Origin of the sequence: Acinetobacter sp. F9 (assembly GCF_019195275.1) — a bacterium.
In the GTDB taxonomy this organism is placed as follows: domain Bacteria; phylum Pseudomonadota; class Gammaproteobacteria; order Pseudomonadales; family Moraxellaceae; genus Acinetobacter; species Acinetobacter pseudolwoffii.
Map to the genome: position 1 here is coordinate 140,290 of NZ_CP078068.1, position 57,671 is coordinate 197,960.

At 43.3% G+C, this 57,671-nt stretch carries 50 protein-coding genes, 1 tRNA gene and 1 pseudogene (1 of these 52 running past the window's edge); 25 read left to right on the plus strand and 27 right to left on the minus strand.

Annotated features, from left to right (window positions below; all coding sequences use genetic code 11):
• Positions 1-1,183, minus strand: a 1,183-nt coding sequence (locus KT990_RS00655) for a hypothetical protein (RefSeq protein ID WP_218208954.1), incomplete at its 3' end; no start/stop codon positions are given.
• Positions 1,184-1,884: 701 nt separating this feature from the next.
• On the opposite strand from KT990_RS00655, the gene KT990_RS00660 reads away from it, so the two are divergent.
• The 12 genes from KT990_RS00660 to KT990_RS00715 all read left to right on the plus strand — a co-directional run bounded on the left by KT990_RS00660 (position 1,885) and on the right by KT990_RS00715 (position 18,747).
• The gene (locus KT990_RS00660) at positions 1,885-2,760 is read left to right on the plus strand and encodes a MetQ/NlpA family ABC transporter substrate-binding protein (protein ID WP_005096689.1); all 876 of its coding nucleotides are present in this window, start codon (positions 1,885-1,887) and stop codon (positions 2,758-2,760) included.
• 76 nt (positions 2,761-2,836) lie between these two features.
• Entirely contained in the window at positions 2,837-3,862 is a 1,026-nt protein-coding gene (locus KT990_RS00665; protein ID WP_005171261.1) for a methionine ABC transporter ATP-binding protein, read from the plus strand.
• Entirely contained in the window at positions 3,859-4,554 is a 696-nt protein-coding gene (locus KT990_RS00670; RefSeq protein WP_005096687.1) for a methionine ABC transporter permease, read from the plus strand. The genes KT990_RS00665 and KT990_RS00670 overlap by 4 nt, the downstream gene beginning before the upstream one ends.
• A gap of 576 nt (positions 4,555-5,130) precedes the next feature.
• The gene (gene dnaE / locus KT990_RS00675; protein ID WP_218208955.1) at positions 5,131-8,703 is read left to right on the plus strand and encodes a DNA polymerase III subunit alpha; all 3,573 of its coding nucleotides are present in this window, start codon (positions 5,131-5,133) and stop codon (positions 8,701-8,703) included.
• 37 nt (positions 8,704-8,740) lie between these two features.
• On the plus strand, positions 8,741-9,589 hold the full coding sequence (locus tag KT990_RS00680; RefSeq protein ID WP_218208956.1) for an RNA methyltransferase: 849 nt from the start codon (positions 8,741-8,743) through the stop codon (positions 9,587-9,589).
• Positions 9,589-10,398, plus strand: coding sequence for a serine O-acetyltransferase (gene cysE, locus KT990_RS00685; RefSeq protein ID WP_005096684.1), 810 nt, complete (start codon positions 9,589-9,591; stop codon positions 10,396-10,398). The genes KT990_RS00680 and cysE overlap by 1 nt, the downstream gene beginning before the upstream one ends.
• 120 nt (positions 10,399-10,518) lie before the next feature.
• Complete coding sequence (locus tag KT990_RS00690; RefSeq protein ID WP_180075101.1) at positions 10,519-11,460, plus strand: ABUW_2363 family tetratricopeptide repeat lipoprotein; 942 nt, start codon at positions 10,519-10,521, stop codon at positions 11,458-11,460.
• A 123-nt stretch (positions 11,461-11,583) separates the two neighbouring features.
• Positions 11,584-13,590, plus strand: coding sequence for an esterase/lipase family protein (locus KT990_RS00695; RefSeq protein ID WP_218208957.1), 2,007 nt, complete (start codon positions 11,584-11,586; stop codon positions 13,588-13,590).
• Between the two features lie 336 nt (positions 13,591-13,926).
• Positions 13,927-16,575, plus strand: a complete 2,649-nt coding sequence (gene mutS, locus KT990_RS00700) for a DNA mismatch repair protein MutS (RefSeq protein WP_218208958.1) — start codon at positions 13,927-13,929, stop codon at positions 16,573-16,575.
• A gap of 196 nt (positions 16,576-16,771) precedes the next feature.
• Positions 16,772-17,095, plus strand: a complete 324-nt coding sequence (gene fdxA / locus KT990_RS00705; protein WP_004279936.1) for a ferredoxin FdxA — start codon at positions 16,772-16,774, stop codon at positions 17,093-17,095.
• Between the two features lie 136 nt (positions 17,096-17,231).
• Complete coding sequence (locus tag KT990_RS00710) at positions 17,232-17,948, plus strand: D-Ala-D-Ala carboxypeptidase family metallohydrolase (RefSeq protein WP_074382876.1); 717 nt, start codon at positions 17,232-17,234, stop codon at positions 17,946-17,948.
• Positions 17,949-18,081: 133 nt separating this feature from the next.
• The gene (locus KT990_RS00715) at positions 18,082-18,747 is read left to right on the plus strand and encodes an O-methyltransferase (RefSeq protein ID WP_005096677.1); all 666 of its coding nucleotides are present in this window, start codon (positions 18,082-18,084) and stop codon (positions 18,745-18,747) included.
• Positions 18,748-18,917: 170 nt separating this feature from the next.
• On the opposite strand, the gene KT990_RS00720 is transcribed toward KT990_RS00715, so the two are convergent.
• The 11 genes and pseudogenes from KT990_RS00720 to KT990_RS00770 all read right to left on the minus strand — a co-directional run bounded on the left by KT990_RS00720 (position 18,918) and on the right by KT990_RS00770 (position 29,678).
• Positions 18,918-19,760, minus strand: a complete 843-nt coding sequence (locus KT990_RS00720) for a universal stress protein (RefSeq protein ID WP_005171275.1) — start codon at positions 19,758-19,760, stop codon at positions 18,918-18,920.
• A 410-nt stretch (positions 19,761-20,170) separates the two neighbouring features.
• Positions 20,171-20,788 carry an acyltransferase gene (locus tag KT990_RS00725; protein WP_218208959.1) on the minus strand — a complete coding sequence of 206 codons (618 nt, stop codon included), beginning with the start codon at positions 20,786-20,788 and terminating at the stop codon, positions 20,171-20,173.
• Complete coding sequence (locus tag KT990_RS00730; protein WP_180050254.1) at positions 20,781-21,380, minus strand: IMPACT family protein; 600 nt, start codon at positions 21,378-21,380, stop codon at positions 20,781-20,783. The genes KT990_RS00725 and KT990_RS00730 overlap by 8 nt, the downstream gene beginning before the upstream one ends.
• A 118-nt stretch (positions 21,381-21,498) precedes the next feature.
• Positions 21,499-22,686: an HlyD family efflux transporter periplasmic adaptor subunit gene (locus KT990_RS00735; protein ID WP_100534979.1), complete on the minus strand. Its 1,188-nt coding sequence runs from the start codon at positions 22,684-22,686 to the stop codon at positions 21,499-21,501.
• Positions 22,683-24,824, minus strand: a complete 2,142-nt coding sequence (locus KT990_RS00740) for a type I secretion system permease/ATPase (protein WP_218208960.1) — start codon at positions 24,822-24,824, stop codon at positions 22,683-22,685. The genes KT990_RS00735 and KT990_RS00740 overlap by 4 nt, the downstream gene beginning before the upstream one ends.
• A pseudogene (locus KT990_RS00745) lies at positions 24,821-26,051 on the minus strand (TolC family protein). Before KT990_RS00745 ends, KT990_RS00740 begins: the two are co-directional and overlap by 4 nt.
• A gap of 216 nt (positions 26,052-26,267) precedes the next feature.
• On the minus strand, positions 26,268-27,011 hold the full coding sequence (gene lptB / locus KT990_RS00750) for an LPS export ABC transporter ATP-binding protein (protein ID WP_005104345.1): 744 nt from the start codon (positions 27,009-27,011) through the stop codon (positions 26,268-26,270).
• Positions 27,011-27,577, minus strand: a complete 567-nt coding sequence (lptA, locus tag KT990_RS00755; RefSeq protein WP_005171293.1) for a lipopolysaccharide transport periplasmic protein LptA — start codon at positions 27,575-27,577, stop codon at positions 27,011-27,013. The genes lptB and lptA overlap by 1 nt, the downstream gene beginning before the upstream one ends.
• Positions 27,561-28,109: an LPS export ABC transporter periplasmic protein LptC gene (gene lptC, locus KT990_RS00760; RefSeq protein WP_218208961.1), complete on the minus strand. Its 549-nt coding sequence runs from the start codon at positions 28,107-28,109 to the stop codon at positions 27,561-27,563. Before lptC ends, lptA begins: the two co-directional genes overlap by 17 nt.
• Positions 28,110-28,142: 33 nt before the next feature.
• The gene (locus tag KT990_RS00765) at positions 28,143-28,682 is read right to left on the minus strand and encodes a KdsC family phosphatase (protein WP_159515875.1); all 540 of its coding nucleotides are present in this window, start codon (positions 28,680-28,682) and stop codon (positions 28,143-28,145) included.
• 3 nt (positions 28,683-28,685) lie between these two features.
• Positions 28,686-29,678, minus strand: coding sequence for a KpsF/GutQ family sugar-phosphate isomerase (locus KT990_RS00770; RefSeq protein WP_074382880.1), 993 nt, complete (start codon positions 29,676-29,678; stop codon positions 28,686-28,688).
• Between the two features lie 484 nt (positions 29,679-30,162).
• Between KT990_RS00770 and cysS the strand changes: the two genes are divergently transcribed.
• From cysS to KT990_RS00790, 4 genes are all read left to right on the plus strand, one after another.
• Positions 30,163-31,584, plus strand: coding sequence for a cysteine--tRNA ligase (gene cysS, locus KT990_RS00775; protein WP_100357106.1), 1,422 nt, complete (start codon positions 30,163-30,165; stop codon positions 31,582-31,584).
• A gap of 62 nt (positions 31,585-31,646) precedes the next feature.
• Positions 31,647-31,722: transfer RNA gene (locus tag KT990_RS00780), tRNA-Gly, on the plus strand.
• 189 nt (positions 31,723-31,911) lie between these two features.
• The gene (locus KT990_RS00785) at positions 31,912-32,700 is read left to right on the plus strand and encodes a PaaX family transcriptional regulator C-terminal domain-containing protein (protein ID WP_218208962.1); all 789 of its coding nucleotides are present in this window, start codon (positions 31,912-31,914) and stop codon (positions 32,698-32,700) included.
• 91 nt (positions 32,701-32,791) lie between these two features.
• Positions 32,792-33,772: a fatty acid desaturase family protein gene (locus KT990_RS00790; RefSeq protein ID WP_218208963.1), complete on the plus strand. Its 981-nt coding sequence runs from the start codon at positions 32,792-32,794 to the stop codon at positions 33,770-33,772.
• A 27-nt stretch (positions 33,773-33,799) separates the two neighbouring features.
• Here KT990_RS00790 and KT990_RS00795 read toward each other — a convergent pair whose 3' ends face one another.
• Positions 33,800-34,717, minus strand: a complete 918-nt coding sequence (locus tag KT990_RS00795; protein WP_218208964.1) for a cation diffusion facilitator family transporter — start codon at positions 34,715-34,717, stop codon at positions 33,800-33,802.
• A 135-nt stretch (positions 34,718-34,852) separates the two neighbouring features.
• A complete protein-coding gene (yfcF, locus tag KT990_RS00800; RefSeq protein ID WP_218208965.1) occupies positions 34,853-35,488 on the minus strand; it encodes a glutathione transferase in 636 nt (211 codons plus the stop codon).
• A 227-nt stretch (positions 35,489-35,715) separates the two neighbouring features.
• On the opposite strand from yfcF, the gene KT990_RS00805 reads away from it, so the two are divergent.
• Together KT990_RS00805 and KT990_RS00810 are read left to right on the plus strand one after the other, a co-directional pair.
• A complete protein-coding gene (locus KT990_RS00805) occupies positions 35,716-36,435 on the plus strand; it encodes a glutamine amidotransferase (protein WP_074383170.1) in 720 nt (239 codons plus the stop codon).
• Between the two features lie 49 nt (positions 36,436-36,484).
• Positions 36,485-37,117, plus strand: a complete 633-nt coding sequence (locus KT990_RS00810; RefSeq protein WP_005096656.1) for a threonine export protein RhtC — start codon at positions 36,485-36,487, stop codon at positions 37,115-37,117.
• Between the two features lie 71 nt (positions 37,118-37,188).
• Here KT990_RS00810 and KT990_RS00815 read toward each other — a convergent pair whose 3' ends face one another.
• From KT990_RS00815 to KT990_RS00835, 5 genes are all read right to left on the minus strand, one after another.
• Complete coding sequence (locus KT990_RS00815; protein ID WP_218208966.1) at positions 37,189-37,779, minus strand: YceI family protein; 591 nt, start codon at positions 37,777-37,779, stop codon at positions 37,189-37,191.
• Between the two features lie 128 nt (positions 37,780-37,907).
• Positions 37,908-38,363 carry a GNAT family N-acetyltransferase gene (locus KT990_RS00820; protein ID WP_005096652.1) on the minus strand — a complete coding sequence of 152 codons (456 nt, stop codon included), beginning with the start codon at positions 38,361-38,363 and terminating at the stop codon, positions 37,908-37,910.
• A 174-nt stretch (positions 38,364-38,537) separates the two neighbouring features.
• The gene (locus KT990_RS00825) at positions 38,538-38,753 is read right to left on the minus strand and encodes a hypothetical protein (protein WP_005096650.1); all 216 of its coding nucleotides are present in this window, start codon (positions 38,751-38,753) and stop codon (positions 38,538-38,540) included.
• A gap of 135 nt (positions 38,754-38,888) precedes the next feature.
• Complete coding sequence (gene tkt / locus KT990_RS00830) at positions 38,889-40,877, minus strand: transketolase (protein ID WP_074382885.1); 1,989 nt, start codon at positions 40,875-40,877, stop codon at positions 38,889-38,891.
• 452 nt (positions 40,878-41,329) lie between these two features.
• Positions 41,330-41,713, minus strand: a complete 384-nt coding sequence (locus KT990_RS00835) for a pilin (RefSeq protein WP_035337922.1) — start codon at positions 41,711-41,713, stop codon at positions 41,330-41,332.
• A 474-nt stretch (positions 41,714-42,187) separates the two neighbouring features.
• On the opposite strand from KT990_RS00835, the gene metK reads away from it, so the two are divergent.
• The 3 genes from metK (at position 42,188) to KT990_RS00850 (ending at position 45,611) form a co-directional block, all read left to right on the plus strand.
• Entirely contained in the window at positions 42,188-43,354 is a 1,167-nt protein-coding gene (metK, locus tag KT990_RS00840; RefSeq protein ID WP_005096646.1) for a methionine adenosyltransferase, read from the plus strand.
• A 353-nt stretch (positions 43,355-43,707) separates the two neighbouring features.
• Positions 43,708-44,052 carry a hypothetical protein gene (locus KT990_RS00845; RefSeq protein ID WP_005096643.1) on the plus strand — a complete coding sequence of 115 codons (345 nt, stop codon included), beginning with the start codon at positions 43,708-43,710 and terminating at the stop codon, positions 44,050-44,052.
• 347 nt (positions 44,053-44,399) lie between these two features.
• A complete protein-coding gene (locus tag KT990_RS00850; RefSeq protein WP_074382887.1) occupies positions 44,400-45,611 on the plus strand; it encodes a YeeE/YedE family protein in 1,212 nt (403 codons plus the stop codon).
• A gap of 52 nt (positions 45,612-45,663) precedes the next feature.
• On the opposite strand, the gene KT990_RS00855 is transcribed toward KT990_RS00850, so the two are convergent.
• From KT990_RS00855 to KT990_RS00865, 3 genes are all read right to left on the minus strand, one after another.
• Positions 45,664-46,173, minus strand: a complete 510-nt coding sequence (locus KT990_RS00855; RefSeq protein ID WP_005096639.1) for a hypothetical protein — start codon at positions 46,171-46,173, stop codon at positions 45,664-45,666.
• Positions 46,174-46,234: 61 nt separating this feature from the next.
• Positions 46,235-47,014 carry a TIGR03915 family putative DNA repair protein gene (locus tag KT990_RS00860; protein WP_005096637.1) on the minus strand — a complete coding sequence of 260 codons (780 nt, stop codon included), beginning with the start codon at positions 47,012-47,014 and terminating at the stop codon, positions 46,235-46,237.
• Positions 47,014-48,273: a putative DNA modification/repair radical SAM protein gene (locus KT990_RS00865; protein WP_218208967.1), complete on the minus strand. Its 1,260-nt coding sequence runs from the start codon at positions 48,271-48,273 to the stop codon at positions 47,014-47,016. The genes KT990_RS00860 and KT990_RS00865 overlap by 1 nt, the downstream gene beginning before the upstream one ends.
• A 206-nt stretch (positions 48,274-48,479) precedes the next feature.
• On the opposite strand from KT990_RS00865, the gene KT990_RS00870 reads away from it, so the two are divergent.
• Complete coding sequence (locus tag KT990_RS00870; RefSeq protein WP_180000366.1) at positions 48,480-49,523, plus strand: NAD(P)H-dependent flavin oxidoreductase; 1,044 nt, start codon at positions 48,480-48,482, stop codon at positions 49,521-49,523.
• A 55-nt stretch (positions 49,524-49,578) separates the two neighbouring features.
• On the opposite strand, the gene KT990_RS00875 is transcribed toward KT990_RS00870, so the two are convergent.
• Together KT990_RS00875 and dusB are read right to left on the minus strand one after the other, a co-directional pair.
• Complete coding sequence (locus KT990_RS00875) at positions 49,579-50,256, minus strand: hypothetical protein (RefSeq protein ID WP_005171321.1); 678 nt, start codon at positions 50,254-50,256, stop codon at positions 49,579-49,581.
• Positions 50,257-50,504: 248 nt separating this feature from the next.
• Positions 50,505-51,530 (minus strand): tRNA dihydrouridine synthase DusB, encoded by a 1,026-nt coding sequence (dusB, locus tag KT990_RS00880; RefSeq protein ID WP_100328724.1) that lies wholly within the window; start codon positions 51,528-51,530, stop codon positions 50,505-50,507.
• Between the two features lie 80 nt (positions 51,531-51,610).
• Here dusB and KT990_RS00885 point away from each other — a divergent pair, with 80 nt between their 5' ends.
• Both KT990_RS00885 and KT990_RS00890 read left to right on the plus strand, forming a co-directional pair.
• Positions 51,611-52,819, plus strand: coding sequence for a DUF1615 family protein (locus tag KT990_RS00885; RefSeq protein ID WP_005096631.1), 1,209 nt, complete (start codon positions 51,611-51,613; stop codon positions 52,817-52,819).
• Positions 52,786-53,439, plus strand: a complete 654-nt coding sequence (locus KT990_RS00890; protein WP_005096629.1) for an HAD family hydrolase — start codon at positions 52,786-52,788, stop codon at positions 53,437-53,439. The genes KT990_RS00885 and KT990_RS00890 overlap by 34 nt, the downstream gene beginning before the upstream one ends.
• Positions 53,440-53,632: 193 nt before the next feature.
• On the opposite strand, the gene KT990_RS00895 is transcribed toward KT990_RS00890, so the two are convergent.
• Together KT990_RS00895 and KT990_RS00900 are read right to left on the minus strand one after the other, a co-directional pair.
• Entirely contained in the window at positions 53,633-54,727 is a 1,095-nt protein-coding gene (locus KT990_RS00895) for a fatty acid desaturase family protein (protein WP_005096627.1), read from the minus strand.
• Positions 54,728-54,741: 14 nt separating this feature from the next.
• On the minus strand, positions 54,742-55,806 hold the full coding sequence (locus KT990_RS00900; protein ID WP_218208968.1) for a flavin reductase family protein: 1,065 nt from the start codon (positions 55,804-55,806) through the stop codon (positions 54,742-54,744).
• A 153-nt stretch (positions 55,807-55,959) separates the two neighbouring features.
• Here KT990_RS00900 and fabR point away from each other — a divergent pair, with 153 nt between their 5' ends.
• Complete coding sequence (gene fabR / locus KT990_RS00905) at positions 55,960-56,640, plus strand: HTH-type transcriptional repressor FabR (protein WP_005096625.1); 681 nt, start codon at positions 55,960-55,962, stop codon at positions 56,638-56,640.
• Between the two features lie 366 nt (positions 56,641-57,006).
• On the opposite strand, the gene KT990_RS00910 is transcribed toward fabR, so the two are convergent.
• Positions 57,007-57,671 carry the 3' portion of an alpha/beta fold hydrolase gene (locus KT990_RS00910; protein ID WP_005096624.1) on the minus strand. 136 nt of this gene lie beyond the right edge of the window, so 665 of the gene's 801 nt are visible here — the last part of the coding sequence; the start codon falls outside the window, past its right edge — the gene reads right to left on this strand; it ends in the stop codon at positions 57,007-57,009.

A 57,671-nucleotide genomic window follows, 5' to 3' on the forward strand; every position in this document is an offset into this window, starting at 1 on the left:
ACTCTTTCCATTCATCAAAATTATTATTATGTGAATTATTCCAATTGATTTCTTGTCCAATTTTTATTTCTCTCATACCTATATTTTTATAATCCGTAGCAGACTCTAGAAGTTCGGGCAATTGTTCCCATAACGTAATAACTACTTCACGATTTGGCTGTCTTCCTCTATGTGCTAAATTATTACGAGATTTTCGAGCGCATTCTAGTATTTTATAATTTTGCCTTGTGATAACTTTAGCCAACCTCAAAAGCTTATGTTTTGTAGCAATATGCTTTAAATAATTACTTTCTTTGTAATTTGCATGACACTTTTGCACTCGTCTTGGATAATTATCTTTATGCCTAATATAAATTTGCTTCCATAAAATTTCTGTAAGTTGTTCAACAACAATCCAAAGATTATTTAAAGCATCATTAATATTTTGATTGATTAACGATGTATAACCATTTAAAAGAAAAAATGGCGTGAAAGTAGGTATAGATTCAAGAATTTCTCGCCCATCCATATAAGCTTTTTGCAAATCATTTAAATGTAAAACTCTTGGAACCATCAATGGCTGAAACCTATCTGCAATAGATGCCCAATTGAATCTCAATTGATTATAAAGCGATGGTGCATAACAAAATAAGTGCGTTTTTTCATGTAAAGTCCCTACTGTTAACTCATGTGGATGCAATACTTCTGTATGAATTCCACCTAATAAAAAACGACAGAGAATTTCATTTAGCTTAGTAATACCATCAACTCTCTTTGAAAATTTTTCACTTTGAGGTATTGCTATTCCACCATCATAGCTGATCAATACATCTAAATTATCCTCTAAAGAAAGTATTCCTATTACTTTAGATAATTGCATTCCATCATAAGAATTGTTATTGATTTGATCTAATGAGAACTGAAACTGTGGTTGTTTATCACTCACTATTGCTGAATAGGGTTTTAAATGTACCATCCAAGCAGGATTGTATGATGGTACGCTAGAAGTAGGCTCTATATAATCAATTGGCGCATCTGTTCTCTCAATCCAACCACCATCATACCAAACTGATGTTTCTGTTGGTCTTGTTTTAATATTTTTAGTTAGTGTCTTAGGAGTATTACGATTATCAGAAAGAAAGGGATCATAATCATCTTCAAAAGCATAAATCTGACCTGTTTCCTTATCCTGATAATTCTTCACAAATACATCTCTGTTATAATTAATTCGTCAATAATAGTGTAATACCACGATGCCATCCATAAGCATTCAGCCCCCTAGCCTGATCCTCCGCCAATGGAAAGACTCCGACACCGACCCATTTATCCAAATGTGCACAGACGATGAAGTTATGTGCTATTTCCCAAAGAAGCTGAATCGAGATAACACCCTGATGTCTAGAACAGCGCAACGCTACTTTGCTTCCATCAATAAATCATATATATCCATTTTTATGATTTAGATTGGATAAAATCTTATAAAGCTCACTATTTAAACAACTCCCTAAAAACCATACCCCTAATATAAATAAAATATTGTTTTAATTAATATTTTTATAAAACAACTTGGTTTTTTATTCAATTAAAGAGCTAAACAAGGCTTTGCTATCCAGTATATCGAATATAGTTTTATTGCTATGATATCGACAATCCCAGAATGCTCAAACTACTTCATGTGCTTATAAACTATCTATTTTTTCTCTCCAAAATAGATTATTTACAATCAGGTTTGTGGCATTTCTGACTTGATCGCGTTCACCAGAACGATTGTTGTAGGCTTGGATCTTTTAGTTTAAGGCCAGTACCAACAACGATCAGGACACATACTTAGATCGTATAAAAATCTTATTTAACACGATTTAAAAATGCTTATACTCTAGGCAAGATTAAAATTAGGAAAATTTCATGAAAAAATTACTTGGCGTTTTATTGAGTGCCTCTGTATTAACTTTGACTGGGTGTGGCAAACAAGAAGCGCCTGCCAATGATGCAGCACAAGCCAATGATGCGAATGGCCTTCAAACCGTAACCATGGCATCGACCGGTTCAGATGCAGATGTATGGCGCTATATCGCCACATTACCTGAAACCAAAGCAGCCGGCATTAAACTTGATGTGAAAAATTTCACTGACTATGTGTCAATGAACACAGCCGTTGCCAATAAAGAAATCGATGTCAATGCATTCCAGTCATATGCCTATATGGTTGCGTATAATGATGCCAATACAGCAAAAATTGCACCATTGTCTACCACCTATTTAGAACCAATGGGAATTTACTCAAGCAAAGTAAAATCTTTGAATGAGTTTAAAACAGGTGCAACCATTGCCATTCCAAACGACGGTGCAAATGAATCACGCGCGTTACTACTTTTACAATCGGCAGGTCTGGTCAAATTAAAAGCTGGCTTTGACAATGTAAAAGGCACAACAGCTGATGTGGCTGAAAATGCAAAACAAATCGTGATTAAGCCCATTCAAATGGCAACTGCAGTCCGTGTAAAAGATGAAGTTGATGCGATTGTGCTAGGCAATACGCTGGCAATGGAAGGCGGTTTAAACGTATTAAAAGATGCGGTTTACTATGAGCCAATTGATCAAAGCACAAAAATGAATGTAAACGTTTTAGCAGTTGCAGCAGATCGTCAAACGGATCCTGTACTGCAAAAAGTAGGTGCCTTGTATCATACGCCAGCAGTTCAAGCGTATGTCGATGAAAATTTTGGTGGCACTAAAGTTGCAGTAAACAAGCCGGTGACGTATTTAACTGAATCAAAATAGTACTATAATAGTCTTTTAGAACAGGCAAGGACGATTTCTTGCCTGTTTTTTTATCCGTGATGCAGTTTTTGACACTATGATTGAATTTAAAGATATTTCAAAACAGTATGAGCTTAAGGGTCAAACCTTGCATGCCTTGAATCAGATTAATCTATCGATTCCAACCGGCAGTATTTTTGGCATCATCGGTTATAGTGGTGCCGGTAAAAGTACCCTCATCCGTCTGATTAATTTACTTGAGCGTCCAAGCTCAGGTCAGATTATCATTAATGGAACAGATTTTACCGCACTCGATGCCAAAACATTGCGTCAAGAACGTGCCAATATCGGCATGATTTTCCAGCATTTTAATTTAATGCAAACCAAAACCGTGGCGGCCAATATCGAAATGCCTATGAAGCTTCTGGGCTGGAGCAAGGCTGAACGGGAAAAACGCCTCGAAGAATTATTAGATTTTATTGACCTGAAACATAAACGGCAGGCTTTTCCGGATGAATTGTCTGGTGGTCAAAAACAGCGCGTCGGGATTGCCCGTGCCCTTGCCAACCATCCCAAGATTTTACTTTGTGATGAAGCGACTTCGGCACTCGATCCACAAACCACCAAATCAGTTCTGCAATTACTCAAAAAAATCAATCAAGAGCAAGGTATTACCATTGTCATGGTCACTCATGAAATGGATGTAATTGAAACCGTCTGTGATTATGTCGCTGTGATGGAAAAAGGTGATGTGATTGAAACCGGCAGCACGCTACAGATCTTCAGTCAGCCGCAACACCCGACCACCAAAAATTTTATTCAAACCGTGCTTCAGCAACATTTGCCGGTCAATATTCTGAATAATCTGGAAAACCAGAATCATCACAGTATTTATTGTTTAAAATTCCTTGGCAGCTCGGCTCAGGAAACGGTGATTCAGGCCGTGATTAAACAGTTTGATATCAGTTTAAATATCCTGTTTGCCAACATGACCGAAATTAATGGTTCGGTGATTGGTCAGATGTTTATTCAGCTCCTGGGTGATTCCGCAGAGATTAGCGCTGCAGTGCAATATCTGAAAGATAACGGCGTACAGGTAGATCAAGCAGGAGTACAGGCATGAGAGATTTAATTGTACAGTGGCTGACGACAATTACTGCGCCGTTCTGGAAAAGCTCGCTGTCGATGGATCAATTTGTGACAGCGCTGCAAGAAACCTTTCATATGGTGTTCTTCGCAATGCTGTTTGGCTGTATCTGGGGTTTTATTCAGGCAATTACTTTAGTGGTGACGCGTCCTAACGGCATCTTGCAAAATCGTGTGATTTATCACGGTCTCAATCCGATTGTCAATGCGCTACGTTCACTACCATTTATTATTCTACTGATTGCCGTTATTCCGCTGACCAAGTTTTTGGTCGGCACTTCAATTGGTACTTGGGCCGCAATTGTACCACTGACTATTTATGTCGGCCCTTATATTGGTCGCTTGGTTGAAACCTCATTACTGGAAGTGAATGAAGGCATTATTGAATCTGCGCAAGCGATGGGTGCAACCCCAATGCAGATTATCTTCAAGTTTGTCTTACCTGAAGCACGTAGTTCACTGATTCTGAACCTGACCACTGCCACCATCAGCTTGATTGGTGCAACAGCAATGGCGGGTGCTGTCGGTGCCGGCGGTATCGGTGATCTGGCCATTTCTTACGGTTATCAGCGTTTCGATACCTCTGTGGTGATCATGACGGTGATTGTGTTATTGATTTTGGTACAGATTGTACAAAGTCTGGGGGATTGGTTGTCCCGACTTCGTTAATCTAGTTTTTATGTATGAATAAAGCCCTCTAAAAGAGGGTTTTATTGTTTTTAATACTTACGAACCCTTTCTCATTATTTCAAAGTAAAGTCCTGCAACTATTTGATACGTGCCACGGCGACAGGAAGTCGCCCGTTGATCTGTGGTACTGGGATGTACCATCAGATAAAGGGGTTTTGTTACTTTTGCCCCGTCAAAAGTAAGGCACAAATATTACAAAGTTAAAATTGAAGTAAAAATAACGAAATTCTATTTTTCAAATAATGTCATGAATAAACTTACTAATATTTAAAATTCTTCTTTTACTTTTGAAAGATGAATAGCACTGCTATGCAAGGTAACAAAAATCTTCTGTTGGCTTGATGATACTTCCTTGTGCCACAGATCAACTGGCGACATCCATGTCGCTAGTCAGAAATTCAATTTCGGTTAACAATGCCGTCTCGTTATAGATATGAACAAAGCCCCAAATCAACATTTAATTAAAATCTAAAAGTTCAGCATTTCCCCTCATTTTCAAACTGAAACAATAAATCCCATGTTAAACTATTCAATGGTTTTAGCAGGGACTCATCTATGCACTTTGTTCATCTTGGTATTCATACAGAATTTTCGATTACTGAATCCATCGTACGGATACCTGACCTGGTCAAAGCTGCCGAAAAAGAACAGATGCCTGCCCTCGCGCTGACGGATCTGTCTAACCTGCATGCCGCAGTCAAGTTCTATGGCAAATGTTTAGGCAAAGGCATCAAGCCGATCCTCGGTTCTGAAATTCGCCTGAATGATGCCGAACATCGTATGACCTTATTGGCGATGACCAATAAAGGCTGGCGTAACCTGACTGAACTGGTGTCTGAAGGCTTTATCAGTGGTCAGCAATTAGACATTCCCTGCGTACAAAAACAATGGATTTTAAACCAGTCCGAGGACATGATTGCCCTGCTCGGCATGCATTCCGATGTCGGCAAGATGCTGATGAGTTCAAATCCGCAAAAAGCGGAACCCTTGCTGGAAGAATGGGTCGAAAAATTCGGCAATCGCGTTTATATCGCCCTGACCCGCACCAACCGTCCGGATGAAGATGACTTCATTCTGGAAGCAGTGAAACTGGCCAAAAAATATAATATCGGTGTAGTGGCACATAACGACGTGCACTTCATGACCCGCAATGATTATGAAGCCCACGAAGCCCGGGTGTGTATCGCCGATGGTTATGTACTGGGGGATAACCGCCGCCCTAAAACCTATTCACCTGAACAATATTTTAAATCTGCTGAGGAAATGGCAGAGCTGTTCTCGGATATTCCCTCTGCGATTGAGAACACTTACCACATTGCCAAACGCTGTAATGTCACATTGCGACTGGGTCAATACTTTCTGCCGGATTATCCGATTCCTGAAGGTCATACCATTGATACTTTCTTTGCACACTTGTCCAAAGAAGGTCTGGAAGAACGTCTGAATTTCCTGTATCCACCTGAACAGCGTGATGAACACTGGCCAGAAGTTCGCAAGCCTTATGATGAGCGAATCGAGTACGAGATTAATATCATTAACTCGATGGGGTTTCCGGGCTACTTTCTGATCGTGATGGACTTTATTCAGTGGTCGAAAAGTAACGGCGTTCCAGTAGGCCCGGGGCGTGGTTCAGGTGCAGGCTCACTGGTGGCTTATAGCTTAAAAATCACCGATCTTGATCCGCTACGTTATGAATTACTCTTCGAACGTTTCTTGAACCCGGAACGTGTGTCGATGCCCGATTTCGACGTCGATTTCTGTATCGCAGGTCGTGACCGCGTGATTGACTATGTGGCGCGTACTTATGGCCGTGATGCAGTTTCGCAAATTGCCACCTTCGGTACCATGGCGGCCAAAGGTGCGATTCGTGATGTGGCGCGTGTCTTGGGTAAATCTTATGGTCTGGCCGATCGTATCTCGAAAATGATCCCGACCAAGCCTTTAGGCCTGAGTCTGCTGGAATCCTTAGAAGCCGAACCACAGCTTAAAGATATCGTCACCAATCCATCCAACCCAGATAATGATGATGCGGCTGAAATCTGGGAAATGGCGCTAAAACTGGAAGGCATTACCCGAAATACCGGTAAACATGCCGGTGGTGTGGTCATCTCGCCAACCAAAATTACCGATTTCTCTGCCGTTATGTGTGAGGCTGATGGTACTTCACGCGTGGCACAGTTCGATAAAGACGATGTTGAATCTGCTGGTCTGGTCAAGTTTGACTTCTTGGGTCTGCGTAACCTGACCGTAATTGAAGATGCAGTTAAAAATATTAATAAACGCATCAAATCTGACAAGCCTTTAGACATTGCCTATATCCCGCTTGAAGATAAAGACGCGTATCTGGTTTTTGCCAATGCCAACACCACCGCGGTATTCCAGTTTGAATCCGTGGGCATGAAGAAGATGCTGAAAGAGGCACGCCCAAGCAAATTTGAAGAAATTATTGCCTTCGTGTCGCTGTACCGTCCGGGCCCGATGGATCTGATTCCTGACTTTATCCACCGGATGCATGGAGGCGATTTTGAATATCTGCATCCCTTGCTTGAAGGCGTACTAGAACCCACCTACGGGATTATGGTCTATCAGGAACAGGTCATGCAGGCTGCACAGTACTGTGCCGGCTATACCCTCGGTGGCGCGGACTTGTTACGTCGTGCCATGGGTAAGAAAAAACCGGAAGAGATGGTCAAACAGCGCCAGATCTTTATTGAAGGTGCATCGAAAAAAGACATTGATGAAGCCACTGCCAACCATATTTTCGACTATATGGAAAAGTTTGCCGGCTATGGCTTTAACAAATCACATGCTGCGGCCTATGCTTTGGTTGCCTATCAGACTGCATGGCTAAAAGCGCATTATCCGGCGGAATTCCTGTCTGCGGTGTTGACCTCGGAGATGCAGAACACCGACAACGTGGTATTCCTGATTGATGACTGTCGCAAGAATCATCTGGAAGTTTTACCACCTTCCGTGAATATGTCGCTGTATCAGTTCCATGCCACGGATGAACAAACCATTGTCTATGGTCTGGGTGCGATTAAAGGTGTCGGTGAAGCTGCGATGCAATCAGTGATTGACGCGCGTACACAAGAAGGTCCTTTCCGTGACCTGTTTGATTTCTGTCATCGTATTGACCTGAAAAAAATCAATAAACGTACCCTGGAAGCATTGATTCGCTCCGGTGCGCTGGATTGTTTAGGCATTGATCGTGCCGACCTGATGGCACAACTGCCTGAAGCGGTGCAAGCTGCGGAACAGGCGCGCTCCAACCGTGAAACCGGCATCATGGATCTGTTTGGTGAAGTGGAAGAAGTTCAGCGCAAACCCTCTAAACCGGTCAAGCCATGGGCGGATGAAGTTCGCCTGAAAGGTGAAAAAGACACCCTCGGCCTGTACCTCACCGGCCACCCGATTGATGTCTATCGTAATGAACTGAAATCCTTTGTACCTAGTCAGATCAATGAGCTGACGCCGACCCGCCGTGGCGTGACCACCGTATTTGCAGGACTGGTGGTGGATATTGCCAATTTCCCGAACCGGATGATGATGACTCTGGATGATGGTACGGCGCGTATTGAAATTTCAGCCAATCATGAACGTTTTAACCGCTTTAAAGAGATTATCCAGCTGGATAAAGTTGTGGTGATTGAAGGTGAAATTTATGAGCGTGAAGGCTTTGACCGCCCAATGGGACGTCTCACTAAAGCCTTTAGCCTGAATGAAATTCGCCAGAAGCGTGCCAACAGCATTAAAATCACCTTAACTACTGAGCATTTCAGTAAAAGTCTGAGTCGTGACTTGCAGCAGATTTTGACACCATATACCAATATCGACATGTCAGCGCATATTCCGGTAATTCTGTATTTAGACTATCCTTATGCTACGACTGAACTTCATCTGGGTCTCAACTGGAAAGTGGCGCCACTGGACGAACTCTTGGCTAAATTGCGTGATTATTTTGGTAAAGAAGCATTGCATATTGAATATCAGGTCAAGTCCAAAGCCGCCAAAGCTGTTTCTTATGAACAGGCCAAACCGGTCAATGTTCCACCGCCACCTGCTGGCATGAGCATGGACGATGCGCTGGAACTGTATCAGGCTGAATCCCAGCCACAATATTCATAAATCCTGATCTTTAAAAAACCTTTAAATTGGAATCCTCATGAGTCAAATTGACAATGCTGCTGTTTCAGCACATCTCTCCCATGTGCGTATTGTCATGGTCAATACCACTTTACCTGCCAACATCGGCAGTGCTTTACGCGCCATGAAAACCATGGGCTTGTCCAAGCTGGTTCTGGTGGCGCCAAAAACCTATCCGCATCCGGATATTGATGCGCTGGCCGCAGGCGCAACCGACCTGATCGAGCAGATCGAGATTGTAGAAACGCTCGAAGATGCCATTAAAGACTGTCAGATTGTATTCGGTACCAGCGCACGTAGCCGTACTATTCCCTGGCCGCTGTTAGATGTGCGCCCTGCTGCGACAAAAGCCATGAGCGCCGTGGTACAAGAGCAGCAAGAAGTTGCAATTCTATTTGGCCGTGAAGACCGCGGTCTGACCAATGAAGAACTGGCAATGGCCAACTATCACCTGACCATTCCAGTCAATACCGATTACGGCGTACTGAATGTGGCTCAAGCCATTCAGGTGATCTGCTATGAAATGCGCATGGCAGCCATGAGCCAGATTGAACAACCACGTGATGCTAAAGCAACCATGCAAGTCATTGATGGCATTGAAATGGAATGGGATGAGCCTTTGGTGAATCATGCGCAGATGGCACAGTTCTATCCGCATTTGGAAAAAATGCTGGCCGAAATTGAATTTATGGATCCAAAAAATCCAAGATTATTGCCTTTACGCTTGCGTCGTCTCTTTGGACGTATACAATTAGATCGTATGGAATATCATTTACTTCGTGGTATTTTCAGCCGCGTTCAGGCCTTAAATAACGGCACCTGGAAAAAATCTTCACATACATCATCACAGGACGAGGATCAAATCTAATGCTAAAACAGCTCAAAGAAGATATACAAGCTGTCTTTGCGCGCGATCCTGCAGCACGCAATACCTTAGAAGTCTTAACCACTTACCCTGGCATCCATGCGCTGATCATGCATCGCATGGCACATGAGCTATGGAACAAAGACTGTAAGGGAACTGCACGTGCGTTGTCTTCATTTAGCCGTTTTGCGACTGGTATTGAAATACATCCGGGCGCCAAGATAGGCCGTCGTTTCTTTATTGATCACGGCATGGGTGTCGTAATTGGGGAAACTGCAGAAATTGGCGATGATGTTACCCTCTATCATGGGGTGACTTTGGGTGGAACGACCTGGAATAAAGGCAAACGCCATCCAACTTTAGAAGATGGCGTGGTGGTTGGTGCTGGTGCCAAGATTTTAGGGCCATTTACTGTCGGGAAAAATGCCAAGGTCGGTTCTAATGCGGTCGTGACTAAAGCAGTTCCTGAAAACACGACGGCTGTGGGTAACCCTGCACGCTTTATTACCAAAAACAAACCGAAGGATGATGCAGAAACCCGTCGTCGTGATTATGCAGAAAGTATCGGCTTCCAGCCCTATGCTGCAACTGAAGACCAGTCTGATCCAATTCTGGAGGGTATGCGCATTCTACTGGACCGTATTCAGCAAAATGAAAAACGCATGAACAACTTGTGCAACCGTCTTTCTTTGCTGGATCCGACCTTTAATAAACAGCAACAAGATGGTCAGCCTTTAAGCAAAAAAGAATTACAGATTCTGGAAGAAGCGCGCCGTGAATGTGAAGCTCAGACCAGTCAGTCTAAAGCCTGAATAGAGCGTTCAATTCTGTAACATGCATTTACTTGCATGATCGTTAGAGTTTTCATAGACTGACGGTCATGTGATTTTTGTACTAGCTGTTTTAAAAAATAACACGAATGGATGAATATTATGACCTTTAAGCCCTTGGCACTTGCTTGTTTAGCATTCACAATGACTGCATGTTCGACCGTCTCTCAGAAGTCTGCTGAGAAACCTGTGGATCAAGTGGTTTTTGTAGAACCTGAATTAAGTCCGCCATTTTATGCATTAAATCCATTCAATTATAATGAACCACCTGCGTTTGAGGTGCATTTGCAAAAAGCTGCGGCTCAACCCGTGACCAAAATGGTCGTGACTCATCCAAATGATCCATCCAAGCAATTAACCTTGGATGTCAATAAACTGATTATTCCCATTGTAGACAGCAATACACGTTCAATGCGTTATGCGGCTCTGGCAAATACCAATGAAATCGACATCACCGAGATTGATGATTTCCTGCAAATGGTGGAAGGTAAAGCACGTCATTATCCACCACGTTTTAGCGATCGTCAGGAACGTCGTGGCTTTGAAGCCAAACTGCGTGAAGTCACTCAACAGCTGGATACTTTAGCTGCACGTGAAAATGCCTCTTTCGATGTTCTGGTACGTGCATTTAAAGCCAGTGTCATGGCACGTAATCTGGATCTGGGTTCAGTCTATACCACCAAATCCCTGACCTATGCACAACGGATTCTTAAGATCAACCAAGATGATCCTGAAGTGAACTTCTGGTTCGGCTTTGGCCTGTCCGAAGGTGGCGGTCAACGTGAAGCGATCCCTTATCTGGACAAAGCCATGAAAGCTGGCGTTCAGGAAGCCTATCTTGCTGCAGCCAATAATTATATTGCGCTGGAACAGAAAAAAAATGCGGCTCAAACCTTGGCAAACTATAAAGTGAAATACCCGCAAGAAGCTGAAGTGGCAGACCGTCTGATTCAGGAAATTGAGAAACAAGGTCGCTGGAATGTTTGGCAAGTTCTGCAAACCGCAAATCAAGCTCCAGCTGCTGCAACGCCTAAAACGCCATAATCAAAATTTATCTTCTTTCTCTGATTACAAATAGACTGCTACGGCGGTCTATTTTTATGAGAAAAAATTAGTAAAATACAAACCATTATCCAAACTTACAACTTAAATTCAGTGAAAGGTTTTATGCACGAAAAAATAAATAAAAGATTAATACTGTGCACTTTAGTCATCACCAGCGTGCTGAGCGGCTGTCAGGTGGTCAGTGTTAAGGAACAGGCACTTAATGTCACACTCAGCAATGAGCGTGACAGTATTTTGACGCGCGACAAACTGAGCGAAGCCAGTCTAAATGTGTTGTCCATGACGGGGCGTGAAGCCCAGATCTGTATTGACCAGCCCGAAGAATGTGTAAAGGATCTTAAAAAGATTCCCCAGATTTTAGATGAACAATTACTTTCTACAGCAAGTGAGTTGTATCTCGCCAATTCTTTACAGAATGCCAAGTCAGCCGAGTGCAACACCAGTGTTTTGAGCAAGACCCAATCTCAGGAAAAGCAACAGCTGCAAAAACAGAATATCCAGAAATGTCTGGATCAGCAGCTCAGCATGCTGGATAAAAGCATTCGTTATAGTTATGCCTACCTGTTTAAAACCGAGCGTGCCCCGCAAGACCGTATTTTCGACAACCGTCAGGTTCAGATTCGTGATTTTTATAACCTGGCGATTGCTCATCTGATTCAACGCTATGCTGAACGTTATGAAACCAAGCGTTCCGGCCAACGGATTCAGGTGGGTAACAGTGTGTATAGCATTGATCTGGAAAATTTTCCGCAGCTGAAAAACCAGCCCATTGAGCAACTATTATCCACCTACAACATGAACTTCTCTGGGCTTCGTTCAATTACCCGTCGTGACGGTTTTGGTTCAGAGTTTTTAGTGGTTCTACCGGAGCAGCAACCATCCGAAAAAGATAAAAAATATATTACTGACCCACTCAATCACAAATATCCGAATGGTATCAATCCCAATATCCACGCAGCACGATATCTGGCCACCACGATCACCGCTGTACCTAAATCAGCCAATAGTACTGAACAGATTTTATCGACCTCCGAATTTCATCTGAAACTCTATGATCCCTATAAATATGAAAAAATTAAGGTCGCTTCTAAGGAATATGCTCTGGCAGCCAATTTTTCAGCACCTTATGGTTTATGGCTGGCCGAGAACAATCTGGGGCGTCTGGCCTATCTGACCCTGATTGATCGGGATGATAGTCTGAGCATGCCCCACCTGTATATGCTGGAACCTTATAATCCGAACAAGAAGATCCTGGTATTGGTCCATGGTCTGGCCAGCAGCCCCGAAGCCTGGATTCGTATGACCAACGATATTATGGGTGATCCGGTTCTAAGAGAAAACTTTCAGGTCTGGCAGGTGTTTTATTCTACCAACATGCCGATTCTGGAAAGCCGTTTTCAAATCAATGCACTGGTTCAGCAAGGATTTGCCCAGGTCGCGAACAATGCCGCAGCTAAAAAAGATGCAGTACTGGTCGGACATAGTATGGGCGGCGTGATTGCCCGTTTGATGGTCAGCAATGCCGATATCAGCCAAGATGCTTTTAAACTGGTACAAAATACCCGTATTGAACAGTTTAAGGATAAACCGCTGTTTCAAGCACGCCTGCAAATGCAGCCGATTCCAAATTTTAGTCGGGCGATTTTCTTGGCCACACCGCATCGTGGCACAGAATATGCCAATCGCTGGCATACCAAACTGGCGCGTAAAATTATTCGGGTTCCAGGTGCATTTTTAGGTGCCTTTGCTGATACTTTACAAGGCGAAATCGGATTAAAAGAATTTGTCAAAGAAATGGGACATGACCTGATTCAAAACGGCCCGAGTGATTTGAGTGAAAATTCGAAATTCAATGCGCTAACTAAAAACATTCAGCCCTATACCGGCTTCAAATTTCACTCCATCATCGGTAATACCGTAGATACTACAGAACCTCAGCTGATGAGTGATGGCATTGTTTCCTACGAAAGTGCTTATTTGCAAGGTGCAGTATCCAGTAAAGTGATCAAGGGTGGCCATTCCATTCAGGAAACCCCTGAGGCCGTACTGGAATTGCGCCGGATTCTCAGATTACACCTGTCTGACCTTGGTCTTTATGATCCCGAATAAACAATTCCCTTAATTTAAATCAACCACTGCATGTTCACATCCAGTGGTTTGTTTTTTAAAATTGGAAATCATGCTGAATAAAAACTCAGACCGACAGATCTGTCGCACGACTTAAACATTCATCTGGAATTTCATTTCTTTCTAAAAATTAAATTTGATAGACTTGTTTCAATCTTGATTTAAAGCACCCTAAGATAAGCGACCTCATTCACTATGCTCCTGAGCAGATCCTCGATAAAATATTTTTATAGATCTGTTTAGAGGTGCTTTAAATTTTTTTGCATACGCTGCTTATCAGTATTTGCATTTCTCTCTTGTTGAAAGGATTTATTTTTAATGACCAGTTCGGAAATTATGGCTGATCTTTCTACCTTAACGCCCATGATGCAGCAATACATGTCGGTGAAAGTGCAGCATCCACACTCATTGATGTTTTATCGTATGGGTGATTTTTATGAACTGTTCTTTGAAGATGCACACAAGGCAGCCAAAATTTTAGGCATTACCCTGACCCATCGCGGTAAAGCCAATGGTCAGCCGATCCCGATGGCAGGTGTGCCTTACCATGCAGCCGAAGGCTATCTGGCCCGTCTGGTCAAAAAAGGCGAAACAGTGGTGATCTGTGAACAGATTGGTGAGGGCGAGAGCACAAGTACTCGTGGTAAGGCCCCCATGGAGCGCGGCGTGGTAAGGATTATCACCCCGGGCACCCTGACCGATGATGCCATGCTCGGTGCACATCAAAGCTCTAATCTGGTGGCTTTATGTATTCAGCAAAATCAGATCGGGATTGCACTGCTCGATCTCAGCGCCGGCCTATTTAAAGTACAGCAGCAGGATTATGATCTCAACCAGCTCATGATTGAACTGGCGCGCCTAATGCCAAGCGAAATTTTGCTGGATGAAAATACCGCTGATCCGATGCTGACCGAGCAACTCAAGCAGCAACTTGATATTTCCGTGACGAAGCGTCCCAATGTGGACTTTAACCTGAACAATGCGCAAAAGACCTTGTGCGACCAGTTTGCCGTCAGCACACTTTCCGGTTTCGGGATTGATCATTTGCCGTTGGCAAAAGCTGCCGCTGCGGCACTGATTCACTATGCCAAAGAAACCCAGAAAACCGCTTTACCACATATTCGTTCGATTCAGCTAGAACAGAGTTCCGACTTTATCGCCCTAGATCCAGTGACGCGTCGCAATCTGGAACTGATTGAACCTTTATTTGAGCATGGTACTTCATTGTTCCAGTTAATTAATGATTGCCAGACGGCTATGGGTGGACGCTTGCTGAGTCGCACCCTGATGCAGCCTTTGCGTGACACTGCCTTGCTGGATGAACGTCTGGATGCCATCCAGGCCCTGCTACAAGGTTTCCATGAAGCACCTGTACGTTTGGTGCTTAAGGAAATTAGCGATATTGAACGTGTTCTGAGCCGAATTGCTTTGGGCAGTGCCCGACCGCGGGATCTGGTACAACTACGTCAGGCCTGTGCACAAATTCCATTTTTACGCCATGCCCTACAGCCGATTGTCAGTCAACAACAGTCTGAGCTATTAGTCCAGCTCAATGAAGAACTCGGAGATTTCCATGGCCTGCATCAACGCTTGATGTCTGCCATCGTAGAAAATCCGCCGGTATTGCTGCGTGATGGGAATGTGATTGCCGAAGGCTTTGATAGTGAACTGGATGAATTACGTCAGATTCGTGATCACGCCAGCCAGTTCCTGATTGATCTGGAAATTAAAGAACGTGAAGCCAGCGGAATTCCGGGACTGAAAATTGGTTATAACCGAGTGAGTGGTTATTATATTGAACTCTCACGTGCTCAGGCCGAACAGGCACCCGAGCACTATATCCGCCGTCAGACTCTGAAAAATGCTGAACGCTATATCACACCTGAACTGAAAGCATTTGAAGATAAGGTTTTATCCAGTGAATCCCGTGCTCTGGCGCGTGAAAAAATGCTGTTTGAAATGCTGCTGGATGAATTACGTCAGGATATCGGCAATTTACAGATGATGAGCAGTGCCATTGCCCAGATTGATCTGGTGGCAAACTTTGCCCATCAGGCACGTTTACGCAACTGGTCACGTCCAAAATTCAGCCCTGAAGTCGGTGTAAGTATCACTGCTGGCCGTCATCCGGTGGTGGAAGCTTTAAGCAAAACTGCTTTTACACCGAACGATACGCGACTGGACTTTTCCCATCGCATGGCGATTATTACCGGCCCAAATATGGGCGGTAAATCGACCTTTATGCGCCAGACCGCATTGATCGTCTTGCTGGCGTATTGCGGGGCTTATGTTCCTGCACAAGCTGCGACTTTAGGGCCTATTGACCGGGTTTTCACCCGTATTGGTTCTGCCGATGATTTATCAACTGGCAAATCGACCTTTATGGTGGAAATGACCGAGACTTCGCAAATTCTGCATCATGCCACCAGTCAGTCGCTGGTACTGATGGATGAAGTCGGTCGTGGCACCAGTACCTATGATGGCCTGTCTCTGGCCTGGGCCTGTGTGCTGGATCTGAGCAAACGCATTCAATGCCTGTGTCTATTCGCAACCCATTATTTTGAGCTGACCGAACTCGATAAAGAAAGCGGCATCGACAACTATCATGTCACGGCTAAAGAACTGAATGGCAATCTGATTTTGTTACATAAGGTACAACATGGCCCTGCCAGCCAGAGTCATGGCTTACAGGTGGCGAAACTTGCCGGTATTCCGGCATCAGTCATTAAAGAAGCACAAAACCGCTTAAAGATTCTGGAAAAGCAACAACTGGTCAAACCAAAGAGTCTACAACATGATCTATTTGCACTGCCGGAAATTGTAGAGCCAGTGGAACGTATTGTCGAAATTGAGAAAGAATCTCCAGCTCTCGAATTACTTGAGGACATCGATGTAGACAACCTGAGTCCACGCGAAGCCTTAGCACAATTATATGCACTAAAAGATTTACTCAAACAGCCGGGGTAATTCTCTGAGCCATAGACCTCATCCCCTATGGGGTCTATCACTGATTTATACTTGAATTTAGCCCTATTCCGGCTTTTTTCAAATTTAACAGCCCTATATATAACAAATATCAATAAAAGGAATTGTTAGTTCCCCCTGTTTTTGCCTAAAATACAGTATTCGTAAATAGAACCATATTTTTTAGGTAGCTGTCGCCATGACCTTCGTTGTCACTGAAAATTGTATTAAATGTAAATATCAAGACTGTGTTGAAGTTTGCCCTGTAGACTGTTTCTATGAAGGTCCTAACTTCCTGGTGATTAACCCGGATGAGTGCATCGATTGTGCCTTATGCGAACCTGAATGTCCGGCGAATGCAATTTTCTCTGAAGATGAATTACCAGAAGGCCAAGAAGTATTTATTGAATTGAATGCTGACCTGTCGCAAAAATGGCCAAATATCACACAAATTGGTGACCAGCCAGCAGATCGTGAAGAATGGAATGGTAAAGCTGACAAATTACAATATCTTGAAAAGTAATTAATTTCAGTTAAAAAAGATCAGCACATGCTGATCTTTTTTATACTCAATCCACACATTTTATTGCAATATTCTCCAAATTTCTCCGTATATTTAGTCTAAAATGGCGCTATTTATAAATATCTGATTTCTATAAATGAAGAATTTTGCAAAGGGATTATTGAGTCTGTGTGTAATCCCTCTCGTTTTTGTGGGTTGTACCACGACCACAAAACCACCGGGACAGACCGTGCCCGATGGAAAGCGGATTTATATTCCCCAAGAACGTGTTCAATACGACCGCAAAGTCCAACCCAAAACTGTACCTTATCTGTATACCCACTGGGTCTCTGCGCTGGATAATTTATCACGTGTACGTGAGTACGAAGTGTTTCTGGAACGCAATGGCGTAGGTAATATTATTCCCAGTTTTGAATTAATGCGCACCGCGCGAGACTGGGCCAAATGTGGTCGTTCACAGTACATGATTCCAAGCCGTGAATTATGGGCCAATCAGGTTCCAACCTTGCGTGTATTTAAATATTTAGTAGCCGCCAATGTCCTGACTGATTTTGAAGTCACTTCCGTCTATCGTGACCTGCCTTTAAACCAGTGTGCCGGTGGCGCCAATTCTTCACGCCATCTGTATAATTCTGCCATCGATTTTCGTATTGGCCCAGAATATCCACAAGCGCAAGACTATAGTTATATTGAAAATACCAAGTTCAAACTGTGCCAGTTCTGGGCGCAACATGGTCAAAGTCTGAATATGGGACTCGGCATGTATGCTTCTGGTCAGATCCACATCGATACCCAAGGTTACCGTACCTGGGGGCCAAGTCTGGGGCGAAACTCCTCAATGTGTAATTACTAAGTCATGACAACGGCTATACAAAGTTCATTTAGGACTTTATGTAGCCTAAAAAAACAGCAGCTATAGCACAATAAATTGCGCTATGCCGCGAAAAGTTTAAAATGCACCCATCGCAATTGATGGTGCTAAAACTATGCAACACATGTGGACAGACATTGACAACTACATTGAGTCACATTTAATTCCTGAAGATCCCATCCTGAATCAGACTCTGGAAAATACTGCTGCGCATGGTCTGCCAGATCATCTGGCTGTAGCAGCAAATCAAGGCATGTTGTTGCAGATGCTGATCCAGATGAATCAATGTAAACGTGTACTGGAACTCGGAACATTTGCCGCATACAGCACCATGTGGTTGGCACGTGCTTTGCCCGATGATGGCTATATCCTCACAATTGAAGGACGTGATACCCACGCGGCAATGGGTCAGGAAAATATTGACCGTGCCCAGCTCAAGCAAACTGTTGAACTGAAATGTGGTCGTGCAGCAGATGTACTCAAAGCTCTACCCGCAGAGACCGAGGCTTTTGATTTTATCTTCATTGATGCAGACAAACAGAGTTATCCGGAATATCTGGAACTCAGTTTAAACCTGTCGCATTCAGGTACACTTATTTTTCTGGACAATGTAATCCGTGCAGGCGAGATTATCAATCCGGACAATCATAAGCCAAGTATTGAAGGCATCCGTGCCATGTTTAAAGCGCTGCAAAATCATCCACGTATATTGTCTTGTACCGCTTTACAGACTGTAGGCAGTAAAGGACATGATGGTTTTGCACTCGCGATTGTCAAATAAAACCAGAAGAACAAAAATCACCCAGTGCCATATTTACCATATATAACATTAACTTAAAAACATTAACCACAGAGTTATCCACAACATATGAGGATAACTCTGATCATTTTTAAATCAAGCTGTAACAATTTACGTTTAAATTTTAATTTTGTTTGCTTTTTAGGCAATCCTCACTTTGCGACCAGTAAAGGCACCTTGGAATTACGGAAAATTGTGGTGGCAATACTACCGAGGAAAAACTGATGGATTTTGCTGTGACTAAATGCGCCCAGAACAATCAGTTGAATACCCATCTCCTGTTGATAGGTCAAAATATTCTCGGCGACATCGCCATAGCGATATTGCGGCACTACATCTAGACCCGCTTGAGTCAGATATTGCAGCGGCTCAGTTAAAATTTCGGCATGATCGCCAATATATAACAGGTGACATTGTAATAAACGCAGCAGATCACTTTCCGCAATCCGTCTCATCATTTTGATACAGGTTGGAGAATATTCATAGGCAAAAATAAATCGTGTTGGCGGTTTAAACTGCTCCCCAACGGTCATGACCGTACAATTGGCACCACGAATAAAATTCTCGACATTGGTGCCGATCGGTTTATTCTTTTCAGCTGAGCGCTCACCGAGCAATCCAATTAATGCGATATCATCCGGCTCAAGAATCTGGAAACTTTGCTCCAGAAAATCCCCTTTTTCCTGAATATGTGTGGTTTGAATACCATGTTCGGCTAAAATCCGCTCGGAAATATGTTGCAGCAGATTATTGCTATAATCCAAGGCAATTTCGCTTTGTTTTTGTTCAAGCTCGGCCAATTCCTTCAGCAACATGGCATTGCTTTCAAACCCGATTACCCCACTGATCTCGCCCAGATGATAACTGGCCGGGTAATAATCCAAGACCTGTAACAAAACCAGTTCACGTCCAGTCTGTTTGGCAATCCATGCAGCCGCGTCTGCCAGCGCGTTTATACATGGTGAAGAGTCGATGCAGGCGATGACACGTTTCATGTTTAGCCTCTCTATTTATGATAAAAATTTCTTTGTTATTTTTAACTTAGCATAAGCTTTATAAAATGTGCAGCAAAATCTGTAAGGCTTGAATTGAAATATGTTAACTTTTATGTGATTGACCGATAATTAGAAGAATAATTCAGCCATTAGGCCAAACACTTAAATTCAGATCATTAAAATGCTTTTAAAATCATTTTCTAATTCATATCAGCGAAATTCCCTCTTGCTGTTAGGAAGTCAGCAATACTGTTGCACAAGGAAGAGGTCTTTATAAAATCCGCTCATGCCCTTGCGACGCACTGCTTCTCATCCGAAAGAGAGAAAGGGCTTTTAATATCTCGTGGATTTAAATATCAATAGAACCATCATTTTTTGATTGATGAAAGAGATCTACTGAGTGTAAAGCTTTATTTGCGGTATCGAATAAAGCTTGCAGGATTCCCAGCAACGATAGCCCGTGCTTCGACATCTTTGGTGACCATACTGTCCATTCCGACAATGGCCTGATCTGCGATTTTAACGCCATCTTTAATACCGACATGTGAGCCGAGCCAGACATCCCGGCCAATTTCGATGCCTTGTGAGCGTACCGCTTGCTGATAAATTGGCTGTTCTAGCTGCATACCGTGATCAAATGCATACAGATGACAATACGCTGCGATACGCACCTGATCATGCAGTTTAATCCCCAGCCGGCCACCATCCAGAATACAGTGATGATTGATCGCCACTTCATTGCCAATGTCCAGTGGGCCATGCAGGGTGCAATCTGCGGCGATAAAGGTATTATCGCCAATGACGATCTTGCGTCCCGGTTCCGCAAAAATATGTGCCAGTGGTGAAATAAAACAGTTTTCACCAATCTCGACGGTTTCCATTTCCATCAGATAAGCCTGATATTCTTTTTGCCAAGCTTCTGCCCAGCCACGGTTTTTCGGCTTTAAGGACCAGTATAGCCAAGGCATATAGTTCAGGCGATGTTTATGCTGCTCACGATATTTCAGTAATGGATCTGCTTCAGTCATCTGTCGCTTCTTCTATGATTTTGAGCTGTTCACGGCCACGAGTCACATCCTGAATTTTTAAAGCAAAAGCTTCAATCTGATGCTTCTGCAACTGTGCCTGAACCTGAACGCCTTCGGCACTATAGTCTTCCTGATAATCGATTTGCTGCTGATTCAGTTCATACTGAAAAATGGCCCATTCATTAAACTGACAGAAAAATTGCACTTTTTTCTTTTCAATCAGTTCAATTTTGTCTGCCAGCAGCAAGCATTGTCCAGCGCAGCCGCCATAGGCACGAACCAAACCTCCGGTGCCGAGTTTAATCCCGCCATACCAGCGATTGACCAGCACCAGTACATTGCTCAGTTCATTACCTTCAATGGTGGCGAGAATCGGGCGCCCCGCAGTGCCTGAAGGTTCACCATCATCATTAAAGCGCACCTGATGGCCAATTTTCCAGGCCCAGCATTGATGCGTGGTACTTGGATCACGATAAGCGTCCAGAAAATCTTTGACCTGCTGTTCATTTTCTACAGGGGTCGCAAATGCCTGAAATCGGCTTTTTTTGATGTCTTCCTCAAAACTGACCAGGCTGGCAAGCGTATATGGCATAACTTCGGGCTTTAAAATCGAACCCTGGCAGTATACCTGCTTTACTTCAACAAATAAAAAGCCTCTCCATGGAGAGGCCTGATTTGACTCGATTGTTTGACTCAATGGCCTGAAAGGATTAGCGTTCCCGCAACGCTTCTTTGGCCTTGTTGAATGGCTTGATCAGATAATCCATGACAGTTTTTGAACCGGTGCGAATGTCTACCGTGGCCACCATACCTGGGGTGATATTAAACTCCTGACCCGCATTATTATTCAGTTTGTCACTGTCCGTGCGGATATAGACCCGGTAATAGAACTGATCCTGCTTGACTTCATCACGGATGGTGTCTGGTGAAATCATCGCAACTTTACCATTTAACCCACCATAGATTGAATAATCATAGGCTGTAATTTTAACCAGTGCCTCCTGATCTGGACGAATAAAGGCAATATCACGTGGTGAAATCCGCGCTTCAACCAGTAGTTTTTCGTCGAGTGGCACGATGGTCATCAACTTGCCATTTTGTGGAATCACGCCGCCCAAGGTCATCACATCAATTTCTTTTACGATACCGCGTACCGGTGATTTAAAAATAGTCCGGCTCAACGTATCTGACTTGCCGCGTACCACCTGTTGCTGAGTTTCCACATCGGTATTGGCTTTGGACAGCTCTTCCCGCGCACTCACATAATATTGATTACGAATATCATTCATTTGATTACGCAGGTCGTTGGCTTCACGTTTTAAGCGTAGTACTTCAACCTCACTGGCTGCCCCTTTGGCCACCAGTGGTGCTGTCATTTCCAGCTCTTGCTGTACCAGTACCAAGGCCTGTTCTAGACCGGCCACGGATTCCTCCAGATTGGCACGACGTGACTGATACAGTGCCGTTTCTTCTTTCACCAGTTTTGGATATTTCAAGACTTCTTCGGGAAATACCAATGGCGTACCGCTCACTTCCGCGCGTAAGCGAGCTGAGGTCGCACGTGATGAAATCAGTAAGGATTCAGATTCACCGACATTGGATTCAAAACGGGTCGGGTCGAGCTGAGCCAATACTTGGCCGCGCTCTACAATTTCACCTTCTCTAACATTGAGCGTGGTCAAAATACCGCCTTCTAAAGACTGAACCACCTGCTCTTTAGAAGATGGAATCACTTTACCCGTACCGGTAGAGACTTCTTCCAGGCTAAATAACCAGGCCCAGATCAGCAATACCAATAAACCAATGCCGACAATCCAGATAATGACACTCGATTTAGGTAAAGGTGGTTCCTGAAAGCTGACTTTGCTTGAACGTTTTAGTTCTTTGAGTTCACTCATGCACTTGCTCCAACAACCCGCTTATTGCCACCCTGTGACTGATTCAGGATCTGATCTCGTGGACCATCCATGACAATTTTCCCATCATTCACCACAATAATACGATCCACCAGCTCCAGTACCGCACGGCGATGCGTCGCAACCACCATGGTACGATGGCTCAAATAACTTTTAAGATGATCAATCAACTGCTTTTCTGACACATCATCAATCGCAGCAGTAGGTTCATCTAGCAGTAGAATTTTCGGTTGACGGATCAATAACCGTGTTAACAACAGCGCCTGACGCTGACCGCCAGAAAAACCAACACCACCTTCCAGAATGATATGATCCAGACCTTCTTTTTTCTCCTGCACAAAAGCGAATGCACCGGTGATTTGCAGCGCTTCCAGAATTTGCTGATCGGTGGCCAAGGGCGCACCCAAGCTGAGATTTTCACGAATCGAACCATAAAATAGCTGCGAATTCTGGTTCAGCAAGCCCATATCACGACGTACATCTGAAGGATCAATCAGGGTTAAATCAATACCATCCAGTTTGACCTTGCCCTGTAACGGCGTCTGCATACCAGACAAGAGCTGCAACAAGGTTGATTTCCCGGCACCGTTACGGCCCAGAATCGCAATCTTTTCACCCGGTTTGATCTCAAGCTTTGGAATCATCAGGCTTGGTTTTGGATCATCTTCGCCATATTTGAATACCACACCACTGAGTTCATAATGGCCATCCAGAGCTGGGCGATGAATCAGATGAGAATAATCCGGCTGATCGACCGATTTTTTCATCAACTCATCCAGACCGGCTTTGGCCACTTTGGCCTGTTGCAGACGACCCAACACGCCAGTAATTTGTGAAATGGGTGCCAGCATTCGTGAAGACAGAATCGAACAGGCCACCAATGCACCTGTGGTCATCTCGCCGTCCATCACCGCAAAAGCACCGACCAATACCACAATGGCAAAGGTCAAGCCTTGGATTTTTTGGGTCCAGGCCGTCATCAAACCCACAATCTTACGTTGCTGCATGCTGACATCGGCTGAAACTTCATTCATATGGTTCCACTGATTCTGGAAGCGTGTTTCAGCTCTGAGCAGCTTGATATCTTCAATCCCTTGCACGGCTTCTACCAGCAAGGCATTACGGATGGCAGATTCACGCATGCCCAGCTGAGCCAGTTCTGCCAGTTTTTTCTGCGCCAGAATGCCAGGCAGAATCATCAGTGGCACCACCAGCAGCATCACCCAGAACAGGTTGCCGCCAATCACCCAGAAAATCCCTAAGAACAGGAAGAAAAATGGCAGGTCGGCAATCGCAGTCACTGTGGTTGAAGTGACCAGTTCGCGTACCCCTTCCAGTTCCCGAATCTGCGAGATAAAGGTACCAGTCGATTTGGAACGTTCACTATTTTTGATGCGTAAGGAATGGCCAAATACCCGGTCAGAAATTTTTAAATCCGCGCGTTTACCAATAATATCTGACAAATAGATCCGCGAGACACGTAAAACAAACTCAAAAATCGCGGCGATCAGCACACCACCTGCCAACACCCATAACGTCGGAATGGATTGCGATGGAATGACACGGTCATAGACATTCATCGAGAAAACTATCGTAGCCAATGCCAGAATATTGGCAATTAAAGATGCAAACATCACATCGATATAACGCTTCCAGTCATTCAGGACAATTGACCAGAACCAGTTTTTCTCAAAGGGTTTGATATATTCATCCACCCGCGCATCTGGCACTGAAGATTCAGGACGCAGGACATAAAGATGCTTTATGCCAGTCTCTAACTGTTCAATCGTGAAACTTTGAGATAAACCTTCATCACCACTGAACTGTATGCTGACATTGCCCTGTGTATCGATGCGTTCAATCACGCCCACATCACCACTATCGAATTCAACCAGTAAAGGTAAACGCCATGGATTCAGCAGGCTGCGCTCAAATTTATTTTTACGGACATTTAAACCCATCTGACGACTGACAATCTTGAGCATATCATCGATGTCATGATGCTGGTTCCAGTCCAGTTGCAGGCGAATCCGCTCCTCAGAAGGTTCGATCCGGTAATGCCGGGCAATATTTAAAACTGCCTGAAGCCAAGGTTGATAATTTATTATTGTAGTACTCATGGCTGAACTTCAAACCCCTGAATAGAAATACTGTTAAGCGCGTAAATATCCCGTGTACGGCCCGTGACCTGAATATACTGTACGATCGCCGAATAAATATCATAGCGAGCCGATTCAATTTCCTGCCCGGCACTATGAATGGCTTGCTCTGCATTCAGCAAATCCACCACGGTTCGGGTACCCAATTTATATTGTTCTTGATACAGCTCTTTGGTGCGTACCGTGGTTGCTCGGCGTTGGGATAAAACCCCCATTTGCTTTTGTTTATTTTCAATTTGCTCGCGGATCAAGCGCACCTGATCCAGCACATCCAGATAGACCGTATTAACCTGTGCGCGTGCAGCTTCTTCAGCATAGCTTACGGCACGGGGCTGTGAACGTGTTGCACCACCCCGATACAAATTACTGCTCACTTCAGTCATGACTGAATTACAGAAGCCATCATCTTCATTATTATTTGGATTCCGCCCATTCATCGCCCGACTTAGACTGCCTTTGAGACTGATGGTCGGATAAGGAATCCCATTCAACAGTGGATACATCAAATCCTAGCAAGGTACACAAGCGTTGTGGATATTGTCTTAATTGAGTCCGCTGTACAGTCAGATTCGATTGCGCTGCTTCCAGATTGGACTGCGCCTGAATCGGGTCAGCCTGACTGCTGATCCCGGCACGGGCACGTAAATTGGCAATTTCTACAATCCATCCAATACCCTGAATCTGCTGCCAAGCGGGCCTCTTCTACACTGACATTGGTTTTAATTTTGCCAAAGTCATACAGCATCTGGGTGGCATTCAAAGAAACCATTTGTCGTCTACGTTCACCGGAAGTGAGGTCACCCGTTCCGATCCTACCGGATAACTACGGATAATAACCCGATCTCACTATATCAATATTCGCGGCCTGCGCAGATAATGTCGAAATACTCTAGGGGATTTCAGGACATCGCTGCACTGCGCGGTGTACGGCTCTCACCAGATTCATTTTTTGTGGAATACCAGCTGTGATCGTAGGATTTAAAGTTGGCTGTCCTGACTGTGAACGAGTAATCTGTGGCAGCTCAGCTTCTTTTGATGTATCTAATGCATAATGACCGAACGACGTGATATCAATGGTATGTGCGGACCGTGTGGTTTGGGTGCAATCAGTTGACCCAAACCATTTTTGAGATTGGCAAAATAATGGGGTGAGCTTTCTGCATGACCCAAAGACACAGATAAAGGCAAAAGAAGAATTAATCTCCTTCTTTTTCATTCTGTTTTCCCCTGATTTCTTTAAAAGTGTTCTGCTCTAAATCGCATAATTATGTAATGTTTTCTTGTTTTAGCCTAACAATAGATCAAATCACTTTAAAAGAAATCTTTTTCACTTTGATTTGATCAAAAAAACCTGCATCCCACAACTGGCGTCTGATGCAGGTTCTTTAGATCAAGTAAGATAATTTACACTGTGAAATCATCACCCAGATAAACTTTTCTCACAGTCTCATTTGCCAGAATTTCTTCTGGTGTGCCTTCAGCAAGCAATGCGCCTTCACTGACAATATAGGCATGCTCACAAATCGCCAGCGTTTCACGCACGTTATGATCGGTAATCAGTACCCCAATTCCGCGATCTTTCAAGGTCGTAATAATATCCTTAATATCTCCGACCGAAATCGGATCGACACCGGCAAAAGGTTCATCGAGTAGCATAAATTTTGGATCAGCCGCGAGTGCACGCGCAATCTCGGCACGACGTCGCTCCCCACCGGATACACTCATACCCAAGGAATCTTTGATATGGGTGATTTTAAAGTCTGCCAGTAGCTCCGCCAGACGTTGCTGACGTTGTGCCTTGGTCATATCTTTACGGGTTTCCAGAATCGCCATAATATTTTCTGAAATCGTCAGTTTTCGGAAAATCGAAGCTTCCTGCGGCAAATAACCAATTCCCTTACGCGCCCGTTCATGCATGGCCAGATCAGAAAGATCCAGATCATCCAGATAGATTTCACCTTTATCCATACGTACCAGACCGACGACCATATAGAAGCTGGTGGTTTTACCTGCACCATTAGGTCCGAGCAATCCGACAATCTGGCCACTTTCCATACTAAAAGACACATCTTTCACCACCCAGCGCTTATTATAATTTTTCGCCAGATGCTTAATGGTTAAGGTTTGAACTTGCTGCGATTGTTCCATTAATCACGTGCTCCTGGAAAGGATTGTGAAGCTGATGGTGGAATCACAATTTTTACGCGACCTTCAGCTGAACCGGTTTTATTCGGTGTACCAATCGCTTCAACATCACCTTTATTCATACTATATTTTAAAGTCGCACCACGAATACTGGCCCCATCCTGCTGCAATAAGGCATTACCAGACAGGGTAATAATTCCGGTTTCAGCATTGTAGACAATTTTCTGAGCCTGACCTTTGGTCAGACCTTTGGAGGCATCTACTTTTTGCTGGAACTGTGTCGGGCTACCGGTAGCCGTGATCAGGCTAATCTGGCGCTTATTGTTCAGATTGGCCACAATTGAATTGGCTTGTAGCTTCATGGTGCCCTGTTCAATGATGACATTGCCAGAATAGGTCGTCACCCCAGTACGCTCATTAAAAGTCGCGCGATCCGCCAGTAAAGTGATCGGCTGGTTACGGTCAGATGGCAAGGCAAAGGCCGCGATTGAAGCAAGTCCAATCACAGTCGCCAGCGCAGTGCGCTTCAGGAAAGTGTGCATCATTTTGACTTTAGGAATTTGGTTCATACTTTCCTCGAATATTAAAGAATTCGTATTGACCATCATTAAGATTGGCTTTAAGACCCTGGCTGATAAATTCAGCCTGTGGAGACTCCACGATCACCGCTTTATCAGTTTCAATTTCACGTGTTTTTGGAAAAGCCGTCAGCTCCTCAGTACGGAACTCTAACTGTCCATTTTGCATGATTTTGGTGGCAAGCACTTCTTGAGAGAGTACAACTTTTGTATTGTCATCATAGCCATGCGCCATTTTGGCAGAGAAAGTCGCATCGACTTGAGCATTGTCATAGGTCGAAGCTTGCAGATTTTCCAGCTTGGAGGTCTGTTGCTGTAGGTTCTGCTCAAGTCGATCCACTTGGGCGCGAACCGATAACATACCTGATTCATCTGTCTGGGTTAAGTTAATATCTTGAGCGGAATAGGTCATGCTGCGCGCGGAGTCCGTCTGCAGCTTATTGCCCTTGCCACTGTAATAATAATAACCACCACTTATTGCGGCAATCATCACAGCCGTAATATATAAAACTTTAGTATCCATAAGCGGTGTACTTAATCCAAAAGATATGACTTATTAATAAGGCGCACGAGTATATTTTTCAAGTAACTCTTGGTATACGCCTTTGGACATCAGCAGCATATCGCAGATTTCACGTACTGCACCACGGCCACCTAGCGCCTGAGTCACCAGGTCTGCACGGCGACGAACTTCGACATGACCATTCGGTACGGTCACTTTCATGCCAGCAATGGCAAAAGCAGATAAATCAGGCCAGTCATCGCCCATATATAAGCAATCTTCAGGGTCGATATTGAGCTGTGCACATGCTTCACATAGTGCTGTGCCTTTATCTTCACGGCCCTGATAGACCAGATCCACACCCAGATCCGACATCCGTTTTTCGACAATATTACTTTTACGGCCAGTGATAATAATCACCTTGATTCCAGCCTGCTGAACCAGTTTCATACCCAGACCATCGCGGATATCGAATGATTTGATTTCATCACCAGTATTGGTCAGCGTTACAAAGCCATCACTTAAAATACCATCTACATCAAGCACTAATGCTGCAATATGACGTGCCTGCTCTAATAATACATAAGATGCCATTTATTAATTTACCCCAGCCTGAATCAGGTCATGCATACTAATCACACCAATCACTTTATTGGCCTCATCAACCACTACAAACTGGTTGATTTTACGTTCATTCATACGTTCCAGCGCCACGACTGCACGTGCTTCCTGAGAAATCGTAAGCGGATTCTTGGTCATCACGTCCTGAATCGCCAGATTGACATCAAAACCTTGCTGTTTATCAATTAAACGACGCAAGTCACCATCGGTAAAAATCCCCAGCAAGACATCATTTGCATCTACGACCGTGGTCAATCCCAGACGTTTGTTGGAAATTTCATACAATACTTTGTTCATGGCGGTATCTGGTGAAACTTTAGGTAAATCATCACCCGTACGCATCAGATGTTTTACATGTAATAACAGACGCTTGCCCAAAGCTCCGGCGGGATGCGAGCGGGCGAAATCATCTGAAGTAAAACCACGCGCATCCAGTAACGCCACCGCCAAAGCATCGCCTAAGGCCAAGGTGGCAGTCGTTGATGAGGTGGGTGCCAACCCGAGCGGACAGGCTTCCTGAATATTGCCCAGAGTCAAAGCCACATCGGCATTTTGTGGCATTGGGCCACGCTCATCGCCGCTAATAGTAATTAAAGGAATTTCAAGATGTTTGATGAGTGGCATCAGCATCATGATCTCATCACTCTTGCCTGAGTTTGAAATCGCAATCAGCACATCACCCGCGACCAGCATTCCCAAGTCGCCATGACCGGCTTCACCCGGATGCATAAAGAATGAGGGTGTTCCGGTCGAAGCAAAGGTCGCCGCCATTTTACGGCCAATATGACCTGATTTGCCCATTCCGGTAATTACCAGACGGCCAGTACACTGTAGAATAACTTCACAGGCCCGGCTAAAACGGCCATCAATCTGTGTGGCTAAAATCTGTAATGCATTTTCTTCGATGCGCAGTGTTTCAAGTGCGACTTTCTGAAAATCGAGTTGATTCGCTGTTTTTTGTGAATTCAAAGCCTGCTTACCTACGTTAAGGACAGAGAAAAACTCTCATTTGATGGGCACAATTTTCGCAATTTTAGCATAGCTATGCAATTGCAAGCTTTCTAAATGTAGAAGATTCGACAGATTTTTAATATATCTTGATTGTATGTGACTTACGCAGTCTGGTATCTCCACCTCTATATTTACTTCATTTTTGACGCTGTAAAATATGCTTGTTTTTTATTTTCTATCGACACACGCCTACTCTCTCCTTAATAAGCTGGGTTCAAATGAGATCATACTCACCCCAATACCACCTAATCTCCCTGGCAAACACTAGTTCTGCAAAGGTGAGCTCAATATTCTGACTTCCGTCCAAGAATCACCTTTTTATCAATCAGTATCTCTGCCTAACTATGCTAAATATCTGAGGCTTTTTACGCTTTTGTCTTTATGAATAATTATGCTTAGGTTAAGATGATTCATCCTTTTATTTGAAGTCTTTTGAACAGCTATGCAACCATTTGTTCTATATAACTCAGAGCAACGCAAAAAAGTAGAATTCGTACCTCGTGTTGAAGGTCAAATTGATTTGTATGTCTGTGGTATGACCGTCTATGACTACTGTCACATTGGACACGCACGTACAGTGGTTGCATTTGACTATATTATCCGTTTCCTGCGCAGCCAAGGCTGGAAAGTCAAATACGTGCGCAATATTACCGATATTGATGACAAAATTATTAAACGTGCCAATGAAAATGGCGAAAGTATCTCTGAGTTGACCGGCCGCTTTATTGATGCGATGAATGAAGACTTTGCCAAACTAGGCTGTCTCCCGCCTGATACTGCGCCTAAAGCCACAGACTATATTGACCAAATGCAAGATATGATTGGCAATCTGGTCGACAAAGGCACGGCATATCCATCTAATAATGGCGATGTCTATTTTGAAGTCGAGAAATTTGCCAAATATGGCCGTCTTTCTGGTCGCAAGTTAGAAGATATGCAAGCTGGGGCTTCTGAACGTGTTGATGTCGAAGTTCAAAAGAAACATCCATTTGACTTTGTCCTCTGGAAACACGCCAAAGAAAATGAACCTGCATGGCCTTCACCTTGGGGCAATGGCCGCCCGGGTTGGCATATTGAATGTTCAGCGATGTCGACCTGCTGCTTGGGCAATCATTTCGACATTCATGGCGGCGGTGCCGATTTGACCTTCCCGCATCATGAAAATGAGATTGCACAATCTGAAGCAGCAACCGGTGAACAATATGTGAATTACTGGATGCATGCCGGATTCATTAATGTCGATGGCGAGAAAATGTCGAAATCTTTAGGCAATTTCTTCACCATTCGCGACGTGATCGAAAAGTTCCATCCTGAAGTAGTGCGTTACTTTATTGTGTCTTCACACTATCGCAGTCCGGTGAACTATTCGGATGTTGCCTTAAAAGAAGCGAAAAATACTTTGTCTCGTTTCTACCATTCATTTAAAACCTATCAGGCGGTTTATGGCGACCATCTGGTGGAAACCTTGGATGATGCTTTGGTTGAACGTTTTAATGCTGCCATGCGTGATGATTTCAATACACCTGAAGCGATTGCAGTGTTGTTTGAAATTAACAAAGAACTGAATCGTGCCGTGAAAGAAGAAAATGCGGAACAGGCAGCAATCTACTACGCAACTTTACGCCATCTGACCAATATTCTCGGTCTGGTACAACAAGATGCAGATGAATTTCTCAAATCTGATATTGGTCAGGAAGCCCTAGGATTATCACCTGAACAAATTGAAGGTTTAATTCAACAGCGTCAAGATGCCAAAAAAGCCAAAGAATTTTCGCGTGCGGATGAAATCCGCCAATCTTTACTTGATCAAGGTGTTGTTCTTGAAGATACCCGTCAAGGTACGGTTTGGCGCCGTGCTGATTAATTAATCAAACAGATTTATAGAGAGTTGACACTGCTGTGGAATTCTCTATAATTCATCTCATTGCGGGAATAGCTCAGTTGGTAGAGCATAACCTTGCCAAGGTTGGGGTCGGGAGTTCGAGTCTCCTTTCCCGCTCCAGAATACGAAAAGCCCTTATCGAAAGATAAGGGCTTTTTTATTGTGTTTAAAAAAATTCATTAATAAAAAGCATATCTCAAATCACTTATTCATCCTCTTTCACCCTGACATTTTTTGGGTTATTCACAACAAAGTGCTATTGTAAAAAAACTTCAAAACTTTCAATTCCTTTAATTACGATATCGTTTCATGACTTATAAATTGAATGCCCGTCATCTGGTTTTAGACTTGTTATATGCGTCTCAAAATTCTACTACCAGCATTAAACAGATGCTATGTGCAGCAGACTTATTAAGCATTTCTCACAATAGTTTGCGAGTTGCTGTAGCCCGATTGAATCAGGAAAATATCATTCAAGCTGTAGAGCGCGGCGTGTATCAATTGCTAGAAAAAAAATTTGATACTTCTTTTATCAGTTTAAATAAGCATCCCAATATGCAAATGGCGACCGCGTGGAATGGAAAATATGTACTGGTTTATACCGGTGCTTTGGGACGTGTAGACCGCACTGCATTATCCAAACGGGAAAAAGCACTAGGTTATTATGGCTTTCAGGAAATGGAGCAGAATGTTTTTATTCGTCCAGACAACTTAATGCTGAGCTTAACCGAATTAAAAACGGCTGCAATCCAGTTTGGATTAGATCCAGATGCACGTTTTTTTCAAGTCAGTGAGATAGATCAGGAAATAGATGTCCGTGCACTTTGGGATGTTCAGGCTCTACATCAGACTTATCTGGAAGTGAATCAAGACATTCATCAATGGTTTGATCACTCTCAAAGCTTATCTTTACCTGATGCAGCAAAAACTGCCTTCTATCTTGGTAAATCTGCCTTATTTAGTTTACGTGCCGATCCCCTACTTCCTGCAGAATGGATAGATGCCGAAGCTCGGCAACAATTTGAGCTGGCGGTTCGTAAAATAGAAAAACAGGGGCAATTTTTATGGCAACAATATTTTAACAATCAGGGTGTATAATTTATTTCATATTTATTCACAAAAATAAATTGACTGTAATATTTAGGACAAATATATTGAAAGTAATGATAAGAACGCTATAGGCAAAACAATGAACACTAAGCTCAGTGTCACCGAACTTTTTAGCCGCGAAGAAATTAAAGAACTCACCACGACTTCTGACTTACATGGTGCTTGGTCTGTAGCTTCAACTTGGGCTGTGATTGTGATGACCTTCGGTACATTGGCCTATAGCTGGGAATATTTGCCCATTTGGGGAAAATTTTTAATGTGTGCAGTGGCATTGGCGATTTTGGCAGGTCGTCAGCTGGCCATGGCGATTTTGATGCACGATGCCTCACACCATAGCCTGTTTAAAACCAAATGGCTAAATACACATTTGACCGATTGGCTGTGTGCACGCCCAATCTGGAATGAGGTCAGCAAATATCGTCCTTATCACTTGAAACATCATGCTAAAACCTCTCAACCAGACGACCCAGATTTAGGCCTGGTGAAAAACTTCCCCATTACTCAAAGCTCATTATTCCGAAAATTCTTTCGCGACTTAAACGGGCAATCTGGACTTAAATTTCTGGCAGGTCGGGTATTGATGGATTTGGAGCTTCTGGAATGGAGTGTGTCGAACGATCCCAAACCTATTCCACGTGGCGATCGTAGCAAGGTAGATTTGGCCAAAAATCTGCTGAAAAACAGTTCCGGTATGCTGCTCGCGAATGCCACGATTTTCTCTGTGTTTTGGGCCAGTGGCCATCCTAAGCTGTATTTGCTATGGCCTTTGGCTTATATCACACCATTCCCTTTATTTATCCGTATTCGCGCAATGGCTGAACATGCGGGTCTGGAAACCAGTTATTCTGCCCTCAGCAATACCCGTACAACCCGCGCAGGTTATCTGGCACGGGCTTTTGTGGCACCGATTCATGTGAACTATCATATTGAACATCATTTAATGGCCGCTGTTCCGCATCAAAAGCTGGCGAAAATACATCAAATGTTAAGAGAGCGTCAGTATGTCGATGCTCCACCAAGTTATTTGGATGTCATCCGTTCACTTCTAAAAAACAATTAAGCCCTGTGATGCTCAGATGATTATATTTCAGTGCTGATGGGTCGAATGCCCTCGTTGTTCCGGTGGACAATTTTCTGCCTCAATCTGTAAAGTCATTTCAGTAATATGATGCTGATGGCTCAACATTTCAAAAGCCTGATGACGCAGTTTCTGATAATCTACATTCGGTGCAACCAGATGTACCGTCAACATGACTTTTTTGGAAGTAATCGCCCAGACTTTAAGCTGATGAATATCTTGTACGCCTTCGATTGCTAAAAGATCATGACGCAGTTTTTCAATATCAATTTCATCTGGCACTCCTTCCAGCAGAATATTGATACTTTGTTTGAGCAAAATCCAGGTGCGTGGCAAAACCCAAAATCCGATCAATACGGCAATCAGTGTATCTACCCACATCCAGCCAGTAAAATAAATCAGCAGCGCCCCGATCATCACGCCGACTGACCCCAATGCATCACTCAGCACCTCCAGATAAGCCCCTTTGATATTTAGACTTTCCTGACTACTCGACACCAGAATTTTCATCGAAATCAGGTTAATGATGAGCCCTAAGCTCGCCACAACCATCATCCCCAGACTCTGGATTTCTGGAGGATTGCTTAAACGTTGATAGGCTTCAAATAAAATATAAATCGCCACCATAAAGAGCATCAAGGCATTAAATAAGGCAGCCAGAATTTCAAAGCGTTGATAACCAAAAGTGCGTTTATTATCTGCCGGTTTTTGCCCAATCTTGATGGCTGCCAGCGCAATGGCCAGTGCCGCAGCATCGGTAAACATATGTGCTGCATCAGAAAGTAAGGCCAGACTTTGCGTCATAAAGCCGGCGATCACTTCCACAATTAAAAAGCTGGTCGTGAGTGCCAGAGCAATCGATAATTTTTTGATATTTTTCGCAGTCACAGTGACATGACTATGCTCATGATGATGTGAATTCCCCACCCCGCACTCCTTAATAATGATGCAACAAGGACATTATTTCTCGTCATCTTCCACACACGATTCTGATTTATATTACGCTTGATTTTTATCTATTTAAGTCTTTTTTGTATCCTCTAGTTGATGAGTTTTGGCAGCTTAAAGTTTGAGCTTTTCATTTTCTGTTAGCCACGCCTGAACTGAAGCACGCTGGAAATTTCGCTGGATATATACCTGAATTTTATCAGGCAGTTCAATCTGCTGGCTAAGCAGGCGATGCAGCATAAAGGCCAGATCAAAATCTGCAATTGACCACTGTTCAGTCAGCCAGCATTCACTGAGCAAGCTCTCTGTGACTGCCAATAAACGCTGAATATCTTGCAAGACTTCGGCTGATGCAATAAAAAGTCCTTTAGGCGCAACAAAGATTGAGTCTGAAGGCATGGTCTGGCGGATTGCCATAAAATCAGTTTTGACTAAAGCCTGAACTGCACGGCATTTTGCCCTGGCCTGACTCTCTCTGGGGTATAAAGCTGGATAATCTGGCGCTGGAAAAGCATCTTCCAGATATTCTGTAATCGCCCAAGATTCAAATAAATGAAAATCATCCATCACCAGACAAGGGACTTTTCTACTGGGGCAAATTCTGCGATATGCCATGCTTTGTTGTTCCAGTTGATCTAGATCAACCGTTTTTTCCTGAAAATTCAGGCCTTTTTCTTTTAAAGCAACGTAAACTGACATGACATAGGGACTGATACGTTTTTTATCGATATAGAGACAGATATTGTGCATTTTTTCTTCCTCAGTCTTTTTATTCTATATTCACCTCTACTCTACTGCCTTTCTAGTGGGAAATGAAATTGAGCTGCATAATGATACAAAGCTGGTTCAGAATCCTGCACCAGGATTCACTATTCAGATTGAGAATATCTTGCTTCATAAATTACGGGATTAAAAAGACTTCTATTTTTTTACAGAATGACGTTAAATAAATATTTCCCGTTTTAGATCGAATGACCATGCTGAACCTGGACCATTTCCCCGATACTGTATATGCAATCCAACATCTCGCTTTTGAAGACCTCGGTGCTTGGGAAGATGTATTTTATCAGCTGGGGCTACGTGTCCGCTATTTTGAAGCCGGGATTGATGACCTGCGTAAGGCGTATGAGCATCCTGGTTTAACCGTAATTCTCGGTGGCCCAATTGGGGTTTATGAAACAGAAAACTTTCCTTTCTTACAAGCAGAAATAGACCTGCTTAAAGTACGTTTGGATAAGAATTTACCCACTTTAGGAATCTGTCTGGGTGCTCAATTGATTGCGCATGCGCTTGGTGCCAAAGTCTATGCAGGACAGAGCAAAGAAATGGGCTGGTCTAAGCTCAGTCTTGCAGCTATCGAGAATAATCCACTGCGAAATCTGGAAAATATTGAAGTGCTACATTGGCACGGTGATACCTTTGACCTACCTGAACAGGCTGAATTACTGGCAAGTACTGAGCTTTATGCAAATCAGGCCTTTCGTATAGGCAGTAATATTCTGGCACTACAATTCCATCCTGAAGTCGCCAGTGACAGTCTGGAAAAATGGCTGATTGGCCATAGCTGTGAATTAAGTCAGGCTAAAATTGATATTCCTGCACTACGCGCTGCCAATCTTCAGTTTGCGCCTGTACTGGAAACCACCTCGCAAACTGTACTAGAGCAATATCTGGCGCAATTAAATATCGTATCCTAGTCTCAGATGCATTCCAGGCTAAACTCTTCCTCTCGACTGTAGAAACATTATGAGCGCATTATTCGGCATTGCCGTGATTCATTTTTTCGCCCTGATTAGTCCAGGGCCGGACTTTTTCTTTGTCACCCAAAGTGCCATCCGGCAGTCCAGAAAGCATGCTTTATGTGCAGCCCTCGGTATTTCATTGAGCATTCTGGTCTGGTCAATTTGTGCACTTGGCGGCCTGCATTTTTTATTTCAGAAAATGGTCTGGTTACAGCAGGTCTTAATGCTATTGGGTGGATTATATCTGCTCTATCTGGGCAGTTTGATGTTGAAGTCGAGCTTTAAGACACCTCTACCGTTAACAAATTCGAAAGCAGAAGCTCTTTCTATCGTTCAGCCGTCGTATCTTAAATTATTGCTGCAAGGTTTTTTCACTAACATGGCCAACCCCAAAGCCCTGATTTACTTTAGCAGTGTATTTGCATTGGCGATTAGCCCTAATGCAAAACTATCAGAACAGTCTTCTCTTTTAGCTCTGGTCTTTATCGAAAGTTTGCTCTGGTTTACGGTTGTAGCCATTATTTTTTCAATGCCGAAAATGACGACTTATTATCAAAAATTTGCCAAATGGATTGATGGAGTTACAGGCGGGATCTTTATCAGTTTTGGCTGTCTGCTGATTCTGAATCGTGATTAGATCTAAGTCATTTTATTCGATAAAAAAGCACCTGAATCAGGTGCTTTTTTATACTATCCATACAGAGAATCTTATTTCTTTGTAGGCGCAGGTACAGTGGCTTCAGTGGTAATCTGAACAGTAATTTTATCACCCACACTCGGTACGTTTGCTTCTAAACCAAATGCAGAGCGGTCAAATGAAGTGGTTGCATTGAAACCAATTGCTGGAACTTTCATCATTGGATGTTCAGCCTGTTTGTTTAAAACAGCATCCAATACCACAGGTTTGGTCACGCCTTTAATAGTTAAGTCACCAGTAATTTTGAAGTTCTTTTTGTTCTGCGTTTCTACTTTGGTACTTTTAAAGCTGATGTTTGGATATTTTGCTGCATCAAAGAAATCGGCTTTCTTTAAGTGATCATCTAAAGCTGTCACGTTGGTATTAATACTGGATACTGGAATTGTCACATGCACAGCTGACTTTGCCGGTTGTTCATTGTCCACCACGATTTTGCCCTGAATATTAGAGAAATTACCAGATGGCGTAGAAAAACCGAAATGATCCCAGCTAAATACGGCTGCAGTATGGGTCGGGTCAATTGTATAGGTTACTGGTTTTGCAATAGAAAATGTTGCTACAGATGAAACCGCTAAGCCTAATGCTAATGTTTTGAAATTCATGTTTTTATCTCTCGTTTTGGATGTTATTCAGTGTATAGAATTAAGAAATATTTACAGCTCTAAAGATAAAACGTTTTGTTGCAGCGATGAAACGATAAATTTGTAAGTTATTTTTTAAATTTCTATTATTAATCCATACGGTACTGGATAAATCCGGTCTTTTTGGCCACTTTATCATAGAGCATTTGTGCCTGACGATTTGATTCATGCGTAAGCCAGTAAACGCGGTCACAATTACGCTGTTCTGCCACCTGATAAACGTGTTCAATCAACTTGCAAGCGATACCTTGACCTCGATACTGCGAAGGCACAAATAAATCCTGCAAATAAGCATAAGGTCGTAGCGTCCAACTGCTGTCATGCTCGACCACATGTACAATGCCCACCACTTTTTCATCAAGCAATGCGGCAAAGCCATACATCGAATCTAGCTCAGTACTGTGTAATTTCGCCCAGGTATTTTCACTGACCTCATCACAGATCTTCGCATGATAAAAAGCCTGATATTCTTGCCATAAAGGCAGCCATTGGTACTGTGATATTTGCTCTAAAGATTTGATCTGAATCTGGGAATTTATTTTCATGTTTACCAACTTCTTTTGCCTATTTCATCAAAATAAACCGTTTCGATAGGGTGCTGAGTTCTATAGCGGGTTATAAACTTATCTTTATCTCATCTGGTTTTGATAAGCAACTTCCAGACAAAAATCATCTGGCATAAAAAAAGCCCCAATCAGGGACTTTTTAGTATTTTAGCTTTACAGTTTTTCAACCAGAATACGATCAACCTGTTTTAGGCCAGTCGTCTTTTCATGGTTTTTACGACGGACTTTGATGACTTTTTCTTCCGCGAGTTCTTGCAGCATTAACTCAACCGCCATCATGGCCTCAAGAGGTAGATCCTGTCCGATCCATTTCTGTTCGCCTGCATCCATCAGAGTAATTTCTTCGCTAATTTGCTCGTACAAGCTCATGTTCATCTCACTTTTTTGCATTCAATTATCAAGAGAACTCTTCAACTCTTGTCACATGAAAACAGAGCTAAAAAGACCAAAAAACAAAAAGACGCCCCAAAACTGGGACGCCATTTTAAACTTTTAAGGGGCTGATTAAGCAGTAATTTCTTTTACTGCTGCAACAACGGCTTCAGTGGTAATACCAAAGTGCTGGAACAAGTCTTTTGCAGGTGCAGATTCACCATAAGTACTCATACCAATTACGCGACCATCTAGACCAACGAATTTCCACCAGTAATCTACATGTGCTGCTTCAACCGCAACACGCGCACGAATATTGGATGGAAGAACTGCTTCACGGTACGCTGCATCTTGCTTCATGAATTCTTCAGCACATGGCATAGACACAACACGCACGCCCTCAAGCTGTGCATAAGCTTCCATTGCCAAAGCAACCTCTGAACCTGTTGCAATAATAATCGCTTTTAATTCGCCTTTTTCTTCAGCCAATACATAACCACCTTTCGCAGCGTTCTCAATTTGTGTTTGAGTACGAGTTTGGAAAGCTAAGTTTTGACGAGAGAAGATTAATGCTGTCGGACCCTCAGAACGAGTCAATGCAGACTTCCAAGAAATTGCAGCTTCAACGGTGTCACATGGACGCCAGGTATTCAGGTTTGGTGTACCACGTAAAGATGCAATTTGCTCGATTGGCTGATGCGTAGGACCATCTTCACCGAGACCAATAGAGTCATGTGTGTACACATGAATCACACGTTGCTTCATCAAGGCAGACATACGTACTGCATTACGTGCATATTCCATAAACATCAGGAATGTAGCCACATAAGGAATGAAACCGCCATGCAGCGCAACACCATTGGCGATTGCAGTCATACCGAATTCACGCACGCCATAATGTACGTAGTTACCCGCTGCATTGTCTTGTACACCTTGCGCACCTTTCCACAGCGTCAGGTTAGAACCAGCCAAGTCAGCAGAACCGCCTAGAACTTCTGGCAATAATGGAACCAGTGCTTGCAATGCATTTTGGCTTGCTTTACGTGTCGCGATGGTTTCAGCTTTAGCATTCACTTCAGCGATATAAGCATCTGCTTTTGCAACGAAGTCCGCTGGCAAATCACCTGACATACGGCGTTTTAGCTCTGCCGCTTCAGTCGGATATTTTGCAGCATAGGCAGCAAATGTTTCATTCCACGCTGCTTCAGTTTTAGCGCCCTTGTCTTTGGCATCCCAAGCTGCATACACATCTTCAGGAATAACAAATGCTTCGTCAGTCCAGCCTAATGCTGCACGCGTCAAGACAATTTCATCATGCCCGAGTGGCGCACCATGGCTGTCTTCTTTACCTTGCTTGTTTGGTGAACCCAAACCAATCACTGTTTTACAGATAATGATGGTTGGCTTAGCAGTTTCAGCTTTAGCTGCTAAAGTTGCAGCACGAAGCGCTTCGCTATCATGACCATCTACTTTAAGTACTTGCCAGCCGTAAGCCAAGAAGCGTTGTTCGGTATCGTCAGAGAACCAGCCTTCTACTTCACCATCAATCGAGATGCCATTGTCGTCATAATAGGCAATTAACTTACCAAGACCTAAGGTACCTGCCAATGAACACACTTCATGTGAAATACCTTCCATCAGGCAGCCATCGCCCAGGAAGCAGTAAGTAAAGTGATCCACAACCTGAAGGTCATCTTTATTAAATTGTGCGGCTAAGGTTTTTTCAGCCAGCGCAAAACCAACAGCATTGGCGATCCCTTGACCTAGAGGACCAGTCGTCGTTTCAATCCCGGGTGCATAACCCAATTCCGGGTGACCAGGTGTTTTAGAATGAAGTTGACGGAATGCTTTTAGATCTTCAATCGAAAGATCGTAGCCCGTTAAATGAAGCAGTGCATATTGAAGCATAGAGCCATGGCCATTTGACAATACAAAACGGTCACGGTTAGCCCAATTCGGGTTGGTCGGGTTGTGGTTCAGGAATTCACGCCAAACCACATCAGCGATATCTGCCATCCCCATTGGAGCACCTGGATGTCCTGAGTTTGCTTTTTGCACAGCATCCATTGCCAATACACGAATTGCGTTTGCAATACGACGTTCATTAAGCGGGGTTGTCATAAATCAGAGTCCAAAATATTCAGAAATAGGAAATGATGAAAAGACTTTCAAAACTATGGTCTATTGTCTTAAAAAAACAGCGAGGGGTAAAGACTAAGCAACAACATTTATCAGTTTATTAGTCTTGTATTTCCTTATCGGGTAATTATTCCACATTTTTCTCTCTAGTTCTGTTTTCTCTGGTCACTTTTGCGAGGGATTTATTAGACATGATAGTTAGCATACTGTTGTCTGATTGAGCTTTTCAACCCTGCATTTTTTAGAATTGACTGTTATTTCGTTTTTAATCTAAAGTCGGCTCCATCCGTTTAAAGAGAGATGTGTCATATAATTTTCTCGTCGATGATGAAGAGCATTGATGATTCATTCTTATCAATAGATGGATCAACGTATTTATTTTTTAGATGAAAAGCTTACATCTATTTAGGCTCAATCATAAGCAGCAAGCGTGCTTAGCGCCCTTGGCAGCTTTTAGGTAAATAGCGCTGATAAATATCAGTCGAGAAGCATTTTCCCGTATAGACATCAAATGCAATTGATTTACCCCGAATCGCTGCATCTAGGCCTTGCTGTCGCAGCTTAAACTCAATTCGGCATGTTGCATTAATCACCACTTTTTCGATATATCGTGTATTCCCCCCAATCTCGCGTCCAGCATCACAATGCTGACCTGAGGCAATGAACTGAGTTCGATATGTGCCAGCCTGCTCAAACACTTCAGCCAGTTGAGCACGTACCACATAGCCCTGATAGCTCATAAACGCCATGGTGGCTAAAATCGCTATCATCGTCAGTACAATCATCACCTCAATTAAGGTAAATGCCTTTTGATACATCATGACTTATCTCCGTACAGCCTTACTTCAAGAAGCCCATACAAAAAGAATCTTGGCCATGCTTAACCGGCCAGTAGTGAAACCTTAGGCCTAATATGCAGAGAAGCCGATGCAACCACAATACAGCTAGTCGAATCATGTTGAATCACATGCGAGCGTATTAATGTAATGATCACTTTCCTGAAAATTGCTCAGATTTTAGCTTTATATTTTTCCAATCAACGATCTTTTAAAATTTATTCGAGAATATAACTGTTTAATTTTGCTACATCTGGGGAAAATCCGGATTAATTTGTCGCTCCTTGCCAAATCAGCAATGACGGTTAAATCGACATATCAATTTTTTTAATTCTATTAATCAATTAAAAACACAATAATTTGAAACAATTTCGACCAATTTTGTCGTGTTAAGCTAGTCCTAGAGCGCAACTCGATGTAACATATCGGGTCTTTAAAATTAACTGTGATAGGACTATGCGCGAGTACGCTGTATTTACTTCGGAATCTGTAAGCGAAGGCCATCCAGATAAAATGGCTGACCAAATCAGTGACGCTATTTTGGATGCAATCTTAAAAGAAGACCCTTATGCACGGGTTGCTTGTGAAACGCTTGTAAAAACAGGTGCGGTTGTACTTGCCGGTGAAATCACAACGACGGCCAATATCGATTTTGAAGCGGTAGTACGCCATACCGTGAACGGTATTGGTTATCACCATTCTGATCTGGGTTTCGATGGTTCGACCTGTGCCGTAATCAACATGATTGGCAAACAGTCACCTGAAATTGCTCAGGGTGTAGACCGTCAGAAACCTGAAGATCAAGGTGCCGGCGACCAAGGTTTGATGTTTGGTTATGCCAGCCGTGAAACTGACGTTTTAATGCCTGCGCCAATTACCTATGCACATCGCTTAATGGAAAAACAAGCAGAGCTTCGTCGTAATGGAACTTTGCCTTGGTTACGCCCAGATGCGAAAAGCCAAGTGACCTTTGCTTATGAAAATGGCAAACCTGTTCGTTTAGATGCTGTGGTTTTGTCGACTCAACACGATCCTGAAATTTCACAAGCCAATCTTAAAGAAGCTGTGATTGAAGAAATCGTGAAGAAAATCATTCCTGCCGATATGTTCCATGCAGAGACCAAATTCCACATCAACCCAACGGGTATGTTCGTGATTGGCGGCCCTGTCGGTGACTGTGGTTTGACTGGTCGTAAAATTATCGTAGATACCTACGGTGGTATGGCGCGTCATGGCGGTGGTGCTTTCTCTGGTAAAGATCCATCTAAGGTTGACCGTTCTGCTGCCTATGCAGGGCGTTATGTAGCAAAAAATATCGTTGCGGCTGGTCTTGCAGACAAGTGTGAAATCCAGGTGTCTTATGCGATTGGTGTTGCTGAACCTACTTCAATTTCAATCAACACTTTTAATACTGCAAAAGTATCTGAAGAATTGATTATTGCCTTGGTTCGTGAGCACTTTGACCTACGCCCATATGGCATTACCCGCATGCTGGATCTGATTCAGCCAATGTATAAGCAGACTGCGGCTTATGGTCATTTTGGCCGTGAAGGCTCTGATACGGCCTTTACTTGGGAAAAAACCGACAAAGTGGAAGCGCTTAAAGCCTCTGCTGGTCTCTAATTTTCTCTTTAAAAAGCCCGCACCCTGCGGGCTTTTTTTATGACTGGGATTTTATTGCTTAAAATCATCTTTTTTACACGACTGACAACTTAAATCGCAAGATTAATAATATACCCCGTTCATTTCCATCATCCTTGAATGCTTATTAAATTAGAAATTTTTTAGTTTCTGGATCTGACTCATTTAATACACTTAAAACAACTTATTAAATAAGTCCTGAGCGAGTTAAAGCAGCATAAGTATTGAAAAAAGTTACAGTTAATCAACAAATTTTGATCTATTTTCTAGCATAAACTTTAAGAAATGACTGTTAAATTAGTTGGCAGCTATACAACAACAAGGGATATTACTCGATGAATAAATTAATGATTGCTTTAGGTTTAGTGGCAACTGTTGCCTTGGTCGGCTGTAACAAAGATAAAGCACCTGAAACCGGGGCAACGACAGGTGAGCATTTAGAAAATGCAGCAGATCAAGCCGGTCATGATATGCAAGATGCAAGCCGTGAAGCTGCGGTAGACACTGAAAGAGCCTTGGATAATGCAGCGGAAAATACAGCTCAAGCAGCTGACGAAGCTGCTGCTGCAACGTCTCGAGCAGCAGATGCTACTGCTGAAGCAGCACGAAAAGCCACTGCGGCCACTGCAGCTGCGGTTGAAGAAGGTGCTGGCAATGTTCGAGAAAAAGCTGAAAACTGATTTTAGCTCTCAGTTTAATGCTTAAAAAGCCTGCGATTCAATTTGCAGGCTTTTTTATGTACTTCATTTGAAAATCCAGAAACTCAAAAATGCTCGATACTGATCTATCGGCATAAAACCATACGATTAAATCTGCAATTTATTTAAGCTGCTTAAGTGTAGAGAATTACAGAATAATGAGATGTTCCATTAGATTTATTTTTATAATTCACTCCCACAAATCAGATAAAGTGATAAAACTTATCAACTATAAGAATGACTTAATACTCACTCATTGGCCAAAATGGGCTGCATTTAAGCTGAAATTCAGTAGAATACCAGCCTTTATTTTTAAAATTTAATCTCCCATGTCAGTCATTGCTGCTGCTTCCCAACGGTCGAATATTTCGGTCTGGGTGGCTTTTATTTTACTTGTAATCGGTACAATCGGTGCCTATCAGATCGTTGGCTTAAATCAGGCTCTGTTATTTTTAATCGGTGGTGCGCTAGGCATGACCCTGTACCATGCCTCATTTGGTTTTACCTCGAGTTGGCGCGTCTTTATCAAGGAACGTCGCGGTCGTGGTCTGCGTGCACAAATGATTATGCTCGCTCTAGCAGTATTGTTATTCTTCCCCGCTTTAGGTGCGGGTGAATTGTTTGGCAACCCGGTCACAGGTAACGTCAGTCCTGTTTCCATGTCAGTCATGATTGGTGCCTTTATTTTCGGCATCGGCATGCAGCTCGGTGGCGGTTGTGCATCGGGTACGCTGTATACCGTGGGTGGTGGTAGTGCACGTATGCTGGTAACACTCTTGTTCTTCTGTATCGGCTCTGTGATTGCAACCTCACACTTAGACTGGTGGTTTGCCCTGCCGCATCTGGAACCTATTTCTCTGGTACAGAGTTTAGGGGTGATGCCTGGATTACTGCTGAGCTTTGTTATTTTTGCACTGATTGCTGCGGCGACTGTTTATTTCGAAAAGAAACGTCATGGTCGTCTGGAAGTAGAACCAAGCAGTGAGCATCAAGGCTGGAAACGCTTTATTCGTGGTCCATGGCCTCTGATTTGGGGCGGGATTATTCTGACCCTGCTCAACTTTGCGACGTTGGCACTTGCAGGTCGTCCTTGGGGCGTGACTTCTGCCCTGGCAGTTTGGGGTGCAAAAGGCGCCACTTTAGTGGGTGTTGATGTAACTGCATGGGATTATTGGCAGAAAGCTGGCAATGCCAAAGCACTTACAGAGTCGTTGTGGTTTGATATTACCTCGATGATGAACTTTGGCATCATGCTCGGTGCTTTGCTGGCAGCCAGTCTGGCAGGTAAGTTTGCCCCGAATTTCAACATTCCGAAACGCTCGCTCATTGCTGCTGTTGTCGGTGGCATCATGCTCGGCTATGGTGCACGCCTGGCTTATGGCTGTAATATTGGTGCGTATTTCAGTGGCATCGCTTCAGGCAGTTTACATGGCTGGTTATGGCTGGTGTTTGCCTTTATCGGTAATGGTATTGGGGTGAAACTTCGTCCAATCTTCTTCCCGGAAGAAAAACCACAAGCTGAAAAAATTACAGGTTGTTAATCATTTAAATTAAAAAGCCCATCTTAATGATGGGCTTTTTTATCTTTAAGATTTAAAGCGCGGCTTTTAAATTACAACCATAACCCATGGTCTGCTGAACCTGACGATAAGTGGTATAGCGATCCAGAATAAAAGTATAGAAGTGATCGGCATTCGAAAAATTGTCTTTTAGATTTTCATTGGCAGCATTCGGCAATTGGATGTCATCGACCAGTTCCAGATTATAATGCCCCAAACGATACATATCGGCAAAATAAGCATTCATCATATCGCAATAGGCAATTTTACTTGGTTTTAATGCCGTACTGCTGACCAAATGACGGTTTAAAGTTTGCAGATTATTCACATCTAAAGGAAACTGGTGTGAGAAAGCAATACTTTCTAGTTTTTTAAATTTCTGAAAATCCTGAGCCAATTGGCTATTGAGTGCATCAAAACGTTGCTGCAATTCCTGCGCTGTCTGAACCTGATATTTGACTGGATCGACGACCGGTTTTTGTGGCTCTTTCGAGCATGCTGTTAATCCAATGAGCAGCGCCAATGACGTTAGCCATACCTTCATATCTATGCACTCAATCTAAATATAAACGCTTATTATGCCTGAAAGATGCCAGATGTACTGTTTAAAGTGTTTTCTCATTCATATAACGCCAGTAGCGTTTCGGTACATATTGAATATGCAGTTTCATATTGTTACGTGTCTGAATATTCACACTATTAAAATAATCTTTCCAGAGCTGATCATACAGCCATTCATCATCATCCAGTTCGATACTGAATGACTGACTGTGCCCAATCTGGATTTGCGGATCGATTGCTTCAGCATTCATCTCGACCTGATGTACCTGCTCTAAATCATAATAAATCCCGTAATTGCGCAGCTCATCATAAATCAGCCAGGATTGATCCTGATAGCGCTCCTGAAAATGTCGGGAAATAATCGGTAGAACATTAAAGTCCGGCTTAACCAGACTCAGGAATAGTCCATCCTTGGCCTTTTTAAAGCGTACAAAAGCCTCCATACGGTGCTTTTCCCGTCCGACTTGCTTGGCCCATTGCGACATACCGATAACTGCATGATGACCATAATCTTTATCGACAGGTCGCTGGTTTTTAAATACATAAACCGCGAAATCAAATAGAATCTGAAACGCTGCTTCTTGTTCCGACAGAAAAGTATAGTAAAAAGTACGCAAGCTGCTGGAGGAGACTTTTTGCTTGAGCCCCTGCCAGACCCGCTGTCCATGCTCATCATTAGAGCTAACATAAATAAATTCATCAAACAGGCCATTTTGTGCTTGTGGATTGGCAGTGATGCGGGCATTCAGTTCCTTAAACTCAAAAGCCCGAAATACACAACTGAGCAAGCCGGTCATGCTGCCATCAAAACAGTAACAGGCCATCAGAATGCCAGTCCAAGCTGTGGTGAAAGCTGCTGCTGATATTTAGATTGGCCAGACTGTAAAATTTGCTGACGGATCTGATGCGATTGCTGATCTTTCTTAAATTTTGGCGTATCAGCACAGCGGATAAAATGCTGTGCGCGGTTATATGCCACACCCATGCGTTTTAGCTGATCGATATGAATCTGACCAAAACGGCGTGCCTGTACAATTTTTTTGGCCGAACGTACCCCAATACCCGGTACACGCAAAATTATTTTATAGTCGGCATGGTTAATATCAACTGGAAAAGCTTCAGGATGTCGCAAGGCCCAGCTGAGTTTGGGATCAATATCCAGATCCAGATTCGGATGCTGGTCATCGACAATTTCATCGGCAGAAAATTCATAAAAACGCATTAACCAGTCGGATTGATATAGACGGTTTTCTCTTAACAAAGGCGGCGCTGAACCAACAGCCGGTAAGGCTTTTTCTTCAGGGTTAATCGGAATATAGCCGGAAAAATACACCCGTTTCAGCTTAAATTCCTTGTAATGCCGATCGGCCATTAAAATAATGTCTTGGTCAGTTTCGCTATGTGCGCCTACCACCATCTGTGTGGTTTGTCCGGCAGGTACAAATTTTGGCACCGTTTTAATCAATTTGCGTTCATCTTTGAGCTGGATCAGTCGATCCCGCACAATCCCCAAATCTTTTTGTACTTCGGCATGGGTTTTTTCAGGCGCAAACTTCTGTAATCCGGCTTCAGTCGGCATTTCCAGATTAATACTCATGCGGTCTACGTATAGTCCGGCTTCGGTAATGATTTCCTGAGATGCACCCGGAATGGTTTTCAAATGAATATAGCCATTAAAGTTTTCTTCTAGTCGCAGTTTTTTCACCACCTGTAGCATCCGCTCCATGGTGTGATCCGCAGATTTGAAAATGCCCGAGCTTAAAAACAGACCTTCAATATAATTACGGCGGTAAAAGTTCATGGTCAAATCCACCACTTCCTGCACGGTAAATGCTGCTCGCTTGACGTCATTGGAACGGCGCGAAACACAATAAGAGCAATCAAAAATACAGACATTGGAAAATAGAATTTTCAGCAAGGAAACGCAGCGGCCATCTTCGGTATAGCTATGACAAATACCATTGCCGGTATTTCCTACCCCTTTGTCTTTATTTTTACGATTGCTTCCACTGGATGAACAGGACACATCATACTTGGCAGCATCGGCTAAAATTTGCAGTTTTTCACGGATACGATCAGACATGAGCTCAGAAAGATTTGACCAAAATGCTATTATAAAGTCTTCAATTGCAGCGCTATAGTTAATCTGCCTGGCTAGCGACATAGCGTGTCGTGAGAAATGTAAATGACAGCTAAGCAAAGTTTAAGTATTTCAAAATAAAATAACCAATATGATTTGCTTAATTTTGAACTCAAGGGCAAAGTAAAAACATAACAAGGAGCAAATCTATGTCTTTATTAGAAAATCTCGGAATTAAACATCCTATTTTCTTGGCGCCGATGGCAGGTGTCTCTACAGCTGAACTTGCAGCTGAAGTGTCCAATCAAGGCGGCTTGGGTTCACTCGGTTTGGGAGCCAGCAGTATCGAGGCAGCACGACAACAGATTTTAAAAACTCAAGAATTGACAGACTGCCCTTTTCAGGTGAATTTTTTCTGTCATGACAGTGTGCCCCTAGATGAAGCTGTCGCGCAGGCATGGATCGCACAGTTTAAAAATAAATTTATTGAATATGGGGCGCAGCCACCCGAGCATTTAAACTGTATTTATCCGAGCTTTAAAGACAATGATGACTTCCTGAATCTGGTGCTGGAAACCAAACCACGGGCGGTCAGTTTTCATTTTGGCATTCCGCATCCGCATCAGATTCAAGCCTTAAAACAGGCAGGAATTTTAACCATGGTTTCTGCGACCAATTTTGCCGAAGCCAAAGCCATCGAAGCTGCCGGAATTGATATTATTATTGCCCAAGGCATTGAAGCCGGCGGTCATCGTGGAATTTTCAGTACCAAATTCGATGCTTCGGTCAAAACCTCTAATCTGGTGAAACTGATCAAACAGCATTGTTCCCTGCCGATTGTAGCGGCAGGCGGGATTATGGACGGCCAACAGGCAAGACAAATGCTGGATTTCGGTGCCGATGCCGTGCAACTTGGCACTGCATTTGTACAGTGCAAATCGTCCAATGCCAACGAGGCTTATCGTAAAGCCCTGCTTTCCAAGCCACTCACTCAAGTCAGTGCCAGTATTTCCGGTCGCCCTGCTCGCGGAATCATCAACCACTGGCATATGGATGTCGACACACCCGATCGTCTGGATGTGCCGGCTTATCCTTATACCTATGATCTGGCCAAGCAATTACATGCTGCTGCAGCCAAACAAGACGATCAGGGTTATGGCGCGTTCTGGGCAGGCTCAAATGTGGCACAAATTCGTGAAATGGAAGCGTCTGATCTGATCAATCAGCTGGTGCTGGAAATGAAACATCTCTAAAATTTATCAGCATAAAAAACCTCTCTAATTAGAGAGGTTTTTTATTCAGTCGGACTTAGCGGGTAAGTCGATGCCAGGCATCTTTGACTGCAAACTTGGCTTCTTCCCAATTTAAGCGGGATTCACCTTTCACCTGTTCCCACTTGGTCCGTAGTTCAGGTTCCGCATGGTCAAAATCTGTATCACGATCATACATGGCACGGTTTTCATAACCTACGCGATAAGCGCCGCGATAGTCACGATCATAATCTAGATCGCTGTAGCTATTCCGCGTTTCATTAAAATACGGGCGATTATGATACTCATCGCGCCAGTAATTATCTTCGGCAATCAACTGGTCAGGATGCTGATAATTATCTGCCTCACTTCGAACTTCTGGATGCTGGTAGTTATCTGCCTGTTTTTGGCGATCTGATGTTGCAATATCATTACCGGCAATGCCACCAACCACACCACCGATAATGCCGCCCACCACTGCACCTGGAGGACCACCGACCAGACCTGCAACGGCCCCTACAGCAGCACCACCTACTGTACCCGCACCGGTCGCGGCCAGATTATCTTTGCCTTCATTCATATCTGGCACATTCGGATTATCTTTTTCAGGAGTATTTAAATCCGGACGTGCATTGGCATCAGTAGGATCTATATTTAAGCCTTCGCTGCGTTCTTGTGGCAATTCCGTTGACGTTTTATGGCTAAATTCTGTGACTGGACGATTGGTATTTGTCATTACAGATCTCCCTTGGTGATGACTACAAACAAGAAGGATCACCTCCTGTTCATATTAGATGAATCCATCATAGAACAAGTTTAAGTAAGCAATGTCCAAGTCCTGTCCGGTTTAAGTCAACAAAATGTTGTGCTATGTATTTGACCGGCTTAAGTGTAAACAGCGTGCTAAAATCGACGCGCTCAAGATAAAAAAGGTAGTATTTCTACACAAAACATATTTCTTGATTACCTCCTACTAGCCTGCCATCATTTGGTCTCTAATAAATTGACCTGTTCGACCTGAACATCACTCATGGTTGAGCCATGTTCAAGTAAAGTATTAAAATAATCTTCTACTACACGATATTGATCAGCTGTATTTTCTACCTGATACATGCCCTGACGAAACTCGTTGCTTGAACGCAGACCTTTGGTATACCAGGCAATATGTTTCCGGGAAATTCGGCAACCGGAATACTCGCCATAAAACTCATATAGCTCAGCCAAATGTCCCAATAGAACATCCTTAACTTCTGTAATACTCGGCGCATCCAGATATTGGCCAGTTTTTAAATAATGGGCAATTTCACGAAAAATCCAGGGACGACCTTGTGCTGCACGTCCGATCATGATGGCATCTGCACCGGTATAATCCAGTACATATTTGGCTTTTTCAGGACTGTCGATATCTCCGTTGGCAATCACGGGAATATTCAACATGTCTTTTACATCTTTAATGAGTGAATAGCGGGCGGTATTTAAATACATATCTTCACGGGTACGGCCATGTAAAGCCAGCGCCGCAATTCCGGCATCTTCCGCACGTTTTGCCACCCGCATGATATTTTCATGACCATTTAAATACCCCAGACGGGTTTTTAAAGTTACCGGCACATCGACCGCAGCCACGACGGTATCCAAGATACGGGCAACTAAATCTTCATCCTGTAGCAAGGCTGAACCGGCTAATCGATTGCAGACCTTTTTGGCTGGACAGCCCATATTAATATCAACAATTTGTGCACCATTGGCCACCTGATAACGCGCAGCCTCAGCCAGATCTTGTGGATCTGAACCGGCAATCTGGGCTGAGATAGGTGCCAGCTCCCCATCAAAATTGGCACGGTAGAGACTTTTTTTGCTCATACGCAAAGTTTTGTCTGAGGTCATCATTTCACTGACCGCATGACCTGCACCAAAATACTTGCACAAGGTTCTAAACGGACGGTCAGTCACACCTGCCATCGGGGCGACAATCAAATTGTTGGACAGTTGATATGGACCAATATACATATAAATTCATCACTTTTTTGATGGGCATAGTATACTGCATCTGCCTTATTCGCTCATCTTTTCAATTAATTTACCACACCATGAATAAAACTTTTGCTGATTGTTTTTCTGTTAAGTCATTGTCTGTACTTGCACTTTCTCTGGGTCTTGCCGGCTGTGGCAATGGCTCATGGTGGTCAAAAGATGATGAACCGACACTTGAAGTTGAACATATTCGTAAAGCAATTCCGAGTCGGGTAAATCAGCGTGAGTCCTGGGCACAAGATATTTACGACATCACCGAACAGCTGGGTATTCCTCAAACCAAGGAAAATGTCTGCACGATTGTGGCCGTGGTCGATCAGGAATCCAATTTTGTGGCAGACCCTACAGTACCAGGTCTGGGAGAAAAAGCGGTTAAAGAAGTTCAGGATCGTCTTGAAGAAAAATTTAAAGATAAACTCGGACAAGCAATCGGTGGAACAGTTGCGGGATATTTCCAGGAAGTACTCAAGAACCATCCAAGCCCAGAAGATAACTATTTAAGCCAGATGCGCCGGGTAAAAACCGAACGCGAATTAGATGAGTTATATCGTGAAATATTTGACTATATGTCGAAGCATTACCATGTCAGCGCACTGACCGGTGCTGCAAAACTGGTCGGCCAGAACATTGGCGAGAAAATGAATCCGATTACCACTTTGGGTTCAATGCAAGTGCATATTAGTTATGTCAAGGAATATAAACGTCAAGGTGGCAACATCGCAGCCTTACGCTCCGATGTCTATACGCAATATGGCGGCCTATATTACGGGATTCATCGTCTAATGATGTATCCTGCAGATTATGACAAACCGATCTACCGTTTTGCAGACTATAACTCGGGCATGTATTCCAGCCGGAATGCCGCTTTTCAGAGCATGCTCAATGATTTAACTGAAGCTGAACTCGATCTGGATGGCGATTTATTACTCTATAACAAAGATGGCGCGATCCGTTCGCAGAAGAGTCAATCCGAGCGTGAGCTGATTAGTGTATTTGCGAAAAATAATTTTATTATTACCGAACGTCAAATCCGCGCCGATTTAAAGAAAGAAAAAGAGAAAGATTTTGAAGATACCATGACCTATCGTGGGATCAGCAAGCTCTATCAGGAAAAAACAGGCAAAGATCCGATGTATGCAATCATGCCGGAAGTGGTCATTTCTGGACCAAAACTGAGTCGTGATTACAATACCAACTGGTTTGCCACCCGTGTCGATGGTCGATATCAAACATGCATGCGCAAAATCAAACACCTAAAACTCTAGCCTTATTTGATTTTGATGGCACCCTGTATACAGACGACAGTTTTACCGGGTTCATTTTCTATGCCTTGAAAAAACGGCATATTTTAAGACGCGGCATTCGTCTCCTGCCCTGGATTCAGGCCTATTATCTGAAGCTGTACCCTGCCCATGCGATGCGTCCAAAATTGTATGGCAACATGTTTAAGGACAGCGATGCAGAAGAAATTTTACAACTGGCGCAGGACTATGCCCAGCAGCTGGTCTTTAAGTTTAATCCAAAACTGTTGCAGCAACTTCGGCAACATCAGCAACTGGGTCATGAGATCGCGCTGGTTTCAGCATCACTGGATTTATACTTGAAACCGGTCTGTACCTATTTAAATATCGATTTACTGTGTAGCGAAGTTGAAATCAAAGCTGGAAAAATAACAGGATTTTATCAGACTCCAGATTGTAGTAATGCGCAGAAGAAACTGAGAATTTTAGAAAAATATCGTCTGGAAGATTATGCTGAAATTTATGCCTATGGTAACAGCGAAGAAGATCAGGAAATGCTGAGTTTGGCACATCAACGCTATCTGGAAGGACAAGATCAGCAATTGCCAAAAATTAATCTACCATCCGATTCAATGACATATTAGGGCTTTAAAATTTCCGCTTTATTGATACGCCATAATAATCTTTAACAAGCACTTAAATGACAGATGAGTTGTCGCTCAATGATACTTTTAAGGCAGATCTGATGACTGAATCATCCAGACTTTTTTGTTTAAATATAAGCTTCATCCATAAAAAAACCACCTCAAATAAGGTGGTTTTTAGCTTTAAGAAATATTATTTCTTAAACGGAAATGCATATTTCACAATACGTTTGATTACGCTGCCATACTGTTTTACCAGACTGGCATTGTTGTAGTTCAAACCATATTTTTCACACACCGCCTGAACTTTTGGCGCCATTTGGCGGTAACGACGGGCAGGCACATCAGGATACAGATGATGTTCAATCTGGTGACTTAAATGACCCGTCAAGATATGGAATGCTTCAGAACCGGTCAGGTTAGATGAACCACGAATCTGGCGCATATACCAGTGACCACGGCTCTCATTTTGCAGTACCGATTTCGGGAACACCTCTACATCTTTGGTAAAGTGGCCACAGAAAATAATACTGAACGTCCAGATATTACGCAGACCATTGGCCACCATATTACCCGTCAAAACTGGCAAAGCAGCAGGACCTGCAATCAATGGAAAGAACACATAATCTTTAAACAATTGTTTACCGATTTTGTTCTGCATTGGGCGCCATTCTTCTTTGGTCTGCTCTTTGCTTTTGCGACCTTTGAAATATTTACCCAATTCAAGGTTCTGAATGGCCACGCCCCACTGGAACAGCAAACAGAATGGCACCGCATAAATCGGTTGTAATAAATAACCCGGTTTCCAGCGCTGTTCTGGGAACAGACGCAATAGACCATAACCGATATCATCATCCATACCTTTAATATTGGTATAAGTATGATGTTTAAAGTTATGGGTTTGACGCCAGTTATCCGAAGTACCTACGATATCCCATTCATAGGTCTGACCATTCATTTTAGGATCATTCATCCAGTCATACTGACCATGCATGACATTGTGACCCAGTTCCATGTTTTCCATGATTTTGGCAAAGCCTAATAGACCTGTGCCTAGCAACCATGCTGGTGGGAACCAGCCTGCAAACAATAGCGCACGACCGGCAATTGATGAATAACGGATGGTTGAATAGACACGACGGATATATTTCGCGTCTTTTTCACCTAAATCATCCAGCACTTCTTGCTTGATCGCATCAAGTTCACGTGCAAGTTCATCGAGTTCTACTTGTGATAATTCACGGTTTTTAGGATTTTTAAAATATTGAAATTTTACTGGCATATTCATAGGATAAAACTCGCTTATAGGTCGATGACTAGATCAGTCTGCGCTGAGTTAACACAAATTTTGAGCAGATTACCTGGCTCAGTATTTCGTGCGCCGTTTACCAAATTCTTGGTCGAACCTTCCACTTTATTGCAGGCGCATTTATTACAAATGCCCATACGGCAACCATGTGTCGGTTTGATATTTTGTTGTTCCAGACTCACCAAAATGGACTGGCCTTTTGGAATACTGACAATTTTTTTCGACTGAGTCAGGGTGACATTAATAAAGCCGATATCGGATTGATCCGCCAGACTCATGCTAAAGGCTTCACCCTTAAACTCTTTGGCTGAAGCAAACAGCTGCTCTGCAGTCGATACAAAACCTGACGGGCCGCAGCAATAGACCGTGCTATTTTCCAGATTTTGCAAATCTGTCAGATAAGTTTCATTCAGACGAGCTGCCGCAGCTTGTTCTTGCGTGGCATAAACATGAAATGAGAAATTTGCATGTTTCTGAGCAAGTTCTTCGAAACGTGCTTTAAATGCTGCATCTTGATGTTTTTTAACCCAGTACCACAAGCTCACTGGTGTTGATAATTCACCCTTTTTGCTCAGGCTTTCCAGCATGCTCAGCATTGGGGTAATCCCGCTGCCTGCTGCAAGCAAGATCAGTGGACTCGCCTGCTGAGGCACAGTCATATCGCCATAAGGCTGACCAAATTCGATGACATCACCCACTTGCGCCTGCTCTGCAAACCAGGTGCTGACTTTACCGGCATGGACTTTTTTCACAGTCAATAACACATGCTGGGCATCTACATGGGTCAAACTATAGCTACGTTCATAACGGATGCCCTTCACCACCACATAGACCGGATGGTGTTGCCCCGCTTTACCAAACTTAAATAAACGATTCACTTGAATTTTCAGACTCAGCATATCCCGTGCAGCATTTTCCTTGTGCACAATCTTGCCCAATGGCTGATTCAACGACCATATCGGATTGAGTTTCTGAATCCAGAAATTAATCGCATGCTGATCGACGACACTGTCAGACAGTGCATTCAACGGCATTTTAAGTTTTTGGAGTACATGCATCGTTATCGACATCATCTTGAGGTTTTGAATTATTATACACATGTATATATATTTGTATATACATGTGTATTGTTTCCATTCATTTCACAAGCCTGTCGTGCTCGGTTATAATCAAACGATTCATGCATGAACCTATTGATGAACGAGCCTTCAATGAAAATAAGCAGTGACGCATCTCTACTACAATCGAAAAGCATTGATGAGCCGATTATCGTACGGAGTGTCGGTCGCAAGGCCACCATTACCAAAGAAGAACTGTTTCAGGCAGCATTAAACCTGATTGGTCCACAAAAAAGTATTGCATCGTTGAGCCTACGCGAAGTCGCACGTGAGGCCGGTATTGCGCCAAACAGTTTCTATCGTCATTTTAAAGATATTGATGAGCTGGCCATTGAGCTGATTGATCGTGCCGGGATTGTATTACGTCAGATTCTGCATGAAGCACGCTTAAAAGCCTCCCGACAAAGCAGTATTATTCGTAGTTCGGTCGAAATTTTTATTGCTCAGCTGGATGCAGATGAAGGCAATTTAAGCCTGTTATTGCGTGAAGGTTATACCGGTTCAAAATCGTATAAACAGGCTGTAGAACGCCAGTTAAATTATTTTCAGCAGGAATTGCAGGATGATTTGATTCGTCTGGAACGCCTGAATAATAGAAAGTTATTACATGCCGATATTGCCGCCAAAGCCATTACTCAACTGGTGTTTAACATGGGGGCCAATGTCATTGACATGCCGGCTGAAGACCGCCAGGAAATTGCCGAACAGACCATGCTCATGATTCGGATGATTCTGGAAGGCGCTCGCCATCTGGAAGATTCGCAGCTGCGTTAATTTTCCAATTTGCGTAAAATGATATAAAAAGAGACGTACTAGACGGATTACTGTCCCAAAGTTAAAGTGATTAGCTTTAAGTTACGCGCGTGTGGCAGGGATGCCACACACTACCTATCACGACAGGACGTCGTGTATGGGTAATAAGAGACTTTTGCCTACTTTGGGGCTTTCCAAAGTAGGGTTGCGCCTGCACAAATCCATTTAAACTTTTAAAGGAAAGATGAGGCTGCGCAATATCCAAGTATAAATATCAGATATTTAAAAACACTATCGAATTGCTTTTATTACTCCATACAATTCAAACTATAGCCTAGTTAAAATTGTGCAACAGTAGTGGTACCAGTCGTCTCTTTTTTATGACGATTACAACAATACAAGTTGAGCTTTGACCGCCTTTGCAGTCGCTTCCGGATACTCAAGCGGAAACATATGTCCGCCTTCGACCACTGAATAATTGATCCGATAAATCTTGTGCATGCCTTGAGGCAAACCCTGCTGATAAAACTGGCTCTGCTCTGCAGTCATCAGATGAATCGGCACTTCAGGTGGTCGTCTTGGCGTACGCCACCACCATGCCGGTACAGTCCGGAAAATCTCCGCTTCTACCTGTTTTGGAATGCTCAAAGTCACCCCACCGCGTTCAGGTTCTGGCTGAATGCCACTCTCGATATAATCAGCAAAACATTGCTCATCAAAATTACTAAATAAGCGGTTTGATCTGAGTGCATCAACTGCGGCCTGTTTCGATGGCCAGTGATCCTTGCGTTTTAGCGTAATTCCTGCAGGTGTATAGCGATCGATACTTTTCAGATTCAGCTTTTTAACCAGTTCAAACATGGCGCTGTTTTTTCCAATAATAAATGGCGGATCCATAATTAACAGTTTGGAAAACAGTTCCGGACGTCGATACGCTGCCATCAAAGTCACCAGACCACCAAAGGAATGTCCGAGACCCACCACCTGCTGCTGAGGAAATTGCTGCTCGATATCTGCAATGACTTCATCGACCAGATAGCGCCAGTCTGGCG

What these genes read in the sequence shown, in the direction of transcription:
- KT990_RS00660 (WP_005096689.1), top strand. Translation starts at nt 1,885, where the DNA reads ATGAAAAAATTACTTGGCGTTTTATTGAGTGCCTCTGTATTAACTTTG.
- KT990_RS00665 (WP_005171261.1), top strand. Translation starts at nt 2,837, where the DNA reads ATGATTGAATTTAAAGATATTTCAAAACAGTATGAGCTTAAGGGTCAA.
- KT990_RS00670 (WP_005096687.1), top strand. Translation starts at nt 3,859, where the DNA reads ATGAGAGATTTAATTGTACAGTGGCTGACGACAATTACTGCGCCGTTC.
- dnaE (WP_218208955.1), top strand. Translation starts at nt 5,131, where the DNA reads ATGCACTTTGTTCATCTTGGTATTCATACAGAATTTTCGATTACTGAA.
- KT990_RS00680 (WP_218208956.1), top strand. Translation starts at nt 8,741, where the DNA reads ATGAGTCAAATTGACAATGCTGCTGTTTCAGCACATCTCTCCCATGTG.
- cysE (WP_005096684.1), top strand. Translation starts at nt 9,589, where the DNA reads ATGCTAAAACAGCTCAAAGAAGATATACAAGCTGTCTTTGCGCGCGAT.
- KT990_RS00690 (WP_180075101.1), top strand. Translation starts at nt 10,519, where the DNA reads ATGACCTTTAAGCCCTTGGCACTTGCTTGTTTAGCATTCACAATGACT.
- KT990_RS00695 (WP_218208957.1), top strand. Translation starts at nt 11,584, where the DNA reads ATGCACGAAAAAATAAATAAAAGATTAATACTGTGCACTTTAGTCATC.
- mutS (WP_218208958.1), top strand. Translation starts at nt 13,927, where the DNA reads ATGACCAGTTCGGAAATTATGGCTGATCTTTCTACCTTAACGCCCATG.
- fdxA (WP_004279936.1), top strand. Translation starts at nt 16,772, where the DNA reads ATGACCTTCGTTGTCACTGAAAATTGTATTAAATGTAAATATCAAGAC.
- KT990_RS00710 (WP_074382876.1), top strand. Translation starts at nt 17,232, where the DNA reads ATGAAGAATTTTGCAAAGGGATTATTGAGTCTGTGTGTAATCCCTCTC.
- KT990_RS00715 (WP_005096677.1), top strand. Translation starts at nt 18,082, where the DNA reads ATGCAACACATGTGGACAGACATTGACAACTACATTGAGTCACATTTA.
- KT990_RS00720 (WP_005171275.1), bottom strand. Translation starts at nt 19,760, where the DNA reads ATGAAACGTGTCATCGCCTGCATCGACTCTTCACCATGTATAAACGCG.
- KT990_RS00725 (WP_218208959.1), bottom strand. Translation starts at nt 20,788, where the DNA reads ATGACTGAAGCAGATCCATTACTGAAATATCGTGAGCAGCATAAACAT.
- KT990_RS00730 (WP_180050254.1), bottom strand. Translation starts at nt 21,380, where the DNA reads ATGCCATATACGCTTGCCAGCCTGGTCAGTTTTGAGGAAGACATCAAA.
- KT990_RS00735 (WP_100534979.1), bottom strand. Translation starts at nt 22,686, where the DNA reads ATGAGTGAACTCAAAGAACTAAAACGTTCAAGCAAAGTCAGCTTTCAG.
- KT990_RS00740 (WP_218208960.1), bottom strand. Translation starts at nt 24,824, where the DNA reads ATGAGTACTACAATAATAAATTATCAACCTTGGCTTCAGGCAGTTTTA.
- lptB (WP_005104345.1), bottom strand. Translation starts at nt 27,011, where the DNA reads ATGGAACAATCGCAGCAAGTTCAAACCTTAACCATTAAGCATCTGGCG.
- lptA (WP_005171293.1), bottom strand. Translation starts at nt 27,577, where the DNA reads ATGAACCAAATTCCTAAAGTCAAAATGATGCACACTTTCCTGAAGCGC.
- lptC (WP_218208961.1), bottom strand. Translation starts at nt 28,109, where the DNA reads ATGGATACTAAAGTTTTATATATTACGGCTGTGATGATTGCCGCAATA.
- KT990_RS00765 (WP_159515875.1), bottom strand. Translation starts at nt 28,682, where the DNA reads ATGGCATCTTATGTATTATTAGAGCAGGCACGTCATATTGCAGCATTA.
- cysS (WP_100357106.1), top strand. Translation starts at nt 30,163, where the DNA reads ATGCAACCATTTGTTCTATATAACTCAGAGCAACGCAAAAAAGTAGAA.
- KT990_RS00785 (WP_218208962.1), top strand. Translation starts at nt 31,912, where the DNA reads ATGACTTATAAATTGAATGCCCGTCATCTGGTTTTAGACTTGTTATAT.
- KT990_RS00790 (WP_218208963.1), top strand. Translation starts at nt 32,792, where the DNA reads ATGAACACTAAGCTCAGTGTCACCGAACTTTTTAGCCGCGAAGAAATT.
- yfcF (WP_218208965.1), bottom strand. Translation starts at nt 35,488, where the DNA reads ATGCACAATATCTGTCTCTATATCGATAAAAAACGTATCAGTCCCTAT.
- KT990_RS00805 (WP_074383170.1), top strand. Translation starts at nt 35,716, where the DNA reads ATGCTGAACCTGGACCATTTCCCCGATACTGTATATGCAATCCAACAT.
- KT990_RS00810 (WP_005096656.1), top strand. Translation starts at nt 36,485, where the DNA reads ATGAGCGCATTATTCGGCATTGCCGTGATTCATTTTTTCGCCCTGATT.
- KT990_RS00815 (WP_218208966.1), bottom strand. Translation starts at nt 37,779, where the DNA reads ATGAATTTCAAAACATTAGCATTAGGCTTAGCGGTTTCATCTGTAGCA.
- KT990_RS00820 (WP_005096652.1), bottom strand. Translation starts at nt 38,363, where the DNA reads ATGAAAATAAATTCCCAGATTCAGATCAAATCTTTAGAGCAAATATCA.
- KT990_RS00825 (WP_005096650.1), bottom strand. Translation starts at nt 38,753, where the DNA reads ATGAGCTTGTACGAGCAAATTAGCGAAGAAATTACTCTGATGGATGCA.
- tkt (WP_074382885.1), bottom strand. Translation starts at nt 40,877, where the DNA reads ATGACAACCCCGCTTAATGAACGTCGTATTGCAAACGCAATTCGTGTA.
- KT990_RS00835 (WP_035337922.1), bottom strand. Translation starts at nt 41,713, where the DNA reads ATGTATCAAAAGGCATTTACCTTAATTGAGGTGATGATTGTACTGACG.
- metK (WP_005096646.1), top strand. Translation starts at nt 42,188, where the DNA reads ATGCGCGAGTACGCTGTATTTACTTCGGAATCTGTAAGCGAAGGCCAT.
- KT990_RS00845 (WP_005096643.1), top strand. Translation starts at nt 43,708, where the DNA reads ATGAATAAATTAATGATTGCTTTAGGTTTAGTGGCAACTGTTGCCTTG.
- KT990_RS00850 (WP_074382887.1), top strand. Translation starts at nt 44,400, where the DNA reads ATGTCAGTCATTGCTGCTGCTTCCCAACGGTCGAATATTTCGGTCTGG.
- KT990_RS00855 (WP_005096639.1), bottom strand. Translation starts at nt 46,173, where the DNA reads ATGAAGGTATGGCTAACGTCATTGGCGCTGCTCATTGGATTAACAGCA.
- KT990_RS00860 (WP_005096637.1), bottom strand. Translation starts at nt 47,014, where the DNA reads ATGGCCTGTTACTGTTTTGATGGCAGCATGACCGGCTTGCTCAGTTGT.
- KT990_RS00865 (WP_218208967.1), bottom strand. Translation starts at nt 48,273, where the DNA reads ATGTCTGATCGTATCCGTGAAAAACTGCAAATTTTAGCCGATGCTGCC.
- KT990_RS00870 (WP_180000366.1), top strand. Translation starts at nt 48,480, where the DNA reads ATGTCTTTATTAGAAAATCTCGGAATTAAACATCCTATTTTCTTGGCG.
- KT990_RS00875 (WP_005171321.1), bottom strand. Translation starts at nt 50,256, where the DNA reads ATGACAAATACCAATCGTCCAGTCACAGAATTTAGCCATAAAACGTCA.
- dusB (WP_100328724.1), bottom strand. Translation starts at nt 51,530, where the DNA reads ATGTATATTGGTCCATATCAACTGTCCAACAATTTGATTGTCGCCCCG.
- KT990_RS00885 (WP_005096631.1), top strand. Translation starts at nt 51,611, where the DNA reads ATGAATAAAACTTTTGCTGATTGTTTTTCTGTTAAGTCATTGTCTGTA.
- KT990_RS00890 (WP_005096629.1), top strand. Translation starts at nt 52,786, where the DNA reads ATGCATGCGCAAAATCAAACACCTAAAACTCTAGCCTTATTTGATTTT.
- KT990_RS00895 (WP_005096627.1), bottom strand. Translation starts at nt 54,727, where the DNA reads ATGAATATGCCAGTAAAATTTCAATATTTTAAAAATCCTAAAAACCGT.
- KT990_RS00900 (WP_218208968.1), bottom strand. Translation starts at nt 55,806, where the DNA reads ATGCATGTACTCCAAAAACTTAAAATGCCGTTGAATGCACTGTCTGAC.
- fabR (WP_005096625.1), top strand. Translation starts at nt 55,960, where the DNA reads ATGAAAATAAGCAGTGACGCATCTCTACTACAATCGAAAAGCATTGAT.